This is a genomic window from Tildeniella sp. (assembly GCF_059505325.1).
Genome location: NZ_JCACKI010000050.1, coordinates 157,505 through 214,141, shown reverse-complemented (window position 1 = coordinate 214,141; position 56,637 = coordinate 157,505). Strand labels below are relative to the sequence as shown.

The window sequence follows — 56,637 nt, the reverse complement described above, 5'->3', positions numbered from 1 at the left end:
TAATACTGACCGTTCAGCCAGAGTGCCACTTACGGTCGATCGCCGCTTACAAACTCAGTTCTCACGTTCAAACGGACAGTTCATCCCGTCACTCTCCCAAGCAGTCCGGTTTTTTGATCCTTGATTGTGGAGTCAGCACTTATGAATCAGCGTCAGCAAAACCTACGGTACGCAGCAGCTAGGGCGTTTATAGAATCGCTTGACCAACTGCAAGAGACGCTTCAACCCGCTGACCAGACCTTACCGCCACCTCTACCTGAGCCGAACCAACAGAGAAACATCAATGCATCTCTCACCGAGCAGTTTGACTTGAATAGCTTTGAGCAGGCAGTGGCAGATATTGAGGAATTTATTCAGAAGCGGCAGCAGGATGGGGAGGGGAGTAGGGAGTCGGAGTAGGGAGTCGGAGTAGGGAGTCGGGAGTGGGGAGTCGATCAGAACTAACAGCCAGGAGTATGGCGCAGAATCACTTACTCCTCACTCCTCACTCCTCACTCCTCACCCGTTGCCGCTTGGCTTCGTATAAAATGAGCGCTGCGGCGATCGCCACATTCAACGACTCCACGCCGGGACTTAAGGGAATGGTGACTTGGCGATTGGCGATCGCCGCAAGCTCTGGCGAGAGTCCTCCACCCTCATTGCCCATGAGAATCAGCGTTGGCTGTCGCAAATCAACCTCCCAGTACGTCAAGGTTGCGGCTGGTAAAGTGGCAACGATCTGCATCCCCTGTTGCTGACAGTGAGTCAGCTCTGCTTGCAGATTAGAACTCGCCGCCATTGGTAGCTGAAACCATTGTCCGGCAGACGATCGCAACACTTTGGGATGGTCAAAATCAACGCTGTCAGCACTGAGCAACAAGCCATCGGCACCCGCCGCCGCCGCCGTGCGAATCATCGTGCCCAAGTTGCCGGGATCTTGCACCGTTTCTAAAACCAAGCCAAGACTAGCAAAGACCGGAGCAGGCGTGGATGTACGTTCAACAGTGGCAACAACGCCGTCCGGTTCAACCGTCGTGGCGATCGCGCGTAGTACATCGGCGCTAACGAGTTCAATCCGCTGTGAGAGACGCTGTGCCTGCTCCCACAGCAAAGGATACCTTGTTTGCCACGCGATCGTATGGCAGAGGGTTTCCAATGGGCGATCGGCGATCAGTGCTGCTTCTAATAAGTGGGTACCTTCTAGCAAAAAAAGCTGCTGCTGCCGCCGCTCCTTTGTCTGATGAAGTTTTCGTATCTGTTTTACTAAAGGGTTCTGAAGGCTGGTCAGCACTTAAGTTTGATCAATTAAAATTTTGTTACAAACATCGTTACAAAGATAAGCAAATCTGAGGGATGCACGGAGCTAATGTGATACCTCGGCTACTTAAGTTGTTTCTCCCATCTGGCTCAGTCTAAATGCGGAACCCGGGACTTGAACCCGGAAGTCCTTGCGAACACTAGAACCTGAATCTAGCGCGTCTACCAATTCCGCCAGTTCCGCACGTGTGCAGCGACAGCCGTGATTCACAATCATCGATTAATTGGCGACATCTGTCAATCACTTTTGACCAGAAATAGAGCATACTTCTGTGATGCCCCAAAGCTGTTGGGCGATCGCGTTGGCGATGAAAAACTGTACATTTTGCATCTTTCCGGTAAGATTTCGATGTCAGTTTTTTTAAAGCCCTCAAAAACTATGGCTTGCAAAACTGACGCTTCACGTTGATGCGTCACCCAATATTTATCGGAGGACAGACCAATTACTCTCTCGACTAGCCTCTCCAATACACATTCTTCAGCGGAAGAAGATAAAGCCGTCCTGCAAATCGTGGGCGGTGCTTCTTTGCACGGTCATGTTGCTATCAGCGGCGCTAAGAATTCGGCGCTCGTCATCATGGCTGGAGCACTGCTTTGCTCGCAAGACTGCCGCATCCGCAATGTTCCGGCTCTGGCGGATGTGACCCGCATGGGCGAAATTCTCTCCGCCCTGGGAGTAAAACTAGAGCGGCAGGGAGATAGCTTGTTGGTCAATGCCTCTCATATTGCTCAGTCGAAAGCACCGTACGAGTTGGTCAGTCAACTCCGCGCCAGCTTTTTTGTCATTGGTCCTCTCCTTGCTCGTCTAGGCGTTGCCAGAATTCCCTTGCCTGGTGGCTGCGCGATCGGTGCTCGACCCGTTGATCTGCACGTGCGCGGTTTGCAAGCGATGGGTGCAAACGTGCAAATTGATCACGGCATCGTGAATGCCTATCTGAGCGGCAGAAAGAAGCGTCTTCAGGGCGCAAAAATTTATCTGGATTATCCCAGCGTGGGGGCGACTGAAACGCTGATGATGGCAGCCACTCTAGCAGAGGGCGAAACGACGATCGAAAACGCCGCTCAAGAACCAGAGGTTGCCGATTTAGCTAATTTCTGTCGGGCGATGGGTGCCAAAATTCGTGGTGCGGGCACCAATACGATTACGATCGTGGGTGTACCCAGCTTGCATACTACCGACTACGCCATTGTCCCCGATCGTGTAGAAGCGGGCACTTTTCTGGTTGCCGGAGCGATCACCCACTCTGAAATCAGCCTCTCTCCAGTAGTGCCAGACCATTTAACAGCGGTGATTGCCAAGCTCCACGCGATCGGCGCACAGGTCATTGAAGACGCGCCCAATCGCCTTCGCATTGTTCCCGGTCAGCGTCACCTTGCCACCGATATTGAAACGCTGCCCTATCCTGGATTTCCGACCGATATGCAGGCACCGTTTATGGCATTGCTGACTCTCAGTGACGGCGATAGCGTGATGACTGAAACCGTCTTTGAAAACCGTTTTGGTCACGTGCCAGAGCTGACCCGCATGGGAGCCGACATCCGTGTCAAAGGTACTCACGCGATCGTCCGTGGCGTACCCATGTTGTCCGGTGCTCCTGTGGTTGCAACCGATCTTCGTGCGTCTGCGTCTCTGGTATTGGCAGGTCTAGCGGCTCATGGTAAGACAACGGTTCAGGGCTTGCATCATCTCGATCGCGGCTACGAAAATTTGACCGCCAAGCTGCAAAAACTTGGAGCTAATCTACAGCGAACTCAGTTTGGAGTCGATGTAGAGAATCCTCTGCTGCTGCCCGATACAGCGATCGCTATTCCCGTAACCGAACAAGGTTAAGACCTGATGGGGGGGGACGCAGCGCTGCACAGTGCGAAAGCACAGCATGATATCGGAGCGCGAAAGCACAGCATGATATCAGAGCGTGATCACAGACGCAAGGTAGAAGCAGTTCTCGCTATACTGTCGATGAACGACGTACAGCAGTATTGCTCTTAGAATGTCAATCAGCAGTACACAACGGTGGTTTCTAGCTTTGCCTTGTCTCTGGTAGCTGTTGCTCCTCGCCCTATTCCTGGTCTTCTTTGCACACCATGTCTTTTCTCAAAACACCCCTGATTGGCTTAAGAGCCGATCACTTTCGGCATCCCCTAGACTTCGAGGCAACGGCAAACCTGAAGCAATTGCCCGGTCTGGATGTCGTGATTCGGAACTTGCTGGGACCGATCGCCGAACAGTTTTTTTACCTGGAAAATATCGCGTCCAGCGTTTTAGTCGGTGAGCAGCAGTTGCCTGATTTGCACACGCTGTTGCTGGATGCCTGCAAAGTGCTGGATTTAGAACCGCCCCAACTTTACATCCGGCAGCACCCCGTTCCCAACGCCTACACCTTTGCGATGCGCGGCAAGCAACCCTTTATTGTGGTGCATACATCACTGCTTGATTTGCTCACTCCCGAAGAGATTCAGGCAGTCATTGCCCACGAATTGGGGCATCTCAAGTGCGAACACGGGGTTTACCTGACGCTGGCAAATATTCTTGTGCTGGCAGCAGGGCAATTGCCCACGTTAGGGGGCGCGATCGCCCAAAGCTTGCAAGCACAAATTTTAGAGTGGGTGCGCTGTGCCGAATTTACGTGCGATCGAGCCGCTCTTCTGGCGATTCAAAATCCCAAAGTGGTGAGTTCCGTACTCATGAAGCTGGCAGGTGGTTCGCCGACTCTTTCGGGGCAGCTAAATTTGGAGGCGTTTCTGACGCAAGCACGCGCCTACGATGACATCAGCAACGACCAACTGGGCGAACTGCTGAAGCAGGCAATGACGGCACAACTGACTCATCCGGTACCCGTGTTACGGGCGCGCGAAATCGATCGCTGGGCAAGCAGTCAAGAATATCAATCGCTGCTCCAAACTCGCCCAACGCAGCAGCGCAAAGACGCAAAAGTTGTGGGCGGCTGGCGGAATTGGTGATGCCTGCATCAGTTACATTACCTAATTAGCCACTGACAAGAACGTCTGTCTGGGGGGCGATATAGTTCATCCATCAGATGCAGTAGAAATAGGATACTAAATTCTTGGAGACTGTATTCTATGCAACTGAACTATTTCGCAAAACGGTTATCGGCTATTGGACGTTGGCTGACGACAGCGTTACTTTGTGTCTCGGCGATCGCCTTCGTTTGGCAAGGTTCTTTCGTTTCAAACGTCACAGCAATGGCTGCTCCTGCTACAAATTTAATCGCCGCAGCGGATGCAGGCAGTGAAGTTCAAGGCAAGGCAAGTAAAGATGCTGGACGCACCAAAGGCTTCGTTCGTGACACGACCGATAAGCTCAAGCAGACGGCACGAACCAACGCTGCTAAGGTCGATCGCGCAACCGATAACGACAGCCCGATCGGACGCAAAGCTAAGAAAGATGCCGCTAGAATCGAGCGCAAAGCTGACAAAGATTCGGCTCGCACCCAAACCGCGATCGATAAAACAAAGAACGCAGTTGAAAGTGCTGTTGACAACATCAAAGATGCTTTTGGTAACTAAAGCATTGCTATTGAGTGAGATTAACGCACACTGATTCGTTTGCGATGTCCGACTGAATTAGAAGCGTCAAAGTGCATCAATTGGTTGTCGAGGTCGTCTGTCAGTCCAGATACTCTTGAGCTGATAGACGACTGAGGGTTTACTGAAGAAAGTTTTCTGATGCTTGACCCAATTTACATCAGCTCGGTTCAACCGCTCATCTAACAGAGAGCCGAGTGAAGAAATCGACATACCAGCGCCGCCCAATCTAGTATAATAGTGAGACAAAAGCATGGGCGGATGGCGGAATTGGTAGACGCACCGCACTCAAAATGCGGCGCCGAAAGGCTTGCGAGTTCGAGTCTCGCCCCGCCCATCTCAAAAAAGTGGCTGCTAAGGTAACCGTTCTGGTTAAGCTAGCAGCCATTTTTTTGTCTAATAAGCGCCTTTGCCACAAGCGACAATTTTGACGGTCTCTAGCAAAATTTCCAGGTCCAAGTTGAGCGACCAGTTGTCGATGTAGTACAAGTCGAGACGGGCAGCATCATTGAAGGCATCAAGGGACGATCGCCCAGAGACTTGCCAAAGCCCCGTAATGCCCGGTAAAACTTGATGACGAGTGTGATGCCACGGATCAAACCGTTCGACATCGCGCAAGGGCAAGGGACGCGGACCGACTAAGCTCATTTGCCCTAGCAGCACATTAAACAGTTGTGGCAATTCATCAATGCTGGTCTGACGTAGGAACTGCCCGATCGCGGTCACGCGTGGATCGCGCCTAATTTTGAACATCACGCCATCACCCGCTTCATTGTGCTGTTCGAGCGCTGCCTGCAATGTCTCAGCATCTGGAATCATGGTGCGAAACTTCCACATCTGAAAGACGCGACCGTGAAGCCCCATCCGTTCCTGACAGAAGAAAATTGCGCCGGGAGATGAAAGTTTGATGGCGATCGCCACTACCAAAAAGAGCGGCGAGAGCAAAATCAAGCCAAGCAAGGCACCCACCCAATCAAACCAGCACTTCAGGCGATAGTCCCACCCGCCGAACAAAGCGGCTTCCATGCGTAGAGTGGGAATACCAGCGATAACCTCTGGCACACCGCGTCGATGCAGCATTTCCACGCTAGAGGGAATCAGCCGTAGCGTGATGCCAGCGCGACGTAGCTGCCAATAGAGTCCCGATGCTAGTTCGGTCTGGGGCAAGCTTTCTGCCAACACTTCCTGTGCGCCAGAGCTTAGGATGGCTTGAATCGTTGCAGTCGTGCTGATGGTGGAGGCAAACGCCATGCCGACGACGTGATAGCGCGATCGCCGCTGCAATACCTGCGCTAACGTCGAGAGTCGTTCTGCCCGCGCCAGTAAAAAGATATGCGTTTGCGCGTGTTCAAACTGCTTCAGTACCAGGCTTGCCACTAGCCGAAACCCAATCACTAGGGCAACGCTACCCAACCAGGCGGTGATAAACAGCGATCGCGGTGGTGCCAGTTTGGGGTCATAAAAATAGCCCAGGAGCAGCGCTGAAAGGTAGATGGCGCTCACCTGTTGCCCCGATCGCACATATTTCCACCGACTAGAGGTGCTGTATAGTCCACTGTGGGCAAAGAGCAACAGCGTTACCGTCATTAAAATCCAGAATAATCCTGGTAGTCCCAGCCAGGTGCCCAAAACAAGCGGCGGTGGTAGCGGTGCATAGAACTGATTAAGGTGAGCGGCTATGCGACCCGCGATCGCCAGCGCTGCCAGATCGCACATAAGCAGGGCGATCGCCTGATGCCAGCGCCAGCAAAACAGTTTGTGCCAGTCCAGTCGATACGGGGCACGGATATCGGTCGCTTTTTGACACGCTACACCAGGGATCTGATCCATGACGGTGAGGCTCCTGAAAAGGCAAGTCTCTGCACTGTAAAGCACGTCAGCAGCAAACTTGCGGGGCAATACGTTGAGTATTCCGCAAATGACACCAAAAGTTATCGCCAACGCGCATGTCTTTAGGCAGTGCGACTTTAAACCGTGCGATCGGGGCGCGATCGCCATGCGCTTAGTAATTGCCAGAAAAAGAGCATTAAGAATGCTGGATTGTTAATTAAATAGCGCTGCCATAGCCGTCTCGGCTCCATGATCAGGCGATACAGCCATTCCAAGCCCCATGCCATCAGCCAGCGCGGTGCTTGAGAGACTTCGCCACTGTGAAAGCTGAATGCCGCTCCCACACCGATCAGGACAGCCTGTAATTTTTCTTGTTGCCGTGCCATCCATTCTTCCTGCTTGGGACAGCCCAAGCCGACAAAGACGACAGCAGCACCAGACGCATGAATGCGATCGCGATCCGCCTCCTCTTCTTCTGCCGTCAAAAGGCGAAACGGTGGCGCATGCTTGCCTGCGATCGCCAAGCCTGGAAAGCGCGTTTCTAGCGTTTGCTGAAGCGCTTCTAGCATCGACGTTGTGCCGCCGTAAAGATAAATTGGGATGCCTGCCTGCGCCGCACGATCGCACCACGCCAGCATCAAATCAGGACCATACACGCGCGCTTGATGCTTGACTCCTAATAAACGCAAGCCCACAACGAGTGGCATGCCATCCGGTGTAACCAGCGCTGCGCCGTTAATCACGCGCTGAAACGATCGCGACCAGTAGGCGGTCATCACCACATGGACGTTTGCTGCCACAACGTAGCAAGGGGTTTTCGCCGCGACCCAAGCCTGAATGCGATCGCACGCATCCTCATAACTTGTTGCGTCAATCCGAGTGTTCAAAATGAAGCGGGAGAGTGTAGGGCACATGGGGAGGGAGGCGTGAGGAGAGGCGACGAAGGATGAAGGCTGACGAAGGATGAAGGCTAAAGTATGAAGTTAGTCATTTCCCATTTTTATCCTTTAGCCTTTAGCCTTTAATTTACCCTTCATCCCTTAGAGCTTGCTAAAAAATAACTGCACACTTTTGGAGCAGCTATCAGCTATCAGCTATCAGCTTTTCGCTGACGGCTGACGGCTGACGGCTGACGGCTGACAGCTACAGACTATGCTGTTATATCTGTACAACTTCCTTAGCCTTTAGCCTTTTACCGCTTGCCTTCCACCACGCCCCGATACACTCCTTCCACCTGCTCTGCAATTTTCTCCCAGGTGAAGCGTGATTCAACTTTATGCTTGCCAGCAGTGCCCATTGCGGTAGCCTGAATTGGATTTAGTAACAAATCAAGCAGGCGATCGGCAATTTGTTTAGCCGTTTGATCAACCAGAAAACCATCGCTGCCATCGCTAATCACCTCTGCAATGGCTGGAATATTGCAACCAACCACAGGTTTCCCAAAGTGCCAGGCTTCTGTATAAACACCGCCAAAGCTTTCCTGACTAGAAGGAACACAGAGAAGCGTACACGCAGCCAGAGCATCGGTTTTAGTTTGCAAGTCTACATTCCCCAGGCGATGAATGCGCCGATCGCTCACCTGAGCAAATGCCTGTTCTGAATCAGCAACAGGCGGACCAATGAAGACAAACTGCACCTCTGGCACCTTTTGCCACACCAAAGGAGCCGCCTGTAGCAGTTGCTGATAGCCTTTGTAAGGATAATGCTGCCCCAGGAAGAGCACGATCGGTGCCGCCAGTCCATACTGCTTCAGGAAAGCGTTTGGGTCAGCCGTTGACGCTAACACCGCTCCAACGCCAGTCACCGTAATGCATTCCTCGCGCACACCAAGCCCCACCAAGATGCGCTTTTCTGCCTGCGTGAGCGCTAACACCGCATCTGCCATCTGATACAGCCGAAGATAGGCTCGGTAGCGCCAGCCGACCCAGCGGGGATGGTGGACTGGAGTCAGCACAAACGGCAGATCTCGTCGTCGTGCGGCTTGATAGGATGCATAACTCAAGCCCTCACGCCCAATACGAATGTTATGGATGAGATCAGCATTTGCAGTATAGGGAGCGATGTGCTGCTCTAGCAAATGGGCGATCGGTGGTAACGCCACATCCATTAACGGATAATACAGCGGCACAAACGGAGCCAATCGCAGTTTTTCCTTTAGCGACAAGCCCAAGCGGTGAACAGGGATCTTATCGACTAAATAGTCATGGCTGGCGCTAGGCGCTTTAAGGGTCGTTCCTAACAGCCAGTCAGTGCGGTTGGCATCCCAATGACTCACCACTTGAACCGAATGCCGCAACTGCAACTCCTGCGCCAGATAGTGCTGATGGATTTGGGCACCCCCAACGCTAGGAGGATAAGCAGTTATGGTATGAAGCAATTTCATTGCATTAGATAGTTAGAATCATTTACCGTGAACCCAATTGGATGAATCGAATCGACCATCGCACTATTTTTGTGAAGAAAATCAAAGTACCAACAAACGTGCCGTACTTTTGCTGGTAGTAAAAGTATTGGGTAGGCAAGAAGTAAAACGATTTTTTATTAAAGAAAACTGTATTGGATTGTTGTAGCCACGATCGATGTGCATCTGGTGCACCAAGAAAATCCTCCAATTTTGTTTTAATCACACCTGCATGAGCAATTCTGGCATCTCCCAAAATGTAAGCTAGAAAGCCAGCACGGGTTGCTTTTAAGACGTACATACTATCGCCGTGATAGTGAGGAAAGTGACGCACATCGGGCAAGCCAATTTGCTTTATAACCGCGATCGGAATGCCCACACAATGACCGCTCATTTCATCAACCGCGATCGTCTCCCCTGGCTTTGCCGCCATGCGTTTACGTCCCTGTGCGCCTGTAGCATGGAGTGCATTGCTTTCTAAGTCATAGCAGGCTGCTCCCGCAATTGCCTGGGGGTGATGTTGCCAAAACTCAACCAACTGAGAGAGCGCATCGGGAGCAGGCGTGCAGTCATCATTCAACCAAATAATCAATGCTGCCCCTTGTTGACAGGCATACTTCATTCCCTGCACGATCGCTCCTGTCCACCACAAAGTGCCATCCCCTTCCAAAACCGTTACTTCTGGGTAGATAGCCCGAATTGCTTGTCCTGTACCATCGATAGATCCATCATCTATTACTACAGCCTGATAGCGTTCCAGGTCGCCGTTTTCCTCCAGCGTTTTTAAACACGCTAGAGTAATTGTCTTGCGGTTGTAAGCTGGAATAGTAATAAAAACAGATTGCTTCAAAGTCATATTTAAGGATGATTAAGATAGAATCCTTTGCTTCAGTGCTTTCATCGTTTTGAGCCAGGAAAGCGGCAGTACCCAGCGGGCGATCGTAAATAAAACCAAACGAAAATAAACCTGGATGAATGGAATGAAAGCCAGACTGCCATAGAAACTTTTGCAGTAATTCCAGTACGCGGATGGATACAAGTTTGATTTTGGAGAGGTGATCAATCTCCAACGCTTCTCCATTGAGATTGCACTGGATGCCCAACCTTCTTCCAAAGGATTGAAGGCACAAGTTGCGGTTGCATTTCCTAAAACTTTCAACTCATATCCAGCTTTTTTGGCTTCCCATGTGTAGACAATATCTGCAAGGCAATGGGGTAAGCGATCGCTAGGAGGATAACCAATTTTATCTACAATAGAACGAGGTAGACACACCAGGTTTCCGCTCATGCAATCACATGCGATCGCCTGATTACGAGGTGTATGGAAAAGCTCAACTGAGAGAAACCGTTTCTTTTGCCCCCCGTAGGTTGGCATCTCAAAATTGGATGAAGCATAACATTGAGCAGCAACGATTTTGTTGGAGGATTGAACACATTCATTGACGATCGCTGGAATGCATCCCGAAGAAGGGAGCGTATCATCATTAAGCCAGATAAAAAAATCAGCACCCTGTTCATAAGCATATTCCATCCCTTTTTTAATCGCTCCAGTCCACCATAAATTACCATCACCCTGCAACAAAAACACTGTTGGGTAAAGCCTCTGGATGGCTTCTGCTGTCCCATCTGTAGAACCATCATCAATGACAACAACCCTGTAGCGCTGCAAATTTTCCTGCTGGTCAAGTTGCTCTAAGCAGGCAAGAGTAATCGCTTTGCGATCGTGAACCGGAATGAGGATATAAATCGACTCTGGTTGAGTCATACTTAAATCAGGATGTAGATGGCTGACTGTTGTGACAAAGTTGCAGTTTGAACTAGAGCAACGAAGCATAAATCGCGCAGGTCTTTTCAACACAGTTTTCCCAAGTAAACTGCTTAACTCTCTCCGTTCCCAATCGGATTAATGCTTGCGTTCGGTCTGATACATACAAAACTCGTTCTAGCGCATTTGTAATACTTTCAGGTTCGTAAGGGTTGAAAAGCTCTGCTGCATTGCCTACAACTTCAGGAATAGAACTACTATCGCTACACACCACAGGGCAGTTGTAAGACATCGCTTCTAAAGGAGGAATGCCAAAACCTTCGTAGAGTGAAGGGTACACAAGTGCAGAAGCATTGGCATACAAGGAAGCTAGCACTGTATCGTCACCGCTAAGATGCTGAATTTGAGCCACCGACAGATTATATGAAGAGAACTGATGCATCTCGGCTTGGGAAAAAGGAGTAGCGCCAAAGCAAATTATTTTAAAGTCCTTCTTAAGGAGCTTAGAACGTGTGAAGGCTTTCAGGAAGCCAGAAAAATTCTTGTACCCTTCTCGATGTCCTACATAGAGAATATATGGGCGGAAAACTTGTTCTGTTTTGACTGCTTTCTGAGGAAGAGGATTGAGAGAGCAGCCTAAGTGAGTGACGAACACATTTTGAGGGTCAACATTAAATCGTTCTAATACATCTTTTCGAGTATTTTCAGAGACGCAGATAATGCAATCAGCACGAATAATTGATTTTTTTTTCAGCAAGGGTATTGGATGACTAGGGGGAAATAATTCACTGAATTTTTCAGGAATCATGTCATGGATGGTAGTAATAATTTTGGTCTTCTTAGCTGCTAATCTCTCGGAGGCATAATAAGTTTCATGAACTAAGTCTGGGCGAATCAAGCTCAGTGCAAACCTTGTTACCTCTCGATTGATAGTAGATCTAATTCTTACTGTCCTACGGATTGGCGGCACTAAAAAGCCCGTCAAATAATGAGGGTTAAGATTATTTAAATATTGATTAATGTATGCGGGTGCAATAACTCTAGTGCTAAAGTGTTCTGCTTGTGAAATACGACTTGCTAACTCATAAAAGTACCGTGAGATGCCACCATACTCTTGAAGCAAAAATGCTTGATAGTCATATACGATCGTCGCTTTCATAATAATGCTTTATGGAGTCATGTGAATTTACATAAATTGAATCAGCTTTTCATGATCCATCAATGTTTTTGATGTCATCTTTTTTCTAACATAGTGTTCAAGTAATTTTATAAAACGGCTGTTTATGAGTCTAAAAAAAAATGGAGACATTTCTTGAGCAGTCAGAATATGAAAGCTACCACACGACAAGAGAGATAGCGATAGCGTTTTTGCTAAATATACAAGCGTTTTGTGCTGATAAAAAGAAATGTGTTGCCCAGTGTTGAATGCATAGTAATACCAGGAATCAGGTTTTGGTGGAGATGTATCGAATAGCTCGGTAGAAAAAATAATTGTTGATGTGCTTGTCTCTTTTATTGATTCTTGGACAAATTCCAATGGGTTGTGAATGTGTTCCAAAACTTCAAATGCAGTAACGGCATCATAAGGAGCGCTTACGGCAGAGGCTTCAAACCCTTGAGCAAAGAGATTTTCACAGTGGGGATCAGACCAGTAGGCATCAAACCCAACATCGCGCAAGAGGCGTGTTAAAATACCATAACCGCCACCAATATCTAGATATTTACCCTGTCGATCACACAAGAAAAAGAGTACACAGCTTAATAGCTTGGATAACAAAATGTTGCGCTGTATCAATCCTGTATCAGCACTGGAAACTGCACTTTTATAAGCTTCATTGAGCCAATATGGATCTTCAGTCTGTAAAAGACCACAGAGATCACAATAAAAGTAATCAATACGATATTTTCTCAATATAGTCTCTTGAAAGCAGGGGTGTTGATTGCCAAAACAAATTGGGCATTGCTTCATTATGCCAACCTCTTGATTGTGTGCTTTATTGCTGCATTGAGTTTTGCCAATCGGTTTTCTCGATCAATTCTTTGATGAGTCAGATTATCTGCTTTGACATCTTGAATGACAAAAGCCGGATGCTTTAAGGGAAACTGCATTGCTGCTGTTACCAAATTGCTAAACTGATTAATTTCTGTTGTATGGGTTGCGTTTGTACCAAAACCAATGTTGGAGACTAAATTGACATTTGGCAGTATCGATAATCCATGCTGAATCCAACAGGCAAACGTCCACTGATAGTCCCAGGTGTCGATGCGATTGCAAGACACTGCCTCAAGCATTTCTGTCCAGTATTGGACGGTACGATCATCTCCTAACAAGTCGTGAAGCCAACTGCCCTGTTTTACTGTTGACCAGAGCGACATATCGACATCATAGTAGCGCCATGCCCGTCGCCAAGATGCCCAACCCCAGCAGTGGTTGTAGCGCGAGAAATAATAGCTGTCGTTGGTTCGCTTGTGTCCAAACTGAAAGTTACCGCCTGAAATGACCATAATCCGCGTGTCGTCCCTGTAATAATTTAACAACGCTTCGCAGAATGGAAAAAAAGTCGGGTGTGGCAGACAATCATCTTCTAAGATAATTGCTTCTTCAACTGTGTCGAATACCCAGTTTAATCCACTAGATATACGACGTTTACAACCCATATTTGTCTCTGAAAAGTTAGTTAAAATCTGACATTGCCAATCAACCTGTTCGATAACAGCGCGAGATTGAATGCATAATTCGGCTTCACTTACTCGATCGGAACGAGGACCATCCGCTATGACTAAAAGCCTTGATGGTTTCGCCTGACGAATGGCATTAAAGACTTTTTGAGTTAAATGGGGACGATTAAAAATGAATAGAGCGACTGGCGTATCTAATGAATGTTCAGACATCTAGATAATCCCTAACGATCGGAAGATACTTTCTATTGATCGCTATGATGTTTTGGTATGCGAATATTTCACAGATAAAGGGATTATACTCACCCAACGGAATTAAACCGTCAGGGAGCAGCCTGAAAAACGCGTAATTCTTTAGTAGATCGTAAAAGTCTTTAAAGAACACTCTGCTAACAACATTCATTTCGTTAAACTCAAACTGAATTATATCAACTAAATTCTTACTGATAGCTTGTTTTGCTCCTAGCAAAACTTTCAACTCGTTGCCTTCTGTATCAATTTTTAAGAGTCTAATGCTCTCGATTTCGTAACGCTCAATCAGTTGATCAACTGTCTTCACATTGACCTCCCAGCTTTGTGCTGAACCTTGATGCAAAACTGTAATAACATCCTGATATAAAGAGGCGTGTTGTGAGGCTGACTGTTCGCCGCTGTAGTCATAGAGGTTTAATTTGCCTTCGGTATCGCTACAAGCTAAGTTCAGTGCTAGATAGTTTTTCTGACAAGCTTGATACTCAAGTTGCTGGAATGTTTTCGGATGTGGCTCGCACGCGTAGATTGTTGCACTTATTGATAAGCTTCTTACTTTATTTGCATAATTGCCAATATGCGCGCCGACATCCAAAACTACAGCATTATTTAGAATGGCAGAAATTTGCTTTAAGAAAAAATCCTCGCCAGATACTTTGTTGTTTTGATGATTGAGAACTCCCAGACCATTTGCACTTAATTCAAAAAGCAGGTGATTCAATCTGAATGCAACTTTTCTAATGAAGATTCGCCTGTAAATGAAGACAACGCTATTGATAATAGCCGTTTTTATCAATCTCATTACTCATGCTCAAAATAAAGTTTTCTAGTGGTTTAGATTTTTTTTGTACAGCCATTTTAGGAGCAGAGCATTTGTCATGAGTCTACCGATACCCTGGAGTGGAGTATAGGCTAAGCAAATTAGATATCCAGGTATGGCATAGGCAACTAAAGTAGCGATTGCTGCACCAATCTCTTGATAAATGGGAATCAAAAAAAGATTCAACGTAACGTTGACGATCGCGCCCAAAAGAGTTGTTAAGAAAGAAATAAGCATCATTCCTTCTGAAACAATCCATATCTCTCTTCCAACTCCTAGAAAGACAAATAGTGATGCCCAGATATGTATTGATAAAACCTGACTGGAACTAGAATAACCCTCCCCGTACAAGATCGAGATAATTACTGGCGAGAGAAAGCTGATTGGCAAAGAGACAACGAAAGCTAGAACGACCATTAAATCAAAGGTGCTTTGCAATTTCTGCATATAAGCATCTTGACCAATTGCTTTGGCACCCATAATTGCGGGCGAAACAGAAGAAGCGATCGCCATCGGTATGAAGTACCAGACTTCTGATATTTTAGTCGCCGCAGCATAAATACCAACTGCCTTATTACCTAGCATTTCTCCAAGCATGATTTGGTCAATTTTCATGTAGATTAGGATAGCGATACTTGAGAGGATAAGTGCCCAGCTATCTTGAAGAAGAGACTTTACACGGAAAATACTGATTTTCCAGTCTCCCAAATCATTACCAGTAGCACGATAGCCGATTACAAGACCGACTGCGCCGATCGCTGTTTCCGTGAGTCCTGCCCAGGCGAAGGCAATTAAGGGAGCATGAGCTTGAATCAAAGTGATTCTGACGACCGCAAAGAGCACAAATGCTAAGTTCTTAGCGTAGACTGTGTACTTCGACTGCATCTGCGACTGAAACCAAAAGTCGATCGCGTCAAACGCCTGAAAGAGCAGTCCCGCTGCGATGATACCAACCAACCATTGATCCAGGCTGTGATCAGGACGTAACAACGTGATCGCGCCTAATGTCACCAGAGCGGTAATTGTTGCGCCGCATAGTTTAAGGACAAATGCTGTACCTAGCGTGACGGCTCGGCAGTCGGGGTTACAGACAAGATCCCGCACAACGATGTTGTCTAGCCCCAATGTGGCAAAGGGAGTCAGTAGTACAACAAAGGCGATCGCATAATTAAATAAGCCGAACTGTTCTGGTCCCAAATAGCGGGCAACCCAAACGCCAACAAATAGCCCAATGCCCATCCGCAATATGCGATCAGCAAACAGCCATCCTGCGTTGCTAAGAATTTTTTGTAACGTGTAGCGTCCGTCCAGTTTAGAACGGAGCGATGACGGCAAGAACTGAATCCAGGCTTGGTTCATGGGGCGAAGACAGTCATCGAAAAGGCTATGACTGCTTGAAAAGGGAGCTTGCTTCAGAATGCCCTAAAGATTACCTGAGCGATCGCCTGCTGCTCACAATTTCTCCTGAAAGTCGCTATTCTGTCGAGCAGTAGTTACGTTGAGCAGTAGTTACATTGACGAAGCGTGATCGAGTGATTACCAATTTGGGGGTTTATGAAGTTTTCCATTCTCTTTGCATTGCTGGTCGCTGGCTGCCAGGTACTTACAGATGGTGCCTTACCATCAATCGCTCAAGCGCTTACCCCTTTAACACTGGCTGAAACGAAACTGGGAGAAAGCCGTAATCAGTGCTCTCCGACAGCGACCTCTGCGTTCGCTAACAACGATCGCGTTCTAGTGGAAACCAAAACGGTGACGGTTACCCGTGGCAAGAAAGGAGAGGCATACCCAAATTATAAAGAAGCGATCGTCAAATATCCGCAGGTGACGGGGCTGTCCGATCAGGCAGTCTTGCGGCATGTGCAGGCAGCCACCAGTCTCAAAAGTGTGTTTGGACAGTCACTAGCGGAGTTGCGGGCGGAGTTTCAGAAAAGCTGGTGGTTAAGCGAAATTGACTATACGGTGCACTATAACCAGAGGGCACTGCTGGATCTGACGTTCACCATTAGCGGCGTGGGTGCCTACCCCAGTACGTATGACAAACATCGGTTGGTGAATCTGAAGACAGGCAAGATAGTCAACGCAGCAGACGTGTTCAAGCGGGAGTCGGTGGGCACGATCGCGGTCATGGTTAACAAGGTGATGCAGGCTGAAATGAAACAGGCGATCGCAAACGGTGACAAAGAGGGTGCCGATCTGCGTGAGCAGCTCAGTCGTCAACGCTTTCAGATCAAACATCTGAATAGTTTTACCGTCAGCGACAAAGGCATCACTTTTCTCTACGACTTTGGCTTCCCCCATGTCATGCTGGCGCTGGAACCCTCTGGCAGATATTTTTTCAGTTATGACCAGTTAAGGGCTTACATCAAGCTAGATGGCGCACTAAACCTTGCCTTAACCGACGCATCCAACTGCTCTGAAAATTAAGGAAACCTGCCATTCGATCGCCTGAGCGGCACTTTTGTTTGTTTTCAGCGTCCGTTAGCTTGATGTCTATAGTTGTTCGTTGACTACGACAGGTGCTAAGGAGGGTTAACGTAGATAGCAAGCAGGCGGCAGAGGCTGCCTTTGCCAGTCCCTATATATCGCTGTCGTAGCGAACCGTTTACCTCTTCTCTACGAGGATTTTAGGTTCTAGAATCTAGAGTCAACCTCATTGACGCTGATCGTGCCATGAGTGATCTAACTCACCGATCCTGATACAGTCTGTGTAGCGTGACGATTAACGAACGTTTCCTAATCTCTGCCAATTGAGTAATCCGCTTATGTTTCCTACAATTTCTGTTAAACGTGCCTTGTCTGGACTTGCGATCGCAGGCGTATTGGTCGCAGGACTGCCACTGTTGAGCTTTGCCCAGGGGCTACCTGGACTCACCATTTTTGGTGGTGTCAAAGGCGAAGACAATTTGAACTATCGCCTGGATTTTGGTGGCAGAGCGAACGTCGCAGGTGAGCGCTATCGACTGAGAATTCCTGCCAAAAAAATGAAGCTGGCAGTCTCTCAGTTTTCGATCGCCTATCCCGATTACTTCAAGGGAGAGTTCGACTCTAAAGGCGTAGAAGTAATCGTGAAGGATAAGTCAGTGCCGCTTCAGGAAGTGAACTGGAATAAAGAGAACAACTTTCTTGAGATTTTTCCCACCAATCCCATTCCAGCCGGCAGCAACGTCGAAATTCAGCTTGCCAACGTGCGTAACCCTAATTCAGGTGTGTACTATTTCAACTGTCAGGTGCTTTCGCCCGGCGATACTCCGCTCCTGCGGTATGTCGGCACCTGGGTGATCTCCATCGACAACAGTTAATTTGAGTGCCGCCTACGCTCTGCTGACGATCGCGTCAAAGGTCAGGCACAAATGTGTCTATTCAGCAGAAGGAATGGTATAGTTGAAAGCTGTGGCTTTTCGGAGCCTCTGATGGGGAACTGCGGGAGACGTGAACAATGACAAAACGAACTTTGGGCGGTACCAGTCGCAAACGTAAGCGAACCTCTGGGTTTCGTGCTCGTATGCGGACTGCAACTGGTCGCCGAGTAATTCAGGCACGCAGAACTAAAGGTCGCTTTCGTCTGGCTGTCGCTTAAGTCTGATTCGCTGCACTTTAGAGGACGTGGCACTATCCAAAGCAAATCGCCTCAGGTCTAGACAAGACTTTAACGCTGTTTATCGCAAAGGTAGACGACGGAAGTCTACGTACCTGACGGTAGTTGTGCTGCGGCGATCGTCCATCGGTTCTTCCAAGCAGAGTAGCGACAGCGCGGAGCAAATAGCTAAGCCAACGCGAGTGGGCATTTCCATTAGCCAGAAGGTCAGTAAGCGCGCTGTCATCCGCAACCGCATTAAGCGACGGCTGAAGGTGGCAGCGCACTCACTGTTGCCCAAGTTTTCAACTGGATGGGATCTCATAGTAATCGTTCATCCAGAGGCAACGCAGTGCGATTACCGACAATTTCTGCAAGAATTAAAGCAGTTGCTGATAAATGCTGAGGTATGCGATGGGGATTAGCGAAGACATTTATTACGAAGGTGGTCCACATGTGGGAGACCTGATCTTTAATCTACTTTTGGGCTTCACGGTGATCTGCTTGCCGCTCACTGTTGCCGCAGTGGTCAGAGCGCTTTGGCTACGCTATCGCATTACCAGTCGGCGCATTTCTGTGATTGGCGGCTGGATGGGGCGCGATCGTGCTGATATTATTTACTCTGAAATTGCCAAAGTCGTTACCGTTCCTCGTGGATTGGGTCTTTGGGGCGATATGGTGATTACGCTCAAAGATGGTAGTCGCCTGGAATTGCGATCGCTCCCAAACTTCCGCGCTACTTACGACTACATCAACGATAAGCTAACCCCTAGAGCGCAATCTGTCAGTGGTTCGCTGGGTGGTCAGGGCTAGGCAGGTGCAGTCGACGGAAAGAGCTTGAGCGACGCGCCCACTGGTGTACTATCCCTACTTGCACACGGCTCACTGCTTACCTGTATGCTGGATGCATAAAAGCTGGATTAAGTTGGCTATACCTGGCTTGAAACTGCTAAATTCAAACTGCACAACGTACGAGAGGCGACATTCGGCGCATGGACTTCGGTATTGGGTTTATTTCCAACAATGTAATGCTGCCGATCCTGGATTTTTTCTACGGGATCGTGCCGAGCTATGGGCTGGCAATTGTCGCGTTGACGTTAGTCATCCGTTTCGCACTCTACCCTTTGAGTGCAGGCTCTATTCGTAGTATGCGCCGCATGAAGGTTGTGCAGCCTGTGATGCAGAAGCGACAGCAGGAAATTCGCGATCGCTACAAAGACGACCCTGCCAAGCAGCAAGAAGAGATGGGCAAGGTCATGAAGGAATTTGGCAATCCCCTTGCTGGATGCCTTCCACTCCTGTTCCAGATGCCGATTCTGTTTGCGCTGTTTGCCACTCTACGGGGTTCGCCGTTTTCGGATGTGCCTTATTCGATTAATCTACAGATTTTACCGAAAGAGCAACTGGAGCAGATTCAGCCTCAGGCATTTACGACGGCACCGCAAAACATCTACGTCTCAGAAGGCGTTCACGCGCCAGTGACCGCGGTACTTCCAGGCGGCAACAAGCTGGCAGTGGGTGAAACGACAAAGGTCGATTTTCAAACGGTTGAAGGGAAGCCGTTACAGACGCTTCTGGACGAATATCCTGAGACAAAGCTAGCTCCTCGCTTTGAGGTGGCAAGCGGTGCAGAGCGAGTCAAGCTGAACGATGATGGCACGATCGAGGCATTGCAACCGGGTGACGTAACCCTTAAGAGTGTTCTTCCTGGTCTTGCAGCCGATAAAGGCTTTTTGTTCATCGACAAACTGGGACGGGTAGGCGCGATGGATCCGGATGGGGTAATCCATTGGGATATTGTCGGCATGATTGTGTTCTTTGGTTTGAGCCTTTATGTCAACCAATTGCTTTCGGGGCAAGGCAAGAGCGCTAACGCCAACCCGCAGCAAGAAACTATCAATAAAATTACACCCATCCTGTTTTCGGGTATGTTCTTCTGGTTCCCCCTGCCTGCTGGGGTGCTGATGTACATGACGATCGCGAATATGTTCCAAACAGCTCAAACCTTCGTTCTATCGCGTGAGCCTCTACCGGAAGAGATTCAGAAACTGGTTGAAGCGGAGGAGAAAGCGATCGAAGTCAAAGCGACCGTCTTACCGTTTGAGCCAGGTCGAACCAAGAAAGACACGGATGCTAAGTCGTCCAAAAAGGGTTCTGAAGCAAAAGCCAAGGCAAAAGAGACCAAAGCGAGAGAGCCTAAAGCAAGAGACGTGAAACCGAAGGAAGCCAAAGCTGATGTCGTCACTGAGTCCGCGCAAACGTCTAAGGTAGACCATGCGGAGCCAACGGCGGAACTCAAAAGTGCCGCCGTTGACGACATTGAAGAGAGCCTGCCGTTAGCTGAACACTCCGAAAAAGAAGCGTGAGGTTCCGTATATGGACATCAATCAAATGCAGCGCGGACAGCAGTGGTTAGAATCACTTTTGCGACTGTCTGGTTGGAACTCAACGGTCACAGTTGAGATGAACTCAAGTTTTGCGGAGGAGAGTTGCTGGCTCACGATCGATGAGACAACGCTACTCCCTGAACAGATCGAACTGATTACAGGACCCAGTGGTTCTGTGCTGGACTCGATTCAATATTTGACCAACGCGATTTTGAATCTGAGCCAGGAGCGTGAACAGCAGAAGGCGTTTACGGTTGAGTTGGCAGGCTATCGGCTGCGTCGCTACGCTGAACTCAAAGAAATTGCTGAGCAGGCAGCGGCTGAAGTGCGAGAGACGAGCGCAGAGCATGAGCTGAAGTCGCTGTCATCTGCCGAGCGCCGTCAGGTACACACGATGTTGAAGGAATACGGTGATCTGGAAACGTTTAGTCGTGGGCAGGAACCCGATCGCCGTCTGGTCATCCGCCCGTTGCAAAGCTAGTCTTGCGCTTCGTCAACATCATGACGATCGAGCAACCACTGCTTTAAACCATCGACACACGGGCGCTTTGTGGTTGAGAGCACCGCGACTAACCCAGGGGCACCCACTGGTTAGAGGAGAAGTAAACCAATGGACACGATTCATATTCCGCAATTGACCAGGGCACCTCAACAGACTGAGGTGATCAACTTTAGCGAATTAGTTCCAGGGCTTGAAACCCTGACCCCTGTTCAAGGGCAGCTAAAGGTCACCCATCAGGGCAGCTATCTTGACGTGTCAGCTAGAGCCGAGACGATCGTGACGCTCATGTGTCATCGGTGCCTACAGCAGTACAACTATCGTCTGTCGATCGCGCCCTCTGAACTGATTTGGCTTGACGAAACAACGGAGCAGGTTGAGCCTGTGCTGTTAGACCGAGACATTGCCCCAGAAGATCTCATCGAAACCCTGCCACCAAAAGGCTACTTTGACCCTACGACCTGGCTCTACGAGCAGCTATGTCTGGAAATTCCTCAACGGCAGTTGTGCGATCCAGACTGCAAAGGCATTGAAATAACGACCACCGATACGACTGTTCCAACGATCGATCGCCGTTGGGCTTCTCTGGAAACATTCAAAGATCAGCTTCGTAATTAGACTATGACCGTGCTTTAAATCTGCCCTTTTGAGTTTGTCTGCCATGAGCTTCAGCGATGAGTTTGAGTTGTTGCTACGGGCACGTTATCCGCTGCTTTACATTCCCACTCGTGAAGAAGAGCGTCTTGAAGCAGCGATCGCCCAATCGGCTAGACAACAAGGTAGTCGGGCAGTTTACATCTGGGATTTTGTCGATGGCTATCAAGGCAATCCGAACGATGCAGGTTTTGGCAAACGCAATCCGCTGCAAGCTCTAGAGTTTGTTGAGAAACTTCCAGCCGCCGCCGCCGCCATTTTCATCCTGCGCGACTTTCAGCGATTTCTAGAAGACGTAGCTATTTCGCGCAAGCTACGTAATTTGGCGCGATCGCTGAAGGCACAGCCCAAGAATATTGTGATTCTGTCCTCTCAAGTCGCTATTCCCGATGAGCTGAGTGAGGCATTGACCATTCTAGAATTTCCGCTGCCCGCCGCTGCCGAAATTCGGCTTGAGGTGGAGCGACTGCTAGTCGCTACGGGGCGATCGCTGGAGAATCGTGTACTGGACGAGTTGGTGCGCTCCTGCCAGGGCTTGTCAATGGAGCGAATTCGTCGGGTACTGGCACGGGCGATCGCAACACATGGCGAACTGCGACCCGAAGACGTAGACCTGATTCTAGAAGAAAAGCGACAAACCATTCGCCAAACCCAGATTCTCGACTTTTATCCGACCACAGCGAATATTGCTGATATTGGCGGACTGGACAATTTGAAGGACTGGTTGCTGCGGCGGGGGGGTGCCTTTTCGGAACGGGCGCGGCAGTATGGCTTACCCCATCCTAGAGGTCTGCTGCTGGTTGGCATTCAGGGTACGGGCAAGTCGCTCACCGCCAAGGCGATCGCGCACCACTGGCACTTGCCCCTGCTGCGACTGGATGTAGGACGGCTGTTTGCTGGCTTAGTCGGTGAATCCGAGTCCCGCACTCGTCAGATGATTCAACTCGCCGAAGCACTTGCTCCCTGCATTTTGTGGATTGACGAGATTGATAAAGCGTTTTCTGGTGTTGATGGTCGAGGCGATGCAGGCACAACCAGTCGTGTGTTTGGCACGTTCATTACCTGGCTTGCCGAAAAGACGACCCCTGTTTTTGTCGTTGCCACCGCCAATAACATCCAGTCGCTGCCTGCCGAAATGCTCCGCAAAGGTCGGTTTGACGAGATCTTTTTTGTGGGTTTGCCCAGCCAGGAAGAGCGGGAGGAAATCTTTTCGGTTCATTTGTCACGGCTGCGCCCGCACAATCTGAAGCAGTATGATCTGGAGCGTTTAGCGTATGAAACCCCTGACTTCTCTGGCGCTGAAATTGAACAGACGCTAATTGAAGCAATGCATCTTGGGTTTAGCCAGAATCGGGATTTTAATACCGACGATATTTTAGAGGCAGCAAGCCAGATAGTACCACTTGCACGCACCGCTCAGGAGCAAATTCAGTTTTTGCAGGAGTGGGCGGCAGCGGGAAAGGCACGTCTTGCGTCGAAACATAGTAGCTTGAGTAACCGCATTCAGCGACAGATGCACCAACCCGATTGAGAGACGGTACAATGCTGCCAGCACTGAAGGTTTGCGAGCAATGAGTTGGGCACATTTGATTAAAATACTCAGTGGGGTTTTCCTGGCGATCGCCCTGATCGTCGGCGGTTGTTTCTTCGCTGCCCAGTATGTCATCGCTCAGTTCACGGCTCCCCCTCCCAGACCAACATTTCCCAACGACAGTGCGACTGCCAGACCAAAGCCTCAACCAAAGCCTTCGATCGCTCCCGTGGCTACACAGCCTTCGCCTAAACCTAGCGCTACCCCAAAGCCCTCGCCTAAACCCAGCGAAACGGTTGGCTACCGCGCACGCATCACTCTGGCGCAGGGTCTGAATTTGCGTGAAAGCCCTAGCAGAGATGCTACACGGATTGGTGGTGTTACCAGCAACACGCGCGTCACGGTGCTTGAGGAAAGCCCCGATCGCGAATGGCAGCGCGTCAGATTAGAAGACAGTGGTCGTGAGGGTTGGGTTAAAGCTGGCTACACCGAGCGTGTGAACCAGTAAGAACAAATCCTTCTACACTCAACACTGCGTTTATAGACTGTAGCGGCAATACTTGAGCGCGTTAAGGTTGCAATTGCAATGGTTGAGCGTATTCAGGCGTAGCTATCTTGCACTAGGGGCTGTCATCAATGACAACTACACATGACTTGCAGCAAGGGTTCCCGCCCCTAGCCTGGTGTGTTGGAGCGGGCGCGATCAGGCTGATACCGCAAGATTTTGGAGCTGATTGATGACGCGCCCTAAGCTATGATCGGTTTCAGAAGATTCTAGCGAAAGTCGAGCGAAGGTTAACGTGATGTACGTCATTCAAGTGAATGAGCAAGACTGGCTTGTTGGTATTTGGAGAGGCTGGCTAACATTGTCTCTTACACCGTCGGCTGCATTGGTTTATCGATCGCTGACGGCGGCTGAAAAGGCGACAAGCTACTATAGCGAGGTTGCTCCGGGACGAGATTACACCGTGCAGCCCATTTGCAGCGCGATCGCTGCTGTTCTGTAAACGATCAAGAAAAGGTAGACGGCAGTAGTGACTTTCCTCACTGAAAGCCAAGCTTCAACGTTCAGCCTTGCTGCTGCCAGATTTTCACCGTAGCATCCCAACTGCCGCTGACAATGACTGCTCCTGGTGTAGCGTTGGCTTTCAGCGAACGACCTGAACTTATCGCCACTGACCAGACCCAGTTTGTGTGTCCTGCAAGAGAGTCCAACAGCGTTCCGTCCAAAGACCAGAGCTTAATGGTGGTGTCCTGACTACCGCTGACTAGCATTTTGCCGTTGGAGTCGATCGCCAGAGCGTTAACCGCCCCTTCATGATCAGAAAGGACACGTTTAAGTTTTCCGCTTGGCAAATCCCATAGTCGAATGGTGCGATCGTCGCTGGCACTGGCGAGTGTCTGCCCATCAGGGCTGATGACGATCGCGTTGACGGCATCTTGATGACCTTCCAGCAGGTGTACTAGATTGCCTGTGTTAGTGTTCCAGAGGCGAACGGTTTTGTCTCGACTACCGCTCGCTATCGTCTGACCATCGGGGCTAAAGGCGACGGTAATGACCCAGTGCGTATGTCCTACAAGGACTTGCTTCACACCTCCGGCTGGCAAATGCCACAGTCGGATCGTTTTGTCCTGGCTACCGCTGGCGAGGAGTTGACCATTGGGGCTGAAGCAGACCGCACGTGCCCAATCAGAGTGCCCATCAAGCGTTTGCAGGCGATCGCCCGTTTCCCAGCGCCAGAGCACAACCCGTCGATCATTATTACAGCTAGCGAGAGTATCACCATGCGGGCTAACCGCGATCGCACGAACCCAGCCTGCATTGGCGGCTAGTGTATGCAGAAGGGTTCCCGTTGCCAGATTCCAGATTTTAATGGTGCGATCGCCGCTACCGCTGGCAATGGTCGTTGCATCAGGATGAATGACGACCGATCGCACCCAGCTTGCGTGATCTGTCAATGTTTGGGTGCAAACCCAGTTTGTAGACGTTTTGCGCTGAGCGGCTTGAGTTAGAGGGGCTGATGTTTCAAGCGGTACTGGAGGGTGCGCTGGTTGGTTGGACGATCGCGCCACCCCTTCACGATTAAAACCTTGAGCCGTTTGCGTCGGTAAGTGATAGCCATCCGTTGATAGATTCAGTGCACTCATCACGACTGGCGAATTGAGATCGCGCAGCACATCGGCTGCTGCTTGATAGCGCCGTTTCACCGCACCTTGCAGCAGTTTATCCAGAATATTGCCCAATGCCCGACTCACTGGGCGCTTGAGGTGTTGCTGCCATTGCCAACCGCCTTCTTCGGTATCAAACAAATCGGCTGGTGGTACCTGAGTTAGCAGATAAATGCAGGTTACACCCAAGCTGTAGAGGTCGCTGGCAAAGATTGCCCGACCGATCGCCTGTTCTGGTGCCGCAAACACAGGACTACCAATACTCGTTCCAGTTTGCGATGCATCAGCATCACTCATGGTTTTAGCCGCACCAAAGTCAACCAGCACAAACTGCCGCGTGGCAGCACGACGAATAATATTCTGCGGTTTGATATCTCGGTGAATGACTTGATGATTATGAATAAAAGTGATTACAGGCAGCAGATCGTTTAGCAACTGCCAAACTTGTTCTTCGCTAAAGGCACCCTTTTTTAGAGTTTCCTGCAAAAGATTAGGACCATCAATAAACTCTTGCACCAAATACTGATACTCTTCCTGCTCAAAATGCGCGAGCAACTGCGGAATTTGAGGATGTTCGCCCAATGCCTCTAACTGTACTGCTTCACGTCGAAACAGCTCACGCGCGTGTTCGGGATCGCGAACTCTATAGGTTTGCGGAAAAAATTGCTTGATAACGCACGATGGTCGTGACGGCTTGTACTCATCGACAGCTAAGAATGTTCTGCCAAAACCACCCCGTCCGATCAACTGTAGTGCCCGATAGCGATCGCCCAGCAGCAGTTTAAAGCCACAAGTCGAGCAGAACTTAGCTGTATCAGGGTTCTGAGGTACATGACAGTAAGGGTTGAGGCAGTAGCTCATACTGAGGAGCAAAAAAGCGTTAATGTCTATCGTAGATGCTCTGTGGGTTTTCCTACTGACTCAAGAGCAGTCTGTAGTAAAAACATCCTACAGGCTGCAAGCGCATTAAAGCCAAGCCATCAAAAAAGGCAGGTCAATAGCCTGCCTTCAAAAAACCTCTTGATGTCGTTTTGCTTTGTGCAATTATCTAAAACCGACTGCTGCCTGCCAGACAAATGCCAGAAGCAGGAAGAAAACTGGAATCACGGGTAAAACATTCACCAGCGGATCGAAAATGGCGTAAGCCTCAGGCAATTTTGCTAAGAGCAATGCTGCTTCCATGTTATGTATGACCTCTTCAGCAAGTTCAGAATTTCTTCTGATTTTAACATGGTATGGAATGTGTATCGAAGCGTCCTCGATCGACAGCCTAACGTTTTCTTCCTGATAGCCAGTGTCCAAACTCTGCCGTAAAACTGCCGCTGAAAATGGCGCGGCGAATCGTTTGGGTAAATTGCACCAGCTCGGTAATATTGTGAATCGAAAGCAGCGTGTATGCCAGCAACTCCTGCGATCGCAACAGGTGACTGAGGTAGGCACGGCTAAAGTTTTGGCAGGTGTAACACGCGCAGGACGCATCCAGAGCCGTAAAATCTTCACGAAATTTAGCGTTACGCAAGTTCCAGCGATCGCCCTGCACCAGTGCATTTCCATGTCGTGCCAATCGGGTTGGGATGACACAGTCAAACAGATCAACGCCCGCCGCGATCGCCTGTACCATTTCTCGATAGGTGCCAACACCCATCAGATAGCGGGGCTTATCTGGTGGCAGCAAGGGCGTTGTTGCCTGCACAATGGCTTCGATCAGCTCGGCTGGTTCCCCAACGCTCACGCCTCCGATCGCGTACCCTGGCAAATCAAGCTGTGCCAGTTGTGCTGCTGCCTTTCGCCGCAGATCGGGATACACACCACCCTGCACGATCCCAAACAGCGCCTGATCAGAGCGTTCGTGTGCTGCCATACAGCGGTTGAGCCAGCGATAGGTACGCTCTGTAGACTCCATCACGTCATCATAGCTGGCTGGATAAGGCGGACATTCGTCAAACGCCATAATCACATCTGCTCCCAGCGCATTCTGGATGGCGATCGAGCGTTCAGGTGTTAAATGAATCATCTGTCCATCACGGGGCGATCGAAAGGTTACACCCTCTTCGGCGATCGTTCGCATCTCGCTCAAGCTAAACACCTGAAACCCACCAGAATCTGTCAAGATCGGTCCATCCCACGCCATAAAGCGATGCAGTCCGCCAGCCCGCGCCACGATGCTTTCTCCAGGCTGGAGATGCAAATGATAGGTGTTCGCCAACACGAGCTGTGCCCCAGTTGCCCGTAACTGGTCAGGTGTGACTGTTTTAACATTTGCCAGCGTACCGACGGGCATAAAGCGTGGTGTTTCCACTAACCCGTGCGGCGTTGCAAAGAGTCCTGCTCGTGCTTTAGTCTCTCGGCACAGCGCTTGGCACGTAAACGAAAAGCCAGTAATCAAGAGTTAGTGAATGTAGAAGAATCGAAAATTAGAGAAAAAGCCGATTACGAACCACTGACGCGTAGAGAGAGGGTAATCAATCAGTGTGTCGCTGACGAGCAATGGGCTACTCGCTCTTGAGCCACAAGCTGACTAGCCGCTACGCGTATCAGTACTTAGAACGAAAAGTGCTCTTCATCGTCAATTTGAACGTCCCAGTTGGCTGACAGCACTTCTGCGACTACAGCTTCTAAGGCGGCGACGTTGAGACGGTGATGATTCTGCTCCACCATTGGGTTAGAGAGTGGAATGAGGCGGAGTTGGCGATCGTCCTGGATCAGACTAAACCAGGGTTCTTGTTCAGCTGACTTCCCTAGCTCCAAATAGTCAAAACTATAGACGTTCAGATATAGAGCGTGATTCGCAATGAGGGTAGACCGTTGCGGGTCAGCGAAAACTTCCAGCACATGCCCTTCTCCTTCGCTGGTGAGGATGCCATCCTGCATGTGAACATAGCGGACGCGGCTCAAATCTGCTAGCAGACGCAGCATATCCTGCTTATTAACAATGGTTCCAGTGTCAACAATGCAGGGAGCAGGCAACTGTTCACTGCGAAAAAACTGATCGTGACTCATAAAGAGAACGCCTCTGGTCTAGGTGAGCCGATGGCTCAGATAGCGAATGTGTAACAACAGAACGAAGCTTGAAAAAGTTAGATCTTGAAAAACTACAGTGTTGATGGCTAGATTAGACGGCAAAAACCAGATCTAGCCAGCAATGCTGTTCAGCTCAGGAAAGGATGAATAACCGAGGACTGTATAGGGCTGCGTTAACAGGCTTCTGTAGACGTGATTTTAAAGCCGGGGCTTAGCTCAAATGTAGATTCCGTGGGGGCAGTGAGTGTCGAGGGACGATGGTTTAGTAGTGTATGGAACAATTCTATCCTAAGTTTTTCGGCTCGCTCCTGATGAAATGTACTGAATTGACGAGGAATGCTCCCTCATTGAGCGACACTAAAGCGAGACAGGTCTTTCAATTATGTCTACAAACCACAGTCGATCGCGTCAGCCAGACCACGGAAACATCAAGATTTCATAACACACGTACTGACCCAGCGACCCGCAGACAGCATTCAAGCGCGTTCGGTGGTGTCAACGGATTTCAACCAAACTGAGAGCGATGGTAAAGCAACTTTCAACGTTTCTTGGTGCGATCGCCTTCTACACGTGTCTTCCCGTTCCTCAGCGCTGGCTACTCACCTTTAGCGGTATTGCACGGTGGGCACCGCTTGTGGGCTTGGCGATCGGCGGCTTGCTCGGACTGCTTGACCTCGGTCTAGCGGCGCTGTCAATGCCCGTACTCACTCGCAGCGCTATCGTCATTGCTGTTTGGGTGGCGCTTACAGGAGGTCTGCACCTTGATGGCGCGATGGATGCCGCTGATGGGCTGGCAGTTTTAGACCCACAGCGCCGACTCCAGGTGATGGCAGACAGCCGCACGGGGGCGTTTGGCGCGATGGCAGTCGTCATCATCCTTCTGCTCAAAGTCGCAGCCCTGACTGATGTAGCCTCCGATCGCTGGCTCGTGCTGATGCTAGTGGCTGGTTGGGGACGATGGGGACAAGTGGTGGCGATCGTCCGTTACCCCTATCTCAAAGCTGAAGGGAAGGGAGCCTTCCATAAAGCAGCACTACGATCCTTGTGGGATGCTGCGCCAACCTTAGTACTGTTGCTGGCATTCAGCGGTCTGCAAGGATGGTTTAGTCCAACACCTTTGCTCACAGCGGGTTTAACAATTGTGGGCGGAGGCGCGATCGCGTTTTTTACTGGAGCCTGGTTCAACTATCAGCTTGGCGGACATACAGGTGATACCTATGGTGCGGTAGTCGAGTGGACGGAAGCGCTGTTGTTGTGTTGGATGACGATTGTTTGAGGAGAAGGCAGAGGGCAGAGGGCAGAGGGCAGAGGGCAGAGGGCAGAGGGCAGAGGGCAGAAGGTAGGAGGCGGAAGTAATAGTCGATCGTTTAGATCTAAACTTACAACCGTCTTATGTTTGATCGCCCTCATATGTCTTTCCTCTTGCTTGCAGCATCTCGGTTTAGAATACTTAGGTTAATTGGTTGCGAATGAAACTATGACCAGTCAGCTTCCCATCCCGGTGTTAGTGAATGGTGCGGCAGGCAAGATGGGTCGCGAAGTGGTTAAAGCGATCGCCCAAACAACCGACCTGACCTTGATCGGAGCGGTCGATCGTAGCCCTGAGTTTCAAGGGCAGGATATTGGGGAATTGGCTGGCTGTGGGGCGCTTGAGGTACCTGTGACAGACCAGTTTGAGCCAATGCTGGCAATGCTTGCCCAGGAAAAGCAGTTGGGTGTCATGGTGGATTTTACCCATCCCGATTCGGTGTACAGCAATATCCGATCGGCGATCGCCTATGGCATTCGCCCTGTGGTAGGAACTACAGGTTTGAGTCCTGAGCAGTTACAAGACTTAGCAGAGTTTGCGGATAAAGCTAGCACGGGATGTTTAATCATTCCAAACTTTTCGATCGGCATGGTGCTGTTACAGCAGGCAGCCATACAAGCATCTCAGCACTTTGATCACGTCGAAATCATTGAGTTGCATCATAACCAGAAGGCAGATGCTCCCAGTGGTACCGCATTGCAAACGGCTCAAATGCTGGCGGAATTGGGTAAAACGTTTAATCATCCAAGCGTTCAAGAAACCGAGAAGCTTCCGGGCGCACGCGGCAGCCTGTCGGATGCAGATATTCGGATTCACAGCATCCGCCTCCCTGGCTTAATCGCTCATCAAGAAGTTATTTTTGGTGCACCTGGGCAAGTTTATACCTTACGCCACGACACGAGCGATCGCGCTTGCTACATGCCGGGAGTTCTATTAGCTATCCGTAAAGTCATTCCACTCAAAACATTGGTCTATGGCTTAGAAAAACTGCTCTAAGGTAAGGGATCTGTTGCATCAGCATCTGTTGCGTCACCAAAAGACGCGATCGCTCGACGTATCAGCATTCAGCAACATTACTTTAGCCACGGTACTTTAGCTGCGGTAATCTTCATCTGGCTCGTCTTGTTCTGCCTCTGCTTGAGTTACTCCTTCTTTGAAGCCTCGCAGCGTTTTGCCTAGCGTACTGCCCAGTTCTGGAATCTTTTTAGGACCAAAGATGAGGACTGCCGCAATGAGAATGATGACAACTTCGGGCCAGCCAAGACCAAACATACCTGTCTCCTATGAGCTAAACATTGGGCGATGAGGTCAGAGAGGGGACGTTGGATTGCAAACGTTAACTTTTTTCTGTCCCCTCATCACTTTTTCTGTCCCCTCATCACTATAGACGGGTAAAGAACGGTTCTAACGTATAGGCTAACTATCATAAAATCGGCTTTGCTGCTTGCGGGATGCGATCGTGGCAAGTGGTCTGCTAGCAGAAGACACATTCGCTCAAGGCTTAGAGAAGGCATTTCAGGCGTTTGGTTATCTAGACTACACCCACTCTCAGTAAAGAACGAGCTAGAATCAATGCGGAATCTAGTCGCAATGATGATAACGAGCATGACTAGTACGCTTCAATCTTCCTATACCAGCCAGCAGCTATCTGTCTGGCTACGCGGGCTTTTAACAATCGCTTGGGCTGATGGTCATTTCGATCCAGAGGAGCAACATCTGATTACTTCACTCATCAATCAGGAACTAACTGCCACCGAAACCTCAACGGCATTAGAGCCTGTTTCACCCGCTGAACTTGCAGCGGCATTTGAACACAATTCTGCTCTAGCCGAAAATTTCATGAGGATGGCTGTGATGGTAGCCATTGCTGACGGCGTTTACTCGTCCTCTGAAGACGAGATACTCTTTTGCTACTGCCAATCGCTCGGACTTAAGACAGAAGTATTGGAAGTCTTACGCACCAGGCTTTATGAGCCAGAGACCAAGCCTGAGTCTGAGCAACCTGTTCAGCCGATGCTTGTGTCTAGCGTTGAACGACCGATGCACTCTTACGTTAATCTGCAACCCCAGCCCACAGTGCTGCAACCAGTGCGGGATTGGCTGGATAAAATGGACGTGCAAGACCCTAAGATTGCACATTTTCTTTGTAAGATGATCCCATCTCAGTGCCCATTTGAGCGCGACATCAATCTCTTTGGTCGCACGATCGCGCACATTCCACCGCTGTGCAAGCTCAACCCCCTCTACGATCAACTCGTCGGCTTGCGCTTTCGAGCCTTGTCGTACTTGGCAGACGATTGCGGCGCAGACATCTCATCGTATTGCTAAAGGCGACGGGCACTTATTAATTGCCTGCTATCCAGAGCACAACCCCTGTTGCTCCCATCAGAAGCAGCCCCATGCCACCCGCAAGCGGCTGCTTTTTTAGTCCGGTCATCCATTCAGAGCCACGATCGGTGTAATGAATCAGTTGAGCGGTATCCAGGCTGGCGATGCCCCATACCCAACCAGCGTGAAGACCACACGCAAGTCCGAGGCTGCCGCCATCTGCCCGACGTGCGATGACCAGGACGATCCCCATGAGCCAAAGCCCAGGTAGTTGGGGCGAAATCTCAGTGCCTTCCCAGACTAGATGCAGCAAAGCAAAAATAAGACTTGAGCCAGCCGCCGCAATCCAGGTGGCATAGTCATGCTGTAATTGATTGAGCAAAAAACCGCGAAAGACTAGCTCCTCAACCAGGCTAACGACTAGCCCGATCGCTAAGGTTGGCAGTAGAGCCGCAAAAAACTGACGCTGGTTAGCCTGATTTAACTCAATCCAGCCTGCCCAACGTTCGAGGGTAAAGAGTAGCCCAATGCCTAAAACGCCCAATGCAAGCCCTGACAAAAGCGAGATGAACGTTGAGCGACTCAGCGTTAAGCCATACGTCGCAAATGCCTTTCCTTCAATTTGAGCAAAACCCCACAAAACCAGTGGTGCTAATGCATAAAGTGATAAAACGAGCGGGATTTTCTGACCGATCGCCAGCGGTTTTGATGGGTGCCATTGGAGGGCGATCGCTAAGGGGAGCGCCACTGGTAGCCAGACCATTAGCCACGCTAGAAAGAAGACGATGACCTTCACCACCGATGAACTGCTGGCGATGAATTCCATGAAAACATGCAGGCGTTCTGAGATCATAAGAATCTGCAAGCAGGCACAACCGCAAGGCTATCGCAGCCAGATGTTCTAAATCCTTGAATCTAAACCCTTGAAAAGATCGAGATCAAGTGTGAGCAGACTGACTCAAACAGCTCGCTAAAACGCATAGTTTAGACAGCAAAACCGTCCAATTATGAGTTCCTAACAGGCAACCAGCGCTGTAAGCACTATAAATCATAACAATTCTCTGGATCGATGGAGTTTCTCGCTCTGTTGATCCAGAGAATGTACAAAAACAATGCCCTAAGAGACAAAAATTTACTACACATACAACCCAAAAATTCCTGATTGCTCGTCAGGGGAAGACATAGCTGCCTAACACCTGCCAATGCATTGGCTAGTAGGGTACTTGGGCTTATGCCAAAAAATGTCAACGCACTAATTTTTCAGAGCGAATCCAATAATTCCGTTTATCGAGCAACTAGAAAGCTTCCAGGTTTAACTAAGCTTCGGCATGAGAACCGTTGCTCTCGCCCTTGCCAGCATCCAACTGAATGAGATGAATGTGCTTGTAGCCAAGCTTAATCTCAAACTCATCCCCAGGCTTTAAGCCCATCGCTTGCGTGTAGGCGGCACCAATGACAATTTGACCATTTTTGTGAACGCTCACTCGATAGGTTGGCTCTCGACCACGACCATCCTTCGTTCCTTCAGGGCTTAAGGGAATGCCTCTAGCACCCAGTACAGCGTCATAAAAATCGGTCAAATTAACGCGGGTCTGGTTGTTTTTCGTTACTGTGTAGTACCCGCAGCGCTTTGCTGTTTCTCGGCGCGGCAAGTGCGAAAGTTCTTTTACTTTTTGAAGTAATGCTTTTCCAGTCAGTGGAGTCGTTGCAGTATCAGTCATCTCTCTATCCTGAGAACTCCAGGGTGATGAAGTAGGGTCAAACCAGTAATCTGGCGCTATAGAAAATATAGCCTTAAATCCCTCAAACCTAACAATATTTTTTTTGCGGTTTTTACTATTAATCTTTTGCTTTATTCTTCCGGTTTTCGTGTAAGCAGATTGGTCTGAACTGAATTTCGGTAATAGCCCAATTGATCAAACAGTCCTGATTCTTATACACCAACATTTAGCGATCGCGCCCATTGGCACAGCAGACATACCGTGGTCTACGAAGGTGCTAACGCAGTCTGAAAACCATCTGAGATTCTGTCTTCTGTCTTCCGACTGCCTCTCAGTTGTCAGATTGCCTTCGGTGAGGTTTACAGACTGATTAAATACCGAATCGTTAAATCAAAGGCAAACACTCGGTGAAGACTGCAAGTGAAATGCTTCGACAGACTGTGATGACTTAGCGGATTTTTGGCTAGATTCGTTATCTCTTTTTTTAAGAAAATCCAGCGGCTGAGAAACACGATTTTAAGTTCCACAGATGTAATAACGTTATAGAATCTTTCCCACGACAGTCTTTTCCCTGATTGACTGACAAAAGTCCTGAAAGGCTGCTTGCTTAGCTGCCATCCGCCCATGATTAAAACCCGGGCTAACGGCAGGAAACCCGTTGAAACGGGTTAAAAAACCTTTGCAGTCCTCTTGAGAGGACTTCGTTCTGTTAGCCCGCACTTCCAGCACAGGGTGGGGCAGGTAACGGCTGAAAGATGTGACAGTCAACCAAATTCGTCATTCCTGACTCCCTAACGTTTAACGTTCTACGCTACTTAAATAAGCGCCGACGCACTCTGTGGGTAGGACTCGTGGCTTGCACCACCACAGGTTTTTGTCGCACCAGTAGCGGCAACAGCGAGAGCACGGTCAATGCTCCCAACGCCAAGAAGAACGGTAAGTGATCACCGCCGCTGAGCGCCTGTTTGCCCGTCACACCCAGCCATGTATAGGCGATCGTCAGCGGCATGATGCCCACAAATGTACCGATCGTATACGTCTTGAAATCGACAGGCGTGAGACCAAACAGAAAATTGACCAGACTGAAGGGAGACAAGGGCGTAAAGCGCACCGCCAGCATAAAATTCATGGGCTTGTGCACGATCGCCTGATTGATGCGCTGAAACAGTGCCTGCTGTCCAAAGCGCCGTGTTGCCCAATCGTAAACGAGATACCGCGTCAACAAAAAAGCACCGATCGCTCCCAACGTGGCACCAATCAGCGACCACAGCGTGCCCCAGTACAAGCCAAAAACTGCACCACCCGCGATCGTCGCTACATTTCCAGGAAAGCCAAAGGTGGTGGCGATCGCAAAGCACAGCACAAACATCAATGCGGCGTAGTTGCCCAGTCCATTGAGTTCCATCACCAGAAACGCCTGGTTAAACAGCAAGTTGACTGGCGTGTACAGGCAAATCACTGCCAGCACAAAGACGGCAAGGGCAATCCATAAAGCAGCTTTGTACGATCGAATCGGCATTGGCTTCTACCAACGGGTAATCTAACTAGCGTTAACCTGGCAGCACAGCTTAACAAGACTTACACAGAAGAGATCCCCCTCACCCCCTTAAAAAGGGGGCTTTCAGAATTCCCCTCTTTTTAAGGGGGAAAGGGGGGATCGAGGTTTCGAGCTTCAAGTGCGTAAGTTCTGTTCAAGACTGAAACAAAGGTCTGTGACGTTCACTTTAAGCTAAGAAGGTAACCCAAAAAAGCAACAGCAAACCTGAGTGACCAATCAACCATCCCGCATGTCCAGCGTGCAGTCGCCTATCATACCAACGGTCGCTGCCCTGATTCAGCAGCATCCAGGAACCATTTCATTGGGGCAAGGTGTCGTGTATTATCCACCGCCACCCGAAGCGATCGCTCAAATTACGGCGTTTCTAGCAGATCCAGACCATCATAAGTATCAGGCAGTCGAGGGCATTGCACCACTGGTTGAGCAAATTGCTGTCAAGCTAAAAGCCGAAAATGGGACGACGATCGACGCACAGCGTCAAATTGTCGTCACTGCTGGTAGCAACATGGGCTTTCTGAATGCAGTGCTGGCGCTTACCAGTCCTGGCGATGAAATCATCCTGCAAACGCCTTACTACTTCAATCACGAGATGGCAGTCACGATCGCAGGCTGTCGTCCCGTGCTGGTGGCAACCGATGAGCAGTATCAGTTACGCCCGGAGGCGATCGCGCAGTCAATCACTGACTGTACACGGGCGATTGTCACCATTTCCCCCAATAATCCCACTGGCGTTGTTTACTCAGAAGCGGCTTTGAGGCAAGTGAACAATCTTTGCCGCGATCGTGGCATCTATCACATCACTGATGAGGCATACGAGTACTTTACTTACGACGGTGCCCAGCACTTCTCACCAGGGTCGATCGCCGACAGCAGCGGACACACCATTTCGCTCTATTCACTCTCAAAGGCGTATGGCTTTGCCAGTTGGCGCATTGGTTACATGGTCATACCAGCGCACCTTCTGGCAGCGGTGATGAAAATTCAGGATACGAACGTGATTTGTCCGGCTGTGATTTCTCAGTATGCCGCGATCGGGGCATTGCAAGCTGGCGTGGGTTATTGCAAAGAAAAATTGGGCGCGATCGCGGCAGTGCGTCAACAACTGCTCCATCAATTGCTGGCTGTCCGCGATCGCTGCACGGTTCCACCGAGCAATGGTGCCTTATACGTGTTGCTCAACGTTCAGACGAAACTCAGCGCTCTAGAACTGGTAGAACGGCTGATTCGAGAACATAAAGTGGCAGCAATTCCGGGTACAACGTTTGGGCTGAAAGACGGCTGCCATCTGCGCGTTGCCTACGGTTCCCTTCAGCCAGAAACGGCGATCGCAGGCATTGAGCGATTGGTACAAGGGCTGAAGGCAGTTTTGTAGCCTGTTGTCCTTGTGGTCGCTCCACTGATGAAGGTGTCTGTAAAAGAATGTTACGATCGTTTAACAAACCGTCACAAGGAGTCTGGTTTTATCTGCGGAACAGGCAGACACTCTAAATGATGTTCATAGTTTGAAGCTCCTTGTCTGGAATGTATCTGCGGTCTTGCTTCTGAGATCTGGAATTTAAGATCTGAAGCTCAAATTGAAGCGTATGTAGTTGTGTGTCTATGAACAGTTTGAAGCTGACTGTCGATCATTACAGACCGTGACGTTTTGCTCGTTTTTTCCCATCGCTATTATGAAACTATCTAAACCCAGGCTTCTACCCACACTAATTTGCTTTGCAGTCGTTGGCTTGGTTGCGGCAACACTGCCCTACCCTACGCTAGTCAACGATTTGACCGTTACTGATGCAAGCACCGCTAAGTAAGCAGTTCAGCGCACAGTTCGGTTATCCTGCTAGCGCTAGAGGGTTGGTACAGCATTGCTCGTTAAGATGACGTGGAACGATTAACTGAACAAGGCAAGATGAAAAGCCCACTTTGGACACTGCTATTGCTTGTATTGCTATTGCTGGCGATCGTGTCTCCCTTCTCAGCGCTGGCAATACTGATGCTGTTTACCCTCATTTCTGTGTTTGTTTGGACGTTTTGGACATTCATTCGTAGTTTGTTTGGTCACGAAACGACCTGAGATTGATGATGTTACGCCGTTTGGGATTAATTCTTGCCACCGCCATCTTGACAGTTCTGCTGTTGCAGGGACTTACGTCTGCTCAGTCGGCAGCAAATTTACAGGCTGACATTTTTCAGCTGCGATCGCAAGTCAACCAACTTCGCGCTCAGGTCACTCAACTCAGTCGGCAGAGTCCTTCTACTGTTCGCCCCGGTCTGTCCAGCAAAGCCCCGCGCAGCCCGACTGATCCATCTGATCCTCAGATCATTGATCGACTGGCAGTGCTGGCGATCGAAGCCAAGGATCGGCTCACGGCTTTAGAAAATCGCGTCTCCAGATTAGAAAAGCAGCCCGCGACTAGCGGTCAGAAGTGAGAGTCGCTTTAGACATTGGGTGTTAGCTTGCTCACTGTTATAATTCACGCCACAATGAAGGAGTGTAACGAAGCCCTTAACCTCGCTTTACAAAGCCTTCCTAAGATGACGCTGGAGCAGCTAGACAAGACCGTGCCATTGAGCGCCTCTCAAGCACCCGCAGCAGAACGGTGGGAACCAACGGTTAAACACATTGACTACGATGTCGTGATTGTCGGTGGCGGGCTAGTGGGTGCAACCCTGGCTTGCGCGCTGAAAGACTCTGGTTTACAGGTGGCGCTGCTTGAGGCAAAACCTCAGTCTGAGGCAGTGGCTAGAGGGCAGGCTTATCACATCAACTTGCTGTCTAGCCGTATTTTTGATGGGCTAGATGTCTGGCAACACATGCGTTCTGGAGTGAGTCCGATCGCGCAAATCCAGCTTTCGGATGCAGACCATACGCCAATAGTGCAGTTAGTGCCACAGGACTTAGGCACTGAAGTCTTGGGTTATGTAGCAGAGCATCGCGTGTTGCTGGAGGCGTTACGAAACGCTCAGAGCGAGTGTGCGAATGTTACGTACCTGTGTCCAGCGGCTTTGGTGAAGACGATCGCAGACGCAGAGGGTGTGACGCTAGAAGTGCTGCAAGCTGGAGCGACAAAGACGCTTCGGACACGCTTACTGGTAGCGGCAGATGGTTCGCGATCGTCCCTCCGACAGCAAGCAGGCATCCGCACTCGCGGTTGGCAGTACTGGCAAGCCTGCGTGGTCGCCTTCATCCAACCAGAAAAGCCCCACGCTAACATTGCCTACGAGCGCTTCCATCCTGATGGTCCCTTTGCCATTCTGCCCTTGCCAAACAATCTCTGTCGCATTGTTTGGACGGCTCCTAAAGCAGAAGCAGAGGCAATTATGGCTCTGGATGATGAGGCGTTTCTCACAGCACTAAAACAGCGCTACGGCGATCAAATGGGTGTCTTGTCGCTGGTTGGAGAACGCTACGTGTTTCCAGTTCAGCTGATGCAGAGCGATCGCTATGTGCTCCCTCGGTTAGCGCTGATTGGTGACGCAGCACACTGCTGTCATCCAGTTGGTGGGCAGGGTGTCAACCTCGGTATCCGTGATGCAGCAGCGCTGGCACAGATCCTCCAGACGGCTCACCAGCAAGGCAAAGACATTGGCGATCGGCGTGTGCTGAAGTCATACGAACGCTGGCGCAAGCTGGAGAACCTCATGATTTTAGGCTTTACTGATACCCTCAACCGCGTCTTCTCGAACAATGTTCTGCCGCTAGTTGTCGTGCGTCGCATGGGTCTATGGATTTTACGCACTGTCCAGCCAGCCAAGCGCCTTGCCCTACAGCTGATGACAGGACTGGTCGGTCGTGCTCCAGTCGTAGCCAACATCGCAAGGAACAGAGTTTGAGGTGTAGGGTGTAGGGTGTAGCAAAAGACAACGTTGACCCTATGCGAACGATCGCCGAGATTAATGACAAAATTAGCCAGCAACGTGCCGTTGTGTGGACGGTGGAAGAGCTGAAAGCACGGGTGGCTGAGATTGGCGTGACGCAAGCGGCAAAAACGGTGGACGTGATTACCACTGGTACGTTTGAACCGATGGAATCGTCTGGAGCAATCATCAATCTGGGTCACACCGATCCGCCAATCAATATTCGTCAATGCTGGCTCGATGGTGTGCCTGCCTATGCCGGGTTTGGCGCGGTTGATCTTTACTTGGGTGCGACGCAAACTGGAGAAGCTGCCGATGGCGAAGAAATGCGCGAGAAGGGCGGTGGGTATGTCATTGAGGACTTAGTTGCGGGAAAATCTGTTCAACTACGGGCGCTGGGGCAAGTCACCGATTGCTACCCGCGCAGCTCGTTTGAAACCACCATTACGCGCGATACCATCAACCAGTTTTACTTGTTCAACCCACGTAATCTTTATCAGAACTTTATTGTTGGAGTGAATGGGGGCGATCGCCCCCTCTTTACTTATCTTGGTCCACTCCAGCCCCGCTTAGGCAACGCCGTTTACTCTAACCCTGGTGCGATCGCTCCTTTATTGAACGATCCAGACCTACAGCTCGTGGGGATTGGCACCCGCATTTTTCTAGGTGGCGGCATCGGGTATGTCGCGTGGGAGGGCACCCAGCATTTCCCATTGCAAAGACGATTGCCCAACCGCACACCGATCGGTCCTGCGGCAACTCTGGCGCTGATCGGTGATGCAAAGCAGATGGATGCTCGGTGGGTACGCGGCTGCTACTTCAAAAGCTATGGTCCGTCGCTGATGCTGGGAGTCGGTGTGCCCTTCCCAGTTTTGCATGAAGAGGCGATCGCACGGTGTACGGTTCAGGATCAAGACTTGGTCGCGCCAGTCGTTGACTTCTCTATTCCTCGTCGGGTGCGTCCAACCTTTGGGCTGGTCAGCTACGCCCAACTAAAGTCAGGACGGATTGCGATCGACGGCAAAAGCGTCAGGGTTGCTCCACTTGCCAGCCTCTTTCTTTCGCGTCAAGTGGCGATCGAGCTGAAGCAGTGGATTGAAGCAGGCACGTTTACCTTAACCGAGTTTGTCGCACCCATTCCTGCTGATCAAGTGTTTCGCCCTCAAGATGCTTGGGGATCGCAAATTTCGATTAACTGAGGTTTAGATGTCGGGATTTGAACAGTTCTGTCGCACAAATGGAGGCATGACCTGTCAACCTGCTGTCTGATGGTCATGCCTTGGGTCTAAACTTCAACGAATGCGTTAACTATCGCTTGCTTGCTCAGTCCGCTTGACGGGTTTGGGCAATGGTTCACGGCGGGGTGTGCTCGTTGGCGCAGCGCTTCTAGCACCCACAGGACGGGCTTTACGCTGGGGAGGACGACGATCGCCACCGCCACGCTTCAAGCCAGCACTTGCTGTCTTTTTCTTGGGCGGTACTAGCCCGATCGCAGTACCACTGGTGACGACTAGAGCGGCGCTACGGCGCTCAACCTGGAGATCCCAAAAGTATCCCAATGCCTTGGGGCTATTCAGAGTGCCGTCCAACCGAAGCTTGAACGCTTTATCGCGGTCAGCCGTTTTACGGGGAGCTTGCTGAATTTTGACGACAATCTGCCCCTCTTCAGCCGAGTAAAAGACTACTTCGCCTCGAATCGAGAAGTAGTTTTCATCAAAGCCTGAATCCTCAGCGGGATGAGTGGGTGACGCGTCAATAGGAGCGTCCACCGCTGAAGATGCATCTGCCTCAGCGTCCGACTGCATCATATCTTCAGCATTTTTGCTCAGCTTTTCTGGCTCCCAGACACCGACAATTTGCACATGCAAATCCTGTCTCATCTCACGAGTGCGAGGATACACAACCCACAGATGCTCTTGCGTCAGATCCAGATGGTTCCGTACCAGGCTCATCACTCGCCCAAGCAGCACCGCTTCGACTTCCGTACCCTCGTTGGTGATCATGGCACCACGCGTAAATTGCTCTTCAGAGGGCGTATACCGACCCCGCACAAGCCCGATCGCGCGGTATTGTTTTGGCTCACTCGGTGGTGGAATGGGCTGCTGCCGAATGAGCGCCTGACCAGAAGCAGCGTCAGCGGTCTCCGTGGGAAGATTGCTCTCTGCAGCTTGAGGTGGCACCACTTCGGGCTTCGGCGGCTTAGACACCACTTCTACAGGTTCGGGCACAACAGGTGGTGGCGTGGGTGGCTGAGGACGACTAATGGGACGCATCAGCGGACGCTTCGGCACTAAGGGTGCTGCTTCGACTGAAGCGATACCTTCAGTGGTGCTATCAGAAGGTCGATCAAGGGCTGCTTCTTGAGCAGGGGATGCATCCGTTGGAGTCGCATCAGAAGCAGCAGAGGGCTGTTCTGTCATAGGGGAATTATCGTCGGGCAAGGGGGGCTTGGAGGATGGGGAGAAGCGGTCAGGCGAAGGACTCATAGGCGTTAACTTGGTCTGAGCGCACGATGGCATCGGTCAGCATATTGTACTGAATGCATCGAAGCTGTGGACTAATCCGCAAGGTTTGCGCAATGTTTACAAAAAAAGAATATGAATGAACGCTGTTGTTTATAGCAGGCTTATGTTGAAAGCCTCCAGTGCGAAAGCCTCCAACGTTCAGAACTCAGTCTTAACATGGGCGATCGGCGGACAGCAAGATCAATAGCCCTATCATACCCAAACACGATCGGCTGAACACGCTCAGGCAACGATGAAAGCACCAGCAAGAGGAGCGTGTGTCCTCAGTCCTTGCAATATGTAACGATGCGAACAGAATGCTTTATGAAGTTTCAAGCTTTTCTTAAAGTTCAGTAATTACTGAACTAATTGTGTTACTCTCGAAGTGTGAGTGTAACATCCCCGCTAGACACTGACCCATTCTGATGAAGCAGGTTCCGCAGCTCGAACACCAGCAATTTGTTGAAACAGTCGGACTCTCGTTTGAGATGGTTGGGTTGCCACGCATGGCAGGGCGGATCTTAGGCTGGCTGCTGATTTCTAACCCGCCGCACCAATCACCCAGTGAACTGGCAGCCGTACTGCAAGCAAGTAAAGGATCGATTAGCACGATGACACGCCTGTTAGCGCAGCTAGGATTGATTGAACGCACCAGCCTTCCTGGTCAGCGACGAGATTACTTTCGCATTAAACCCAATGCTTGGGCAGAGCTAACCAAGCAACGCATTACGCAGATTAAGACATTTCGTGAAATTGCTGAACAGGGCTTGAAGCTGATTGACAGCGAGACTCCACATCTGCGTCAACGGTTAGAAGAGATGCATGGTGTTCATGCTTTCCTGGAACAGGAACTGCCGTTAATGATGTCACGCTGGGAGCAGCACTCTCAAGGGTTGCAAGCAACAGCAGTCAATGAGCCAGCGGCGACTCAGTTAATCATCTAGACACTCATGCGCTGCTCTCAGTCCTCAAGCTCGATCGGCTACGTTTCAACCTTCATGCACCACTTTTAACTATTTTCTCCTCCCATGCAACTCCCATTTGTTGGCAAAGTAACCAAGACAAAGCCCTGGATGATTGGGTTGGTCACAGCTGGTTTGGTTGGCATAACAGCAGTTACCATACCGCTGCTTCGTACAGCTACGCCGAAACAATCCATCAGTCAACTGACGGTACCTGTGCAGGTAAAAGACACCACGACGCGGATTATTGCCAGCGGTGAAGTGCAGGCAGTGAAAGAACTGAACCTGAACCCGAAGACGGCGGGGCGACTCGAAGCGCTCATGGTGCAACGGGGCGATCGCGTCAAGCAAGGGCAAATTGTTGCGCGGATGGAAACCAGGGAACTGCAAGCCGATCGCGCCCAGGCACAGGCAGAAATGGCGAAAGCACAGGCAAATCTATCCTTGCTGCGTGCGGGCAACCGTCCTGAAGCGATCGCGCAGGCGCAGGCAAGTGCGAATCAGGCACAGGCACAAATCGCTTCCGCGCAAACCCGGTTGAATCTGGCATTGCAGCGATCGCAGCGAAACCGTACACTCTCCGCAGAAGGTGCCATCAGCCGGGATACGCTCGATGAAGTGCTGAATGAAGAACAGAGTGCCAGAGCCAACCTTGAGCAGGCTAAAGCTGGTTACAATAACCTCGCACAGCAGCTCAACCAGCAAAAAAATGGTTCTCGCATTCAGGAAGTGGAACAGGCAGCCGCGCAAGTCGCTGGCGCACAAGCCAGCCTCGATAAGATCGATGTGCAGCTAGAAGATGCAGTCATTCGCGCCCCGTTTGACGGTGTGATTACACAGACTGGCGCAGAAGTAGGAGCCTTTGTCGCACCGACCAGCTTTGCCTCCAGCACGTCTTCGGCAACGTATGTCGCTAATCTCGCCAGCGATCTAGAAGTGAAAGCCAAAGTGCCAGAAGTGGATATTGCTCAAATTCGGCTGGGGCAAACGGTTGAAATTCGCGCTGGTGCTTACCCAGAGCAGACGTTTAAAGGCGTTGTCAAACGGATTTCTCCAAAAGCTGAAGAAGAAGATGCCACACAGAAAGGCGTTGTCACCTTTGCTGTATGGGTAGAGCTTGAGACGGGCAAAGACCTGCTGCGATCGGGCATGAAGGACATTGATCTAACCTTCTTAGGCAAGCAATTGAAGCAGGCGCTGATTGTACCCACAGTGGCGATCGTCACCGACAAAGGGCAAACAGGCGTACTCGTGCCCGATGCTCAGAACAAGCCAAAATTTCAACTGGTTACAGTCGGTTCCACGATCGGCAACGAAACCCAAATCCTGAGCGGCATTCAGGCAGGCAATCAGGTCTTCGTCGAACTGCCCGAAGGTCAGAAGTTGGAAAACATTACAAAGGGAGTGAACCAGAAATAGTTTTTGGTTGTTAGTTAATGGTTTTTGGAAGTCAGAAGTCAAGGCTAATTCAAAACTCAAAACGCCTTCCCCCTCTTCCTCTGCTTCCCTTGCTTCCCCTGCTCACTCCTTCCCCCTCTCCCCCTCACCCAATGGACTTACTCGAAAGTGGCAAAATGGCGGTCAAAACGTTGACTGCAAACAAGTTACGCAGTGCGCTGACGATGCTGGGCATTGTGATCGGCAATGCGTCGGTGATTGCGATGGTGGGTATCGGACAGGGTGCCCAAAAGTTGGCTTCCGAACAGTTTGAGTCGCTGGGTCCAAACGTCCTCTTTGTCTCGCCCGGTAACGCTGAGGGACGTGGACGCACGGCTGATATACCCAGAACGCTGGTTCTCGACGATGCTGAGGCGATCGCGGTGCAAGTACCTTCCATTAAAGAAGTCGCGCCGCAACGGCAGAGCCAGTTGACGATCGTCTACAAAAATCTCAACACCAATACGTCGGTAGTTGGCACCACACCCGAATTCCTGACTGTACGCAGTTTTGATATGGCAAAAGGGCGCTTTCTTAGCGACCAGGATCTTAAACGTGACAACCAGGTTGTTGCTGTGGGCGCAGACTTAGCCAATCGTTTCTTTGGCAATAGCGATCCGATCGGTCAGCAAATCCGCATCAAAGGCGTGAGCTTTCAGGTGATTGGTGTTTTACAGGCAAAAGGGTCATTCTTGGGCAGCAACCAGGATAATACTGCTTACGTCCCGATTACGACTCATGCTGCTCGCCTGACTGGACGCACGTCTCCCTATGGCTTGGATGTGTCTGTGATTTCGATCTCGGCGAAAAACGAAAGCAATATTCGTGCGGCTGAATTTCAAATCACTAACTTGTTACGGTTACGTCACAAAATTGTGGACGATGACGACTTTCAAGTACAAACCCAAAAAGACGTGTTAGCCATTGTTGACACGATTACGGGCGGCTTGACAGCAATGTTAGCCGCGATCGCAGGCATTTCTCTCCTCGTCGGCGGCATCGGCATTATGAACATCATGCTGGTTTCTGTCACCGAACGGACTCAGGAAATTGGCTTACGCAAGGCGATCGGTGCCTCCCAGCAAGATATTCTGATTCAGTTCATGATTGAAGCCGTCATTCTCTCTGCGGCTGGAGGATTGCTAGGCACCACGATCGGCGTTGGTGGCATTCTTGCTGTCGGTGCCGTCACTCCACTGAAGGCAAGCGTTTCACCGATTGCGATCGCCCTTGCCGTCGGTGTCTCCGGTGGCATCGGCTTATTCTTCGGCGTTGTTCCCGCCCGACAAGCCGCGAAACTTGATCCGATCGTGGCGCTGAGAAGCACGTAGAGGAAGGCTAAAGGCTGAAGGCTAAAAAGCGGAGCCAAGAGTCGGGAGCCAGAAGTCAGGAGCCAGAAGCAGACAGACTCAAAACTTTTATCCTTTATCCCTCATCCTTTATCCTTTCCTTTCCTATGCCTACCTCCACCATCATTCGTCTCGAAGACATTTATAAAATCTACGGTTCTGGTGAAACAGAAGTACAGGCGCTTGCAGGCGTAAACCTTGTGGTTGAACAGGGCGAGTATTGCGCCATTATGGGTGCGTCTGGTTCGGGCAAATCGACGATGATGAACGTGATTGGTTGTCTCGATCGCCCCACACGAGGGCGCTACTACCTGGATGGCGAAGATGTTGCCCAGTTGGACGATACAACGCTTGCCCATGTGCGCAACCGCAAGCTAGGGTTTGTGTTTCAGCAGTTTCATCTATTGCCGCAGCTATCGGCGATCGAAAACGTGATGCTGCCGATGGTGTATGCAAATGTCCCCGATCGGGAACGGCACGATCGGGCGGCTGATGCGCTGACCCGCGTGGGGTTGGCAAATCGGATGAAAAACAGACCGTTTGAACTGTCGGGTGGGCAACAGCAGCGGGTTGCCATTGCACGGGCGATCGTTAATCGTCCTGTGATGCTGCTGGCAGACGAGCCAACAGGTGCGCTAGATTCTCACACCACTGTCGAGATTCTCAATATCTTTACTGAGCTAAACGCGAGTGGAATGACCGTTGTGATGGTGACGCACGAAGCCGATGTTGCCCGTCGTACTAATCGCGTGATCTGGTTTAAGGACGGTACCGTGGTGCATCCGCATCTCGCACCCCAAGACCTTAAGCAGCTTCTAGCTGTTTGAAGACAATACCAACCGTTAAGCGTTGCCATTGGGCACGAGGGAGCAGGAATCTATAGTAGCGCTCACGCTGACCGCTAACCGCTGATAGCTGATAGCTAACCACTGACCACCCAACGCTCGCCAGAAAACTACGCACCGATCGCCTTGGTCAACGTGCGGCTGACTTTAGCGGGGCAGAGAATCGTCTCACCATCGCGGTAGCCGACAAAGCGGACATAAACCAGTTCACCTACAGCAATATCAGGTGCATCGGGCTGATGGAGTTTGGGATCGTATGCGACCTGTTCCCATGCTGTGCCAATTTGGCTGTAGCCCCAGCTCTGCATCAGATTTTCTAGCGGTACAAACATTGGTGTGATATTTTTGGCTGGTAAATCTGGCTTTACCTCAATGATTTTGTTAATGCTTGGATAATGTGTGAACAGCGTTTGTAGCTGTTTGAAGAGCGAGTGGCGCACTGTTGTCGTTAGTGATGCCTCTTGGTGCTGTAATGCCTGCCGCAGTTGTGAGCATTCTTGCGTGAGTCGATCGTTCTCTTGCTTTAGTGCCTGTTGACGCTGTACGTGTTCACTTGCTAACGCTTCTGATTGCTGCGATGCCTGTTGAACGGGAGGATGCGCTTGAGCGAGTTGTTCGCTGCGTCGCTGTAGTTCTTGCAGACGGAGGCTCTCTTGCGTTAGCTCTGCTTTTTGTTGGAATTCTTGCTGGAGACGCTCATAATCTCGCCGCAAGCGACTGCGTTCAGCCTCAAGCTTGTCGTTGCTTTTGGAGCCTAAGTCTACCAGCTTGACGATCGCCAGAATGAAGACGAACTCGATCAAAAAACCAAACCAGAACAGGTTGGTATTGTCTCCCATGATCCTGACCTCCACGCGATCGCCGCAGCTAGATTTACCATCCCCCATTTTGGCTTATGAGGCTCGTCCCAGAGCTGTTGCAAGATGGCTTTTTGTTACGCAGAAATTATCTGGAATACATATATCGACACCCACGCGTTCAAACCTAAAGCAGGCTGAGCTGAATGTCGTCAGGTTCCGGTGTTGGCTTGCGACGTGCTTTACGCGGTTTGATATCGACGTGGGCAACAAACCAGGTGCGCAAGGCTTTTGCCTGTTCCAGGTCGATCGCCTCTAGATCTAAGGCTGGCGGATAAAGGTCAGGTTCTGGTGCGGCTGCCCAACTCACTTCGGTATCAAAGCGCGTTGCTCCAAAGGGCATCAAACTTGTTGGCATCCGCGACAGGTGCGGCACAACGTTGTCCAACCCCAAAAACCGCTGGCGCTGTTGTTCTAGTTGTTGGACTCGCTGCTTGCGGGCTTGCTTGTAATTGAGAATTGGGGCAGGATAGCCTTTCATCGGCAGCGGCGAGCCGAGACATTTAGGCGGCAGATGCTTTAGTTCTGGTAGCCAGCGCTTGATGAAGATGCCATCGGGATCGCAGCGATCGACCGCTACCTGCTCTGGGTTATAAATGCGCGTCCAGGTTTTATCGACGCAATGGGTGACACCAGACTGCATTGCCCATTGATAATGGTCGATCGGGCAATCGCCATCGATCAGATGCCGCATGAAATGTAAGGCACCATAGCGCCAATCCATGCCTAACAAATTGCTCAAAAAGCTGGAGTACAGGGCGCGAACACGAAAGTTGAGTTCTTTCCAGCCGCCTGTTGACTGGAGGCATCGCGCGGCTGCATCGACTATGGGAAACCCCGTTTCACCTTCCTGCCATGCCCGATACAGGTCTTCGTCAAATGACCAGCCATCGTCATCAAAAATGCTGTAGAGCGATCGCAGTTCCAACTGTGGCAGGTAGCGAAATCGCTGAGCAAAACCACTACCCCAACGCAATCGGGCAATCAGTTGCTTACGGCTACGCTGCACTCGCAAATCGGGTGAAGACTTGATCTGCTGCGCGGTTTTGTAGCATTCCCGGATTGAAATCGCACCAAACTTAATGTGGGGACTCAGCCCTGTGGTCGCTTCGGCACTGGGATAAGAAAGCTGCCAGTAATAGCGTTCCGTTTTTTCATCTAGAAATTCTTGCAACATCTTGCGGGCGGCTTGTGTGCCAGCAGGAGGAATGAGCTTGCTGTCTGGCAAATGCCCGACATCGGTTAGCGTTGGCAACGGTTCGCTGGTAATGTCATCTGGCACACGAACATGAGCTGGGATCGGTACTATATCCGCATTCATGTCGGCGTACCACAAGTCCCGATACTGAGGATAGGGAATCAGTTCAGCGGTCGTAGCAAGGGGTTCAAACCAGCGGATTTTAAGGTCGTCTTGCGCTAAGGCGTGGTTGAGACGCGCATCTCTTACCCGACCGTAGATCCGCTCAAAGTCAATGTGGGCATAAATGCCATCTGCCTGCGTTTCACGAATGAGTTGAGGCAGTACGTTAACCGGATCGCCCGATCGCAAAAGCAATCGTCCACCCCGATCGCGCAAATCCTGATCCAGCGATCGCAAGCACTCCAGCATAAACGAAACCCGTGCCGAACCTGTTTCGGGATGGTGCAACAGAGCGCGATCGAACACAAAGACCGGAATCACCTCACCCCGCAAGGCAGCACGATACAACGGCGCATGATCCGCAATGCGTAAATCCCGACGAAACCAGACGATCGTGCGGTTCATAGCTCAAGTCAGCACAGTGGGCAATGCCCCCAGCTTAACAAAGCTTAAGACTCAAGCGCTGTTGGTTGGTTGTTAGAAAGAATCAGGAGTCAGGAGTCAGAAGCCAGTTTTTGAGAACGTTTTTAGCCTTCTTTCATCCCTCATCCCTCATCCTTTTGCCTGTTGCAGCAGCTTCTTGACAGCATCAAGCAAATCGGGCGGATGGTAGGGTTTAGTGATATAAGCATCTGCGCCTTGCTTCATGCCCCAGTAGACATCAAACTCTTCGCTCTTGCTGGTACACATGATCACAGGAATATGCTTTGTTTTAGGATCATTCTTAATCCAGCGACAGAGTTCGTAGCCGTTTTTGCGCGGCATGACAATATCCGTGACTACGACATCAGGTGACTTTACCGTGATGTGCTCGATCGCCTCTTCACCGTCAACCGCCTCAATGACGCTAAAGCCGCTTTTTCTAAATTGCTCTGAGACCATTTCCCGCACAGTGGGGCTATCGTCTACGATCAGAACTGTAGTCATAACTCCATAACGGCTTAGTTATTTAAGGCGTAATTGCGATAGTTTAACGTGTTTGCAGAACCAATAGTCGTCAGCCATTGAGACCAATGCTCCTTTAAAGCGGCGGCAGCGGCACTGCGATCGATGTCGGCGGCATCAAGAAGAGGCGCATCCTGTAGTCTTATTCATCCCAAAATGGATTGTTCCGGGCACCGAAGCATGGCGGTTCAGATGACAGCTTTTGAAGGAACATTCATTCACTCAAACGGTGTAGCAACTTTCAGTTCGACCAGTCAGAATACTCAGCTAAACAACGAATCAATACAACCAGATCAATACAGCCAGGGAATCAGGCGCTTCACTTGCCGCTGATAGTCAGCATAGTCAGGGTATTTTTGCAGTAACCAGTGCTCTTCGCGGTTCGCCTTGGCGTTGAAAAATACAAGCAAGACGATGGTGCCGATCAGGTGACTCAGGCTTACTTGATAGAGTGCCCAACTAAAGGCACCTGCAACCAGTCCGCTGTAAAGAGGATGCCGTACCAGACTGTAAACGCCCGATCGCACCAACTGTCCATCATCTTTGGGATGCGGTAACGGTGTCAGGCTGTGACCTAAATCGAGCAACCCTTTGACAATCAGCGTGAGCGCCGAAAGTCCCAGCACTGCCGCCATACCCCACAGTCCATAGCGTTCTGCTAGAGACAGGTGGAGCGAAGCGGGAGCATAGACTGGTAACGCAATAAAGCTAAGGATGGCGATCGCCTGTGCCAGCACCCAGTACTCGCCCCGCTGACCCTGCCAGCTATTCGTGCTAAAGCCCCAATCGGTGAAGAGTTTCATGGTGCGATCGAGTTTAGTAATCTAGAAATCGGATTTCTCTTCAGAGCCATACTGTTGCACATCCAAGTCGTGTTTAGGAACCCGATTTCTTTCTCATTTCCAGGCTTGTGTGGCGCGATCGAGCGTCTCAATCTCCTGCTGTGTCAAACTCCAGCCCAAAGCTCCAGCGTTTTGTCTCGCCTGTGCCGCATTTTTCGCACCTGGGATGGGAATGACATTCCCTTGAGCAATGAGCCAGTTAAGCGCAACCTGGGCGGGAGTGCGCTGATGAGAGTCACCAATTGCTTGCAGAGCGCTGATCACAGGCGCAATTTTCTCTAGCCCACTTTGGTTGAAGCGAGGATCGAGACGGCGGGCACCCTGGATCGATTGACCTTGCGATCGTGCCGACTCAGCCGTATACTTCCCGGTCAGCAAGCCCTGTGCCAGTGGACTGTACGCCAGAATGGTGATTCCCAAATCGCGGGCAGTATCGAGAATGCCGTTGCGTTCGATTTGACGAGTCAGCAACGAGTAGCGCACCTGATTGACTGCCAGCGGTACGCCTCTAGCTGCCAAAAACTTGTGTGCCTGCCGCATCTGTTCGGCTGAGTAATTGCTCACTCCTACGGTAGCGATTCTGCCTTGCTGCACCTCATCCGCCAGTGCATTCATCAACACACGTTTGCCCAGCAGAAAGTCAAACGGTTGATGCACTTGATAGAGCGCGACTTGTGACACTTGCAGTCGTTCTAAACTGGCAGTCAGGGCATCAGAAACCGATTGGGCATTGAAGCGCCAGGGCAGCGGAAAGAACTTCGTCGCAATCTGGACGGGTTTGTCCGTCTGTCGCATGAACTGCCCAAGCAGTCGTTCAGATTCGCCGAAACCGTAAACTTCAGCCGTATCAAAAAAGTCAATGCCAGTATCTAAAGTGGCATCGAATGCTTCGCGTACCTGATCAGCCCCATAATCGTTACCGTAGCTCCAGAAAAGCTTGTCTCCCCACGCCCAGGTGCCAATGCCGAGGGCGGTGACGGCGGGACCATCTTTGCCAAGCGTTACCGTTTGCACGCGATCGCTCCCTGTTCTGTAGGTCTCTAATACTTAGTGTATCGCTTGGGAAGGGAGAGGAGTGGGGAGTCGGGAGTCGGGAGTCGGGAGTCGGGAGTGTCGAGTTTGGAATCGCTTCCTCTGCTCCCTCTGCTTCCCCTTCTGCCTCCTGCCCTCTGCCTTCTGCCTCCTAACCTCTCGGTAGCATTTCAGCCTAATCTAGATAGGAAAGCTGAATGTGATTTAACGACGCTTTAGGAATTGGCTATGGCAACGAGCAAATTATCTGATTCACAGGACTTTCGATCGCCGCAAGATGTTGCGCCCAGATCTAGAATCAGTCTGCTGACGATGTTCCGGTTGGGACTCTACCAGATGGGACTGGGGATGATGTCAGTGCTGTTTTTGGGTGTGTTGAATCGGGCGATGATTGGCAACCTGGCGATCCCAGCGACGATCGCGGCAGGAGCGATCGCGGCGCATCAATTTGTAGCACCCGCACGAGTCTGGTTTGGGCAACTGTCGGACGGCAGACCGATCGCAGGCTACCATCGCACGGGCTATGTTTGGGCTGGCACGGTATTGTTTGCGATCGCCTCGTTCTTAGCTGTACAGGTGATGTGGCGCTTGGGTGCAGCCGTTCAGACAGCAGGCGGCTGGGTTTGGAATAGTGAAACGTACCTCTGGACAGCCGCATTAGCAGGCGTGTTCGCGCTGTATGGCATGGCGCTCAGTGCTGGCTCGACTCCTTTTGCCGCGTTGCTCGTTGATGTTTCAGATGAGACCAATCGCCCCAAGCTCATTGGCGTGGTCTGGTCGATGCTCATGGTAGGCATTGTCGTTGGCGCAATTTTGATTAGCGTGTTGCTCAAACGGTTGACCCTGGAGACACCGCTGGATGTGCTGCAAGCGTCGATCAACCGTGTGTTTGTGATTGTGCCCGCGATCGTCATTGGGTTAGCAGTCCTGGCAACGGCTGGCGTAGAGAAAAAATATTCGCTGTATGCGTCGCGATCGTCATTAGCCGATCGGGAAGACAAAATCACGCTGGGTAGAGCGCTACGGGTTTTAACTGCCAGTCGCCAAACCGGAATCTTCTTCACCTTTTTACTGGTGATGACCATCAGCCTCTTCATGCAGGATGCCGTCCTGGAACCTTACGGAGCCAAAGTCTTTGGCATGGAGTTCTCTAAAACTACGTTGCTGAACGCTTTTTGGGGGACTGGCACACTCATTGGCATCAGTAGCGCAGGCTTTTTAGTCGTGCCGCGTTTGGGCAAACAACAAACCGCTAGATTGGGCTGTCTTCTGGTAGCAGCTTGCGTTCTACTACTGATTGCCGCTGGCTTTACTGCCAACCAAAACGCCCTTAAAGGAGTTGTCTTCGCCTTTGGTTTAGCCTCTGGCATCACGACGACAGGCGCGTTGAGCCTGATGCTAGATCTCACCGCAGCCGAAACTGCCGGAACCTTTATCGGTGCTTGGGGCTTGGCGCAAGCAATGGCACGAGCACTATCAACCGTTGCAGGGGGAACGGTTTTGGATATTGGCACTAAGCTTTTCACGGCTCCTGTCCTGTCTTACGGACTCGTGTTTGCGGTGCAGGCTTTGGGTATGCTTGTGGCGGTAGGGCTGCTGAGCCGCGTGAATGTGGCAGAATTTCAGTCCAATGCGAAGGCAGCGATCGCAACCGTCATGGGCAACGAATTAGATTGAGGCAGTTGTTAGTTGTTGGTTGCTGGTTGTTAGATAGAGATGCCTCTAAAAACTAACCACCAAAAACCAAGAACTTATCCTATGTCTGACTTCTGGACTCAGGTGCTCGATTTTTCCCGAACCACGACTGCAAAAGTGGGCGCACAACTGCTGCAAGACTTTGGACACGTCTGGGTAGCAGAAAAACAGGCGGCAGAAAAAGCTGATGGAAGCCTTGTCACGCAATCCGATCGCTGGGCAGATGAGACGTTGAGAGGGGCGATCGCCCAAGCCTTTCCCGATCACGGCGTTCTCAGCGAAGAAGTCGAACACATTTTTCCCGCAAATGACTGGTGCTGGATTGTCGATCCGCTAGACGGCACCACCAACTTTGCCAGAGGCTTGCCGATCTGGGGCATTTCGCTAGGGTTGCTCTACAAAGGTACGCCCGTTTTCGGCTACATCGCTCTGCCGCCGTTGGGACAATCCTTTTATGGCTATTGGCGTGGCGATTCTGGATTGGAGATACCAACGGGCGCTTTTTTGAACGATCGCCCCATCCACACCAGCATCGACACTCTTACCTCAAACCATTTCTTCAACCTCTGCACCCGCAGCACTGCCCTGCTCAAGAACCCCTTTCCCTGCAAAATTCGGATGCTGGGAGCCACAACCTATAGCTTTCTGACGACTGCTGCCGGAGCCACCCTCGGCGGAGTTGAAGCAACCCCCAAAATCTGGGATATTGCCGCAACCTGGGCGATCGTGCAAGCAGCAGGCGGCGTTTGGACTCCACTGGAACTAAACCCAATCTTTCCGCTTCAGGTAGGGAAAGACTACGGCGATCGCGCCTATCCAACCCTGGTTGTCAGCCAACCTGAACTCGTGCCTACCTTTTTGTCCCTCGTGCACACGTTGCAGCACAAATAGAAAAGCTAAACGATAAAGGACGAAGGCTAAACGCTTGAGGAAAGGTAAAAACGTTAAGTATTTATATACCTAACGCACCAATTCTACCGCCCTCACCCCCAGCCCCTCTCCCAGTGGAGAGGGAAGTAAAGTTTAAGCTTGTTCCCTCTCCCGCTGGGAGAGGGCTAGGGTGAGGGGCGTTGTGTCGTGGTGAGGCAAGTATATAAATGCCAAACTTTAGCCTTTAGCCTTTAGCCTTGCACCCCCACGCTGCCGTCTTCCCGTAAAATGCTAATCGGGGAGAGCAACTAGAAAGGCTAAAGGCTGAATGATAAAGGATAAAAAACTTAGCCTTTAGCCTTTAGACTTTAGACTTTCCCCAAAATCCCCTCGCTCGTTTGGAGAATTGCTGTGGATCTGTCCCGTATACCTGCCCAACCAAAACCCGGTTTGCTAAACGTCCTGATCGAGATTCCCGCTGGGAGTAAGAATAAGTATGAGTTCGATAAGGACTTGAATGCGTTTGCCTTAGACCGTGTGCTCTACTCATCGGTGCAATATCCGTATGACTATGGCTTTGTGCCCAATACCCTGGCTGATGATGGCGATCCCCTGGATGGCATTGTGCTGATGGATCAGCCAACGTTTCCTGGCTGCGTCATTCCGGCACGTCCGATCGGTATGCTAGAAATGATTGACGGCGGCGATCGTGACGAGAAAATTTTGTGTGTTCCCGACAAAGACCCCCGCTATGCTCAAGTGAAGCGCCTTGCTGACATTGCCCCTCACCGTCTGGATGAAATTGCTGAATTCTTCAGAAGTTACAAAAATCTGGAGAAAAAGGTGACAGAGATCCTTGGTTGGAAAGATGTTGAATTTGTCTTGCCGTTGGTAGAGCAGTGTATCAAGGCAGGCAGCGGTAAAGGCTAAGAGCAGATTGAACCTGCTTTGACATAGGACAGGCTTAGGGAACAGATTCTAAGCCTGCTAGAGATACATATACTCATGGCATATTAAAGATCGTCCTGATTACTTCAAGACACCTGGTTTTAGGAAATAGGTGTGTTCTATTTACTCAAGCAAAAATGCTATTCTTTGACATTCTTGCTTGATCTGGTTCTTTTGCTAAAGAATCTCATAATGCGGTTGATTGAAATTCTGTCCGCCGTCTAGTCATCATTGCGTTTTGCTTGCTGCCAACGCTAACGATCTGGGTAGCATAAGCATAAGTGGGATCTTACAAATGTACTGAGAAAAACGGCTTATGAATCAGAACACGGTATTGAGCTGATTCAAGGCTATGAGATTAATGAAATCCATCGCCACTGCTTATGGCATTGGTTGCAGCCGCGTTAGATGAAGCAACAATGGCAGTGGTCGCGTCAGTTGATCGATCGCCCCCTGTATTCAACGCCCAGTTTAGACTTCAACCCTTCGCAATGTGTACTTCGATCGCCGTCCTTTTAGTTAGCTCCAACCCGCCTTGTTGTCATTTTAGACTTGTTAGAAGCTACTTCAGACCCAAACATGCCAAACCCTGATTCACCTGCGTCCAACCCCCAGGATCAAAGTGCAGATACCGAGTCTGTGCCTTCATCTTCAGAGTTCACGATTGAGTTCTGGGGGGTTCGAGGCAGCATTCCCGCTCCTGGGCGCAAGACAGTTCGCTATGGTGGCAACACATCCTGTGTAGAGATGCGCGTGGACGGCAAACGGCTCATCTTTGACGGTGGCACAGGGCTGCGTGTGTTGGGCAAACATTTGCTCAAGGAAATGCCTGTGGAAGCGTATATGTTCTTCAGCCATTCTCATTGGGATCATATTCAAGGGTTTCCGTTTTTTGTGCCAGCCTTTGTGAAGGGCAACTGCTTTCATATTTACGGGGCGATCGCTCCCAACGGAGCCACGATGCAGCAACGGCTGAGCGATCAGATGCTGCATCCGAATTTTCCTGTACCCATTCAGGTGATGCAGTCTGATTTGAAGTTTTACGATCTGGTGCCTGGTGAAACGATGGAATTGGGCGCGATTGCGATCGAAACCGGTCCGCTAAACCACCCCAACACGGCGATGGGCTACCGTGTGACCTGGCAAGGGCGTACGGTTGTTTACGCTACGGACACCGAACATTACCCCGATCGATTGGATGAAAATTTGTTGTATCTTGCCCGCGAAGCCGATGTCTTGATTTACGATGCCTGCTACACCGACGAGGAGTACCACGACCCCAAAACGCCCAAGGTTGGCTGGGGACACTCGACCTGGCAAGAAGCGATTAAGCTAGCAAAAGCAGCAGGCGTGAAGAAAGCCGTCATCTTCCACCATGATCCAAACCACTGCGACGACTTTTTGGATGATGTTGAAGCACAGGTGCGATCGGTGTTTCCTAACAGCGTACTGGCGAGAGAAGGCATGATCTTGCCAGTATAGAGACCGATAGTTTTCGATCACGCCCTGGCAAATGGGATCATGCTACGCAACATTAGCGCATTTCTTAGATGCCAGATGCTTTGTGCAGCTAGAGGAACAAAGACTAATACCAATTCTATAAAATCGCCTTACAGATTCGTTTTTGCTGCTGACCGCTGACCGCTGACCGCCAGCCGAAGCTTGCCTGTGTAGCCACAGTTTAGTGAAATGGTATAACTGAGTCTCAAGATCGGTTCGCTTCTGCAATGCGGCGAAGCCAGGTTTCGTCTCTGCCGCTGTGGTTTTCAACTGCTGGTTAACCTTGCGTCATAAAATTGCGT

56 protein-coding genes, 2 tRNA genes and 1 pseudogene are annotated in these 56,637 nt (G+C 50.5%); 33 read left to right on the top strand and 26 right to left on the bottom strand.

The genetic code is table 11. The features are described from left to right. The first annotated feature begins 141 nt into the window (after positions 1-141). Positions 142-399: a hypothetical protein gene (locus AC5JO6_RS17370; protein WP_496082319.1), complete on the top strand. Its 258-nt coding sequence runs from the start codon at positions 142-144 to the stop codon at positions 397-399. An 85-nt stretch (positions 400-484) separates the two neighbouring features. Here the strand turns inward: AC5JO6_RS17370 and AC5JO6_RS17365 are convergent, their stop codons facing one another. Further along, on the bottom strand, positions 485-1,270 hold the full coding sequence (locus AC5JO6_RS17365; RefSeq protein ID WP_496082318.1) for a TrmH family RNA methyltransferase: 786 nt from the start codon (positions 1,268-1,270) through the stop codon (positions 485-487). Positions 1,271-1,396: 126 nt separating this feature from the next. Beyond that, positions 1,397-1,480, bottom strand: a tRNA-Leu gene (locus tag AC5JO6_RS17360). 258 nt (positions 1,481-1,738) lie between these two features. Between AC5JO6_RS17360 and murA the strand changes: the two genes are divergently transcribed. The 4 genes from murA to AC5JO6_RS17340 all read left to right on the top strand — a co-directional run bounded on the left by murA (position 1,739) and on the right by AC5JO6_RS17340 (position 5,179). After that, on the top strand, positions 1,739-3,127 hold the full coding sequence (murA, locus tag AC5JO6_RS17355) for a UDP-N-acetylglucosamine 1-carboxyvinyltransferase (RefSeq protein WP_496082442.1): 1,389 nt from the start codon (positions 1,739-1,741) through the stop codon (positions 3,125-3,127). A gap of 254 nt (positions 3,128-3,381) precedes the next feature. Next, the gene (locus AC5JO6_RS17350) at positions 3,382-4,257 is read left to right on the top strand and encodes a M48 family metallopeptidase (RefSeq protein ID WP_496082317.1); all 876 of its coding nucleotides are present in this window, start codon (positions 3,382-3,384) and stop codon (positions 4,255-4,257) included. 120 nt (positions 4,258-4,377) lie between these two features. Further along, positions 4,378-4,824 carry a hypothetical protein gene (locus tag AC5JO6_RS17345; RefSeq protein ID WP_496082316.1) on the top strand — a complete coding sequence of 149 codons (447 nt, stop codon included), beginning with the start codon at positions 4,378-4,380 and terminating at the stop codon, positions 4,822-4,824. A gap of 273 nt (positions 4,825-5,097) precedes the next feature. Then, a tRNA-Leu gene (locus tag AC5JO6_RS17340) sits at positions 5,098-5,179 on the top strand. Between the two features lie 59 nt (positions 5,180-5,238). On the opposite strand, the gene AC5JO6_RS17335 is transcribed toward AC5JO6_RS17340, so the two are convergent. The 10 genes from AC5JO6_RS17335 to AC5JO6_RS17290 all read right to left on the bottom strand — a co-directional run bounded on the left by AC5JO6_RS17335 (position 5,239) and on the right by AC5JO6_RS17290 (position 15,945). After that, on the bottom strand, positions 5,239-6,672 hold the full coding sequence (locus AC5JO6_RS17335; protein WP_496082315.1) for a sugar transferase: 1,434 nt from the start codon (positions 6,670-6,672) through the stop codon (positions 5,239-5,241). Between the two features lie 137 nt (positions 6,673-6,809). Continuing rightward, complete coding sequence (locus AC5JO6_RS17330) at positions 6,810-7,586, bottom strand: WecB/TagA/CpsF family glycosyltransferase (RefSeq protein ID WP_496082314.1); 777 nt, start codon at positions 7,584-7,586, stop codon at positions 6,810-6,812. A gap of 278 nt (positions 7,587-7,864) precedes the next feature. Beyond that, on the bottom strand, positions 7,865-9,055 hold the full coding sequence (locus AC5JO6_RS17325) for a glycosyltransferase family 4 protein (RefSeq protein WP_496082313.1): 1,191 nt from the start codon (positions 9,053-9,055) through the stop codon (positions 7,865-7,867). Between the two features lie 22 nt (positions 9,056-9,077). Further along, positions 9,078-9,929, bottom strand: a complete 852-nt coding sequence (locus AC5JO6_RS17320) for a glycosyltransferase family 2 protein (protein WP_496082312.1) — start codon at positions 9,927-9,929, stop codon at positions 9,078-9,080. Between the two features lie 12 nt (positions 9,930-9,941). After that, positions 9,942-10,838 carry a glycosyltransferase family 2 protein gene (locus AC5JO6_RS17315; RefSeq protein WP_496082311.1) on the bottom strand — a complete coding sequence of 299 codons (897 nt, stop codon included), beginning with the start codon at positions 10,836-10,838 and terminating at the stop codon, positions 9,942-9,944. A 52-nt stretch (positions 10,839-10,890) separates the two neighbouring features. After that, positions 10,891-11,997: a glycosyltransferase family 4 protein gene (locus AC5JO6_RS17310; protein ID WP_496082310.1), complete on the bottom strand. Its 1,107-nt coding sequence runs from the start codon at positions 11,995-11,997 to the stop codon at positions 10,891-10,893. Positions 11,998-12,024: 27 nt separating this feature from the next. Further along, positions 12,025-12,807 carry a class I SAM-dependent methyltransferase gene (locus AC5JO6_RS17305; RefSeq protein ID WP_496082309.1) on the bottom strand — a complete coding sequence of 261 codons (783 nt, stop codon included), beginning with the start codon at positions 12,805-12,807 and terminating at the stop codon, positions 12,025-12,027. After that, on the bottom strand, positions 12,807-13,730 hold the full coding sequence (locus AC5JO6_RS17300; protein ID WP_496082308.1) for a glycosyltransferase family protein: 924 nt from the start codon (positions 13,728-13,730) through the stop codon (positions 12,807-12,809). Before AC5JO6_RS17300 ends, AC5JO6_RS17305 begins: the two co-directional genes overlap by 1 nt. Next, positions 13,723-14,487: an FkbM family methyltransferase gene (locus tag AC5JO6_RS17295; RefSeq protein ID WP_496082307.1), complete on the bottom strand. Its 765-nt coding sequence runs from the start codon at positions 14,485-14,487 to the stop codon at positions 13,723-13,725. The genes AC5JO6_RS17300 and AC5JO6_RS17295 overlap by 8 nt, the downstream gene beginning before the upstream one ends. A gap of 105 nt (positions 14,488-14,592) precedes the next feature. Continuing rightward, positions 14,593-15,945, bottom strand: a complete 1,353-nt coding sequence (locus AC5JO6_RS17290) for a flippase (RefSeq protein WP_496082306.1) — start codon at positions 15,943-15,945, stop codon at positions 14,593-14,595. Between the two features lie 195 nt (positions 15,946-16,140). Between AC5JO6_RS17290 and AC5JO6_RS17285 the strand changes: the two genes are divergently transcribed. The 11 genes and pseudogenes from AC5JO6_RS17285 to AC5JO6_RS17235 all read left to right on the top strand — a co-directional run bounded on the left by AC5JO6_RS17285 (position 16,141) and on the right by AC5JO6_RS17235 (position 24,241). Beyond that, on the top strand, positions 16,141-17,013 hold the full coding sequence (locus AC5JO6_RS17285; protein ID WP_496082305.1) for a polysaccharide deacetylase family protein: 873 nt from the start codon (positions 16,141-16,143) through the stop codon (positions 17,011-17,013). Positions 17,014-17,351: 338 nt separating this feature from the next. Then, on the top strand, positions 17,352-17,888 hold the full coding sequence (locus AC5JO6_RS17280; protein WP_496082304.1) for a DUF2808 domain-containing protein: 537 nt from the start codon (positions 17,352-17,354) through the stop codon (positions 17,886-17,888). Between the two features lie 137 nt (positions 17,889-18,025). Next, positions 18,026-18,166 carry a 50S ribosomal protein L34 gene (gene rpmH, locus AC5JO6_RS17275; protein WP_106258305.1) on the top strand — a complete coding sequence of 47 codons (141 nt, stop codon included), beginning with the start codon at positions 18,026-18,028 and terminating at the stop codon, positions 18,164-18,166. A 26-nt stretch (positions 18,167-18,192) separates the two neighbouring features. Beyond that, positions 18,193-18,588: a ribonuclease P protein component gene (gene rnpA, locus AC5JO6_RS17270; RefSeq protein ID WP_496082303.1), complete on the top strand. Its 396-nt coding sequence runs from the start codon at positions 18,193-18,195 to the stop codon at positions 18,586-18,588. Continuing rightward, on the top strand, positions 18,578-18,976 hold the full coding sequence (locus AC5JO6_RS17265) for a PH domain-containing protein (RefSeq protein ID WP_496082302.1): 399 nt from the start codon (positions 18,578-18,580) through the stop codon (positions 18,974-18,976). Before rnpA ends, AC5JO6_RS17265 begins: the two co-directional genes overlap by 11 nt. A gap of 179 nt (positions 18,977-19,155) precedes the next feature. Continuing rightward, positions 19,156-20,310: pseudogene (yidC, locus tag AC5JO6_RS17260) on the top strand (membrane protein insertase YidC); the annotation flags it as partial. A gap of 229 nt (positions 20,311-20,539) precedes the next feature. Then, on the top strand, positions 20,540-21,031 hold the full coding sequence (locus AC5JO6_RS17255; protein ID WP_496082301.1) for a Jag family protein: 492 nt from the start codon (positions 20,540-20,542) through the stop codon (positions 21,029-21,031). A 129-nt stretch (positions 21,032-21,160) separates the two neighbouring features. Beyond that, a complete protein-coding gene (locus tag AC5JO6_RS17250; protein ID WP_496082300.1) occupies positions 21,161-21,667 on the top strand; it encodes a YceD family protein in 507 nt (168 codons plus the stop codon). Between the two features lie 43 nt (positions 21,668-21,710). Then, positions 21,711-23,234, top strand: coding sequence for an AAA family ATPase (locus tag AC5JO6_RS17245; protein ID WP_496082299.1), 1,524 nt, complete (start codon positions 21,711-21,713; stop codon positions 23,232-23,234). 40 nt (positions 23,235-23,274) lie between these two features. After that, positions 23,275-23,742: an SH3 domain-containing protein gene (locus AC5JO6_RS17240; RefSeq protein ID WP_496082298.1), complete on the top strand. Its 468-nt coding sequence runs from the start codon at positions 23,275-23,277 to the stop codon at positions 23,740-23,742. A 295-nt stretch (positions 23,743-24,037) separates the two neighbouring features. Further along, positions 24,038-24,241, top strand: coding sequence for a hypothetical protein (locus AC5JO6_RS17235; protein WP_496082297.1), 204 nt, complete (start codon positions 24,038-24,040; stop codon positions 24,239-24,241). A 61-nt stretch (positions 24,242-24,302) separates the two neighbouring features. Here the strand turns inward: AC5JO6_RS17235 and AC5JO6_RS17230 are convergent, their stop codons facing one another. The 4 genes from AC5JO6_RS17230 to AC5JO6_RS17215 form a co-directional block, all read right to left on the bottom strand. Beyond that, a complete protein-coding gene (locus AC5JO6_RS17230; protein WP_496082296.1) occupies positions 24,303-26,264 on the bottom strand; it encodes a protein kinase domain-containing protein in 1,962 nt (653 codons plus the stop codon). A 183-nt stretch (positions 26,265-26,447) separates the two neighbouring features. Next, entirely contained in the window at positions 26,448-26,585 is a 138-nt protein-coding gene (locus AC5JO6_RS17225; RefSeq protein WP_068815178.1) for a photosystem II reaction center protein K, read from the bottom strand. 88 nt (positions 26,586-26,673) lie between these two features. Then, the gene (tgt, locus tag AC5JO6_RS17220; protein ID WP_496082295.1) at positions 26,674-27,789 is read right to left on the bottom strand and encodes a tRNA guanosine(34) transglycosylase Tgt; all 1,116 of its coding nucleotides are present in this window, start codon (positions 27,787-27,789) and stop codon (positions 26,674-26,676) included. A gap of 155 nt (positions 27,790-27,944) precedes the next feature. Next, the gene (locus AC5JO6_RS17215; protein WP_496082294.1) at positions 27,945-28,403 is read right to left on the bottom strand and encodes a hypothetical protein; all 459 of its coding nucleotides are present in this window, start codon (positions 28,401-28,403) and stop codon (positions 27,945-27,947) included. A 544-nt stretch (positions 28,404-28,947) separates the two neighbouring features. Here AC5JO6_RS17215 and cobS point away from each other — a divergent pair. Both cobS and dapB read left to right on the top strand, forming a co-directional pair. Continuing rightward, the gene (cobS, locus tag AC5JO6_RS17210) at positions 28,948-29,700 is read left to right on the top strand and encodes an adenosylcobinamide-GDP ribazoletransferase (protein WP_496082293.1); all 753 of its coding nucleotides are present in this window, start codon (positions 28,948-28,950) and stop codon (positions 29,698-29,700) included. Between the two features lie 201 nt (positions 29,701-29,901). Continuing rightward, a complete protein-coding gene (gene dapB / locus AC5JO6_RS17205) occupies positions 29,902-30,729 on the top strand; it encodes a 4-hydroxy-tetrahydrodipicolinate reductase (protein ID WP_496082292.1) in 828 nt (275 codons plus the stop codon). Positions 30,730-30,825: 96 nt separating this feature from the next. On the opposite strand, the gene tatA is transcribed toward dapB, so the two are convergent. After that, positions 30,826-31,005, bottom strand: coding sequence for a twin-arginine translocase TatA/TatE family subunit (gene tatA / locus AC5JO6_RS17200; protein WP_496082291.1), 180 nt, complete (start codon positions 31,003-31,005; stop codon positions 30,826-30,828). A 333-nt stretch (positions 31,006-31,338) separates the two neighbouring features. On the opposite strand from tatA, the gene AC5JO6_RS17195 reads away from it, so the two are divergent. After that, entirely contained in the window at positions 31,339-32,061 is a 723-nt protein-coding gene (locus tag AC5JO6_RS17195; RefSeq protein ID WP_496082290.1) for a Mo-dependent nitrogenase C-terminal domain-containing protein, read from the top strand. A 16-nt stretch (positions 32,062-32,077) separates the two neighbouring features. Here the strand turns inward: AC5JO6_RS17195 and AC5JO6_RS17190 are convergent, their stop codons facing one another. From AC5JO6_RS17190 to AC5JO6_RS17180, 3 genes are all read right to left on the bottom strand, one after another. After that, positions 32,078-32,914, bottom strand: a complete 837-nt coding sequence (locus AC5JO6_RS17190) for a CPBP family intramembrane glutamic endopeptidase (RefSeq protein ID WP_496082289.1) — start codon at positions 32,912-32,914, stop codon at positions 32,078-32,080. A 463-nt stretch (positions 32,915-33,377) separates the two neighbouring features. Next, positions 33,378-33,782: an AbrB family transcriptional regulator gene (locus tag AC5JO6_RS17185; protein ID WP_496082288.1), complete on the bottom strand. Its 405-nt coding sequence runs from the start codon at positions 33,780-33,782 to the stop codon at positions 33,378-33,380. 811 nt (positions 33,783-34,593) lie between these two features. Further along, on the bottom strand, positions 34,594-35,301 hold the full coding sequence (locus tag AC5JO6_RS17180; RefSeq protein WP_496082287.1) for a TVP38/TMEM64 family protein: 708 nt from the start codon (positions 35,299-35,301) through the stop codon (positions 34,594-34,596). A 247-nt stretch (positions 35,302-35,548) separates the two neighbouring features. Between AC5JO6_RS17180 and AC5JO6_RS17175 the strand changes: the two genes are divergently transcribed. The 6 genes from AC5JO6_RS17175 (at position 35,549) to AC5JO6_RS17150 (ending at position 40,388) form a co-directional block, all read left to right on the top strand. Continuing rightward, positions 35,549-36,712: a pyridoxal phosphate-dependent aminotransferase gene (locus AC5JO6_RS17175; RefSeq protein ID WP_496082286.1), complete on the top strand. Its 1,164-nt coding sequence runs from the start codon at positions 35,549-35,551 to the stop codon at positions 36,710-36,712. Positions 36,713-37,010: 298 nt separating this feature from the next. Then, positions 37,011-37,142, top strand: coding sequence for a hypothetical protein (locus tag AC5JO6_RS17170; RefSeq protein WP_496082285.1), 132 nt, complete (start codon positions 37,011-37,013; stop codon positions 37,140-37,142). A gap of 98 nt (positions 37,143-37,240) precedes the next feature. Continuing rightward, a complete protein-coding gene (locus AC5JO6_RS17165) occupies positions 37,241-37,405 on the top strand; it encodes a hypothetical protein (RefSeq protein WP_496082284.1) in 165 nt (54 codons plus the stop codon). Between the two features lie 5 nt (positions 37,406-37,410). Continuing rightward, positions 37,411-37,761 carry a hypothetical protein gene (locus AC5JO6_RS17160; protein ID WP_496082283.1) on the top strand — a complete coding sequence of 117 codons (351 nt, stop codon included), beginning with the start codon at positions 37,411-37,413 and terminating at the stop codon, positions 37,759-37,761. Between the two features lie 105 nt (positions 37,762-37,866). Further along, on the top strand, positions 37,867-39,165 hold the full coding sequence (locus AC5JO6_RS17155; protein ID WP_496082441.1) for an FAD-dependent hydroxylase: 1,299 nt from the start codon (positions 37,867-37,869) through the stop codon (positions 39,163-39,165). Positions 39,166-39,206: 41 nt separating this feature from the next. Further along, positions 39,207-40,388, top strand: coding sequence for a homocysteine biosynthesis protein (locus AC5JO6_RS17150; protein WP_496082282.1), 1,182 nt, complete (start codon positions 39,207-39,209; stop codon positions 40,386-40,388). Between the two features lie 105 nt (positions 40,389-40,493). Here AC5JO6_RS17150 and patR read toward each other — a convergent pair whose 3' ends face one another. Beyond that, positions 40,494-41,609: a heterocyst master regulator PatR gene (gene patR / locus AC5JO6_RS17145; RefSeq protein WP_496082281.1), complete on the bottom strand. Its 1,116-nt coding sequence runs from the start codon at positions 41,607-41,609 to the stop codon at positions 40,494-40,496. Positions 41,610-42,118: 509 nt separating this feature from the next. Between patR and AC5JO6_RS17140 the strand changes: the two genes are divergently transcribed. The 4 genes from AC5JO6_RS17140 to AC5JO6_RS17125 all read left to right on the top strand — a co-directional run bounded on the left by AC5JO6_RS17140 (position 42,119) and on the right by AC5JO6_RS17125 (position 46,268). After that, complete coding sequence (locus AC5JO6_RS17140) at positions 42,119-42,637, top strand: GbsR/MarR family transcriptional regulator (protein WP_496082280.1); 519 nt, start codon at positions 42,119-42,121, stop codon at positions 42,635-42,637. Between the two features lie 84 nt (positions 42,638-42,721). Next, positions 42,722-44,074 (top strand): efflux RND transporter periplasmic adaptor subunit, encoded by a 1,353-nt coding sequence (locus AC5JO6_RS17135; RefSeq protein ID WP_496082279.1) that lies wholly within the window; start codon positions 42,722-42,724, stop codon positions 44,072-44,074. Positions 44,075-44,205: 131 nt separating this feature from the next. Beyond that, the gene (locus tag AC5JO6_RS17130; protein WP_496082278.1) at positions 44,206-45,423 is read left to right on the top strand and encodes an ABC transporter permease; all 1,218 of its coding nucleotides are present in this window, start codon (positions 44,206-44,208) and stop codon (positions 45,421-45,423) included. 125 nt (positions 45,424-45,548) lie between these two features. After that, complete coding sequence (locus AC5JO6_RS17125; RefSeq protein ID WP_496082277.1) at positions 45,549-46,268, top strand: ABC transporter ATP-binding protein; 720 nt, start codon at positions 45,549-45,551, stop codon at positions 46,266-46,268. Positions 46,269-46,396: 128 nt separating this feature from the next. Here the strand turns inward: AC5JO6_RS17125 and AC5JO6_RS17120 are convergent, their stop codons facing one another. The 5 genes from AC5JO6_RS17120 to AC5JO6_RS17100 form a co-directional block, all read right to left on the bottom strand. Continuing rightward, entirely contained in the window at positions 46,397-47,173 is a 777-nt protein-coding gene (locus AC5JO6_RS17120; RefSeq protein ID WP_496082276.1) for an XRE family transcriptional regulator, read from the bottom strand. Between the two features lie 97 nt (positions 47,174-47,270). Continuing rightward, positions 47,271-48,908 carry an FAD-binding domain-containing protein gene (locus AC5JO6_RS17115; RefSeq protein WP_496082275.1) on the bottom strand — a complete coding sequence of 546 codons (1,638 nt, stop codon included), beginning with the start codon at positions 48,906-48,908 and terminating at the stop codon, positions 47,271-47,273. Positions 48,909-49,055: 147 nt separating this feature from the next. Beyond that, on the bottom strand, positions 49,056-49,430 hold the full coding sequence (locus AC5JO6_RS17110) for a response regulator transcription factor (RefSeq protein WP_496082274.1): 375 nt from the start codon (positions 49,428-49,430) through the stop codon (positions 49,056-49,058). 311 nt (positions 49,431-49,741) lie between these two features. Further along, complete coding sequence (locus tag AC5JO6_RS17105; protein WP_496082273.1) at positions 49,742-50,251, bottom strand: methyltransferase family protein; 510 nt, start codon at positions 50,249-50,251, stop codon at positions 49,742-49,744. A 93-nt stretch (positions 50,252-50,344) separates the two neighbouring features. After that, positions 50,345-51,304 carry an aldo/keto reductase gene (locus AC5JO6_RS17100; RefSeq protein ID WP_496082272.1) on the bottom strand — a complete coding sequence of 320 codons (960 nt, stop codon included), beginning with the start codon at positions 51,302-51,304 and terminating at the stop codon, positions 50,345-50,347. A gap of 246 nt (positions 51,305-51,550) precedes the next feature. Here AC5JO6_RS17100 and AC5JO6_RS17095 point away from each other — a divergent pair, with 246 nt between their 5' ends. The 4 genes from AC5JO6_RS17095 to AC5JO6_RS17080 all read left to right on the top strand — a co-directional run bounded on the left by AC5JO6_RS17095 (position 51,551) and on the right by AC5JO6_RS17080 (position 56,317). Then, positions 51,551-52,999 (top strand): BCD family MFS transporter, encoded by a 1,449-nt coding sequence (locus AC5JO6_RS17095; RefSeq protein ID WP_496082271.1) that lies wholly within the window; start codon positions 51,551-51,553, stop codon positions 52,997-52,999. A gap of 81 nt (positions 53,000-53,080) precedes the next feature. After that, positions 53,081-53,908 carry an inositol monophosphatase family protein gene (locus AC5JO6_RS17090; protein ID WP_496082270.1) on the top strand — a complete coding sequence of 276 codons (828 nt, stop codon included), beginning with the start codon at positions 53,081-53,083 and terminating at the stop codon, positions 53,906-53,908. A gap of 390 nt (positions 53,909-54,298) precedes the next feature. Beyond that, positions 54,299-54,817, top strand: a complete 519-nt coding sequence (locus tag AC5JO6_RS17085) for an inorganic diphosphatase (RefSeq protein WP_496082269.1) — start codon at positions 54,299-54,301, stop codon at positions 54,815-54,817. Positions 54,818-55,414: 597 nt separating this feature from the next. Next, complete coding sequence (locus AC5JO6_RS17080) at positions 55,415-56,317, top strand: MBL fold metallo-hydrolase (protein ID WP_496082268.1); 903 nt, start codon at positions 55,415-55,417, stop codon at positions 56,315-56,317. Positions 56,318-56,637 lie beyond the last annotated feature (320 nt).

Coding starts and splice junctions, on each gene's coding strand:
- AC5JO6_RS17370 (WP_496082319.1), top strand. CDS start 142: ATGAATCAGCGTCAGCAAAACCTACGGTACGCAGCAGCTAGGGCGTTT.
- AC5JO6_RS17350 (WP_496082317.1), top strand. CDS start 3,382: ATGTCTTTTCTCAAAACACCCCTGATTGGCTTAAGAGCCGATCACTTT.
- AC5JO6_RS17345 (WP_496082316.1), top strand. CDS start 4,378: ATGCAACTGAACTATTTCGCAAAACGGTTATCGGCTATTGGACGTTGG.
- AC5JO6_RS17335 (WP_496082315.1), bottom strand. CDS start 6,672: ATGGATCAGATCCCTGGTGTAGCGTGTCAAAAAGCGACCGATATCCGT.
- AC5JO6_RS17330 (WP_496082314.1), bottom strand. CDS start 7,586: ATGTGCCCTACACTCTCCCGCTTCATTTTGAACACTCGGATTGACGCA.
- AC5JO6_RS17325 (WP_496082313.1), bottom strand. CDS start 9,055: ATGAAATTGCTTCATACCATAACTGCTTATCCTCCTAGCGTTGGGGGT.
- AC5JO6_RS17320 (WP_496082312.1), bottom strand. CDS start 9,929: ATGACTTTGAAGCAATCTGTTTTTATTACTATTCCAGCTTACAACCGC.
- AC5JO6_RS17315 (WP_496082311.1), bottom strand. CDS start 10,838: ATGACTCAACCAGAGTCGATTTATATCCTCATTCCGGTTCACGATCGC.
- AC5JO6_RS17310 (WP_496082310.1), bottom strand. CDS start 11,997: ATGAAAGCGACGATCGTATATGACTATCAAGCATTTTTGCTTCAAGAG.
- AC5JO6_RS17305 (WP_496082309.1), bottom strand. CDS start 12,807: ATGAAGCAATGCCCAATTTGTTTTGGCAATCAACACCCCTGCTTTCAA.
- AC5JO6_RS17300 (WP_496082308.1), bottom strand. CDS start 13,730: ATGTCTGAACATTCATTAGATACGCCAGTCGCTCTATTCATTTTTAAT.
- AC5JO6_RS17290 (WP_496082306.1), bottom strand. CDS start 15,945: ATGAACCAAGCCTGGATTCAGTTCTTGCCGTCATCGCTCCGTTCTAAA.
- AC5JO6_RS17285 (WP_496082305.1), top strand. CDS start 16,141: ATGAAGTTTTCCATTCTCTTTGCATTGCTGGTCGCTGGCTGCCAGGTA.
- AC5JO6_RS17280 (WP_496082304.1), top strand. CDS start 17,352: ATGTTTCCTACAATTTCTGTTAAACGTGCCTTGTCTGGACTTGCGATC.
- rpmH (WP_106258305.1), top strand. CDS start 18,026: ATGACAAAACGAACTTTGGGCGGTACCAGTCGCAAACGTAAGCGAACC.
- AC5JO6_RS17265 (WP_496082302.1), top strand. CDS start 18,578: ATGGGGATTAGCGAAGACATTTATTACGAAGGTGGTCCACATGTGGGA.
- AC5JO6_RS17255 (WP_496082301.1), top strand. CDS start 20,540: ATGGACATCAATCAAATGCAGCGCGGACAGCAGTGGTTAGAATCACTT.
- AC5JO6_RS17250 (WP_496082300.1), top strand. CDS start 21,161: ATGGACACGATTCATATTCCGCAATTGACCAGGGCACCTCAACAGACT.
- AC5JO6_RS17245 (WP_496082299.1), top strand. CDS start 21,711: ATGAGCTTCAGCGATGAGTTTGAGTTGTTGCTACGGGCACGTTATCCG.
- AC5JO6_RS17240 (WP_496082298.1), top strand. CDS start 23,275: ATGAGTTGGGCACATTTGATTAAAATACTCAGTGGGGTTTTCCTGGCG.
- AC5JO6_RS17235 (WP_496082297.1), top strand. CDS start 24,038: ATGTACGTCATTCAAGTGAATGAGCAAGACTGGCTTGTTGGTATTTGG.
- AC5JO6_RS17230 (WP_496082296.1), bottom strand. CDS start 26,264: ATGAGCTACTGCCTCAACCCTTACTGTCATGTACCTCAGAACCCTGAT.
- AC5JO6_RS17225 (WP_068815178.1), bottom strand. CDS start 26,585: ATGGAAGCAGCATTGCTCTTAGCAAAATTGCCTGAGGCTTACGCCATT.
- AC5JO6_RS17215 (WP_496082294.1), bottom strand. CDS start 28,403: ATGAGTCACGATCAGTTTTTTCGCAGTGAACAGTTGCCTGCTCCCTGC.
- cobS (WP_496082293.1), top strand. CDS start 28,948: ATGGTAAAGCAACTTTCAACGTTTCTTGGTGCGATCGCCTTCTACACG.
- dapB (WP_496082292.1), top strand. CDS start 29,902: ATGACCAGTCAGCTTCCCATCCCGGTGTTAGTGAATGGTGCGGCAGGC.
- tatA (WP_496082291.1), bottom strand. CDS start 31,005: ATGTTTGGTCTTGGCTGGCCCGAAGTTGTCATCATTCTCATTGCGGCA.
- AC5JO6_RS17195 (WP_496082290.1), top strand. CDS start 31,339: ATGACTAGTACGCTTCAATCTTCCTATACCAGCCAGCAGCTATCTGTC.
- AC5JO6_RS17190 (WP_496082289.1), bottom strand. CDS start 32,914: ATGATCTCAGAACGCCTGCATGTTTTCATGGAATTCATCGCCAGCAGT.
- AC5JO6_RS17185 (WP_496082288.1), bottom strand. CDS start 33,782: ATGACTGATACTGCAACGACTCCACTGACTGGAAAAGCATTACTTCAA.
- AC5JO6_RS17180 (WP_496082287.1), bottom strand. CDS start 35,301: ATGCCGATTCGATCGTACAAAGCTGCTTTATGGATTGCCCTTGCCGTC.
- AC5JO6_RS17170 (WP_496082285.1), top strand. CDS start 37,011: ATGAAACTATCTAAACCCAGGCTTCTACCCACACTAATTTGCTTTGCA.
- AC5JO6_RS17165 (WP_496082284.1), top strand. CDS start 37,241: ATGAAAAGCCCACTTTGGACACTGCTATTGCTTGTATTGCTATTGCTG.
- AC5JO6_RS17160 (WP_496082283.1), top strand. CDS start 37,411: ATGATGTTACGCCGTTTGGGATTAATTCTTGCCACCGCCATCTTGACA.
- AC5JO6_RS17155 (WP_496082441.1), top strand. CDS start 37,867: ATGACGCTGGAGCAGCTAGACAAGACCGTGCCATTGAGCGCCTCTCAA.
- AC5JO6_RS17150 (WP_496082282.1), top strand. CDS start 39,207: ATGCGAACGATCGCCGAGATTAATGACAAAATTAGCCAGCAACGTGCC.
- patR (WP_496082281.1), bottom strand. CDS start 41,609: ATGACAGAACAGCCCTCTGCTGCTTCTGATGCGACTCCAACGGATGCA.
- AC5JO6_RS17140 (WP_496082280.1), top strand. CDS start 42,119: ATGAAGCAGGTTCCGCAGCTCGAACACCAGCAATTTGTTGAAACAGTC.
- AC5JO6_RS17135 (WP_496082279.1), top strand. CDS start 42,722: ATGCAACTCCCATTTGTTGGCAAAGTAACCAAGACAAAGCCCTGGATG.
- AC5JO6_RS17130 (WP_496082278.1), top strand. CDS start 44,206: ATGGACTTACTCGAAAGTGGCAAAATGGCGGTCAAAACGTTGACTGCA.
- AC5JO6_RS17125 (WP_496082277.1), top strand. CDS start 45,549: ATGCCTACCTCCACCATCATTCGTCTCGAAGACATTTATAAAATCTAC.
- AC5JO6_RS17120 (WP_496082276.1), bottom strand. CDS start 47,173: ATGGGGGATGGTAAATCTAGCTGCGGCGATCGCGTGGAGGTCAGGATC.
- AC5JO6_RS17115 (WP_496082275.1), bottom strand. CDS start 48,908: ATGAACCGCACGATCGTCTGGTTTCGTCGGGATTTACGCATTGCGGAT.
- AC5JO6_RS17110 (WP_496082274.1), bottom strand. CDS start 49,430: ATGACTACAGTTCTGATCGTAGACGATAGCCCCACTGTGCGGGAAATG.
- AC5JO6_RS17105 (WP_496082273.1), bottom strand. CDS start 50,251: ATGAAACTCTTCACCGATTGGGGCTTTAGCACGAATAGCTGGCAGGGT.
- AC5JO6_RS17095 (WP_496082271.1), top strand. CDS start 51,551: ATGGCAACGAGCAAATTATCTGATTCACAGGACTTTCGATCGCCGCAA.
- AC5JO6_RS17090 (WP_496082270.1), top strand. CDS start 53,081: ATGTCTGACTTCTGGACTCAGGTGCTCGATTTTTCCCGAACCACGACT.
- AC5JO6_RS17080 (WP_496082268.1), top strand. CDS start 55,415: ATGCCAAACCCTGATTCACCTGCGTCCAACCCCCAGGATCAAAGTGCA.